Here is a 56,361-nt window from a genome sequence, read left to right on the forward strand (position 1 = left end):
CGCACAGGGTGCGCTCCCACAGACAAGCCAAGCGCCAGGCGCGGCATCAAGTGCGCCATCTGTGACCCACAGCCGATGCGCAGCGAGGCCCCGCTTTAAGTCCTCAGCGATTCGGGCGCGTTGCGCAGCGCATTGAGGTATCCGCTGTGTACCCTCGGAGGTTGTCCCACAACGACGCGCCTCAAGCGTTCGGGCTTATCCCAACACGATGCTGCGGGCGTTATCAGGCCATTCTCTTTGGGTTACTTTCGACGCGAAGCTAGTCCCGAGGGATCTCTTGGGCCAGCAAGAGAAAAGTGACTCGAGCGGCGGCAGCCGATCGAAACGCCCGCCGCGTCCCACAGGGACTAGCTTTGCGTCGTAGGCGGCACGCTGGCGGGATCGCGACAACCGAGCGGCACCGCTACTGGACCCCGGCCTACGCCGGGATCACGAGCAAAGACGGGGAAGATGGGGGCCAACCTCACCCCGGCGGAAACGTCACACTAAACCGCGCCCCATTGAACTCCGGCGACCGATCCACCACCAACTCGCCGCCATAAGCGCGAATAATGTCCTGCACGATCGACAAGCCAATCCCGTGCCCCTGCACGCGCTCATCACCGCGCACGCCACGCTGCAGCACCGCTTCGATCTTGTCGTCATTGATGCCCGGACCATCGTCCTCGACGCTCAACCACAAACCAGGACGCTGGCGACCCGCAACGGGACGCATCTTCACCACCAGCAACACCTGATGGCGCGCCCACTTGAACGCGTTCTCCAACAGATTGCCCATCAGTTCGAGCAGATCGCCCTGCTCGCCGTAGAACGCCGCGTTGTCGTCGATATCGAATTCGCACAACACGTTTTTGGCGGCGTAGACCTTCTCCAGACTCTGCACCAGATCTTCCGCGTGACCGGCAATGGGAATGGCGGTGGTAGCAAAGGTCTGGCGGCCGGAGGTGGCGGCGCGCGCAAGCTGGTAAGCGACCAGCTCATCCATGCGGCGTACTTGCTCGAGCACCGGATCGCGCAAGGCCGATTGGGCGATCGCGCTTTCCAGACTGGAGCGGATCACCGCCAACGGCGTCTTCAGGCTGTGCGCAAGATCAGCCAGCGTGTTGCGCGTACGCACGCGCTGTTCGCGCTCGCTGTCGATGAAGGCATTGATGCGTTCGGTAAGGCCGGTGAGTTCCAGCGGGTATTGATCGCCCAGGTGCTCGCGTTCGCCGCGCTCCACGCGCGACATCTCGTTGGCGACTTTGCGCAACGGCGTGAGGCTCCAGCGCAGCAACAGCATCTGCAGCAGGATCAGCATCACGCCCAGTGACGCCAGCCAGAACACCAGGCTTCGTCGGAACACCGCGTTGCGCCCTTCGAGCTGGTCCTCCGTCTGCGCCACCATGAAAGTGAGGTGCACCGATTTCTTCTCGGCGGTATCGAGCGCCACGCCGTAGATGTAGTAGTAGAGGCGCCCCATGCGCGTATCGACTGGGCCGACGAAGTGCTCTTCGCCGGGCGCGAGGGGATGCAGGAAGCCGAAGTCGCGACCAATGGCCGACGGCGATTCCCACTTGAAACCGTTGTCGCCGATGGCGACCGCGTAAAGGCCCGAGCCCGGTCGCGAGAAACTCGGATCGGGCGGCGTGTCGGGCAGCAGCACCTTGCCGGAGCGACCGACTTCGGTGCCCGCGAGGTAAGCCACGACAAAATTCTGCAGGCGATCCTGCAGCCCCTTCAGCGAACTGTCGGCTGCCGTGCGCGTGAGCGTAAGACCGACCACGCCCAGGAACGCAGCCAGCACAAATCCCGTCGCCAGCGCTGCGCGGCCCGCCAGTGAAAGCGGGCGGCGCGGCGGCGATGGATCATTCGTCTTCGCTTTCGCTGCGAGGGATGGCAAAGCGGTATCCGCGTCCACGTACCGTCTCGATGGGCTTGAGGTTGCCTTCCGGGTCCAGCTTCCTGCGCAGGCGGCCGATGAAGACCTCCAGCACGTTGGAATCGCGATCGAAATCCTGCTGGTAGATGTGCTCGGTGAGGTCGGCCTTGGAGACCAGCTCACCGGCGTGCAGCATCAGGTATTCGAGCACCTTGTATTCATAGCTGGTCAGGTCGACCGGTTTGCCTTCCACCGTCACGGTTTGGGCGGTCGTATCGAGCTTGATCGGGCCGCAGGCCAGGATGGGCTTGGACCAGCCGCTGGCGCGGCGCACCAGCGCGTTGATGCGCGCCAGCAGCTCTTCGACGTGGAACGGCTTGACCAGGTAGTCGTCGGCGCCGTGCTTGAGGCCTTCGACCTTGTCCTGCCAGCCGCCACGGGCGGTGAGGATCAGGATGGGGTAACGCTGGCCGGCTTCACGCAGCGACTTGATCAGGTCCATGCCCGACATCTTGGGCAGGCCCAAGTCGATGATGGCCAGATCGAAGGGCACTTCGCGTCCGAGGTACATGCCCTCTTCACCGTCCTGGGCCGCATCGACGGCAAAACCATCGCGCTTCAGGCGGGCGGCGAGGGTCTCGCGCAGGGGAGCCTCGTCCTCAACCAAAAGAATGCGCATCAGTGTTTCTCCTTGTTGCTTCCACCGTCACTGGACGGGTTCTTGGTCGAATCACTGGAAGCCGGCGCCTTGCTGGCCTCCGTGGTCACGGTCACCACGCGTACGTGCCCGGTGGGCGTCAGCACTTTCACGCGGTGTTCGAAGGAACTGCGGCCCCGCCGCACGGTACTGGCGGACAGTACCTTGCCGCCTGTTTCATGCTGCACCTGGGTCACCGCCTGCTCCAGCGACATGGATGGCTCCGTGGACTGTGCCGCCCAGGCAGCGGTGCCTGTCGACAGTGCCAGCAGCCATGCCAGGGGACGCAGGATTGTTTTCATTTTGTTAAACAAAGCCCGGGTAACGGCAGGGGACGGTATCCATCGGCGTTCAGACTATGGAATCGCGGCTGAATATAGGCCGGACGAACCTGAACGGTCACGCGGCGATGCGCGGTTGTGCGATGGCCTGCTCCATCAGCGACCAATCGGCCCCCGGCAGATGGGCGCCCTCGCTGAGCCGGCGGCGGAAGCCGCGGGCCCCGGGCTCGCCCTGGTACAGACCCAGCAGGTGGCGGCTGATGTGCTTGAGCGCCGTGCCGCGGGCCAGCTCGGCCTCGACGTAGGGCCGCAGGCGCAGCAGCACGTCCTCACGGGTCGGCATCGGCTCGTCGTAGAGCGCGGCCTCGACCTGGGCGAGCAGGTAGGGGTCGTGATAGGCCGCCCGCCCCAGCATCACGCCGTCGACCTGTTGCAGGTGGGCCTGCACCTGCTCGACCGAGGTGATGCCGCCGTTGATCACCACCACGAGGTCGGGAAATTCGCGCTTGAGGCGATACACGCGCTCATAGTCCAGCGGCGGGATCTCGCGGTTTTCCTTGGGGCTCAGGCCCTGCAGCCAGGCCTTGCGCGCATGCACCACCAGCACTTCCACGCCGGCGGCGATCATCGTCTCGGTGAAGTGCTGCAGGTCGGCGTAGTCGTCCTGGTCGTCCACGCCGATGCGGCATTTGACGGTGACCGGGATATCGACCGCATCGCGCATGGCCCTCACGCAATCGCCCACCAGGGCCGGCTCGCGCATCAGGCAGGCGCCGAAGCGGCCGGACTGCACGCGGTCGGACGGGCAACCGACGTTGAGGTTGATCTCGTCATAGCCCGCCTCAGCGCCGTAGCGCGCGGCAATGGCCAGCTCGGCCGGATCACTGCCGCCCAGTTGCAGGGCCACGGGGTGCTCCTGCTGGCTGTGTTCGAGCAGGCGCAGCTGTTTGCCGCGCACCAGGGCGGCGCTGGTCACCATCTCGGTATACAGGCGCGCATGCGGCGACAGCAGCCGGTGGAAATACCGGCAGTGGCGGTCCGTCCAGTCCATCATGGGCGCGACGGTGAGGCGCCAGTCGTCCTTCTGGATCGGCTGCCGCAAGGGAGAAATCGGGGCTGACATGGGGCCTATTGTACTTGCTCGGCCCGGCGGGTCGCGAAGGCCCTGCCCGTGCGGCCCGCTCGATGCGGCAGGTTGACGCAATAAACCGGGTCTCGCGACGCCCGGCAGCCTGAGCTGCCAGGACGCCATGGCATAATGGCGCCTTCGCTGCACCCCCAGGGCAGCACTCGTCAGGCGCAGCGGATTCCGCCTTCCCCACACGAGTCCAGTACCGGCCTGGCCGGTACCCTGCCCGCAGCTTCCCCAAGCTTTTTTTAGGACGGTACCGGCAATGGTGGCATTGGCGACGGAGCACGTGATCGACGTGCACCACTGGAACGACAGTCTCTTCAGCTTCCGCACCACGCGCGATCCGGGCTTCCGTTTCGACAGCGGCCAGTTCGTGATGATCGGCCTGGAAGTGGATGGCCGTCCGCTGATGCGCGCCTATTCGATCGCCAGCGCGAACTACGAGGAACACCTGGAGTTCTTCAGTATCAAGGTGGCCAATGGTCCGCTCACCTCGCGCCTGCAGCACCTCAAGCCGGGCGACCCGCTGATCGTCAGCCGCAAGCCGACCGGCACGCTGGTGCTCAACGACCTCAAGCCGGGCAGGCATCTGTATCTGCTGGGCACGGGCACGGGCCTGGCGCCGTTCATGAGCCTGGTGCGCGATCCGGAAACCTATGATCGCTACGAGAAGATCGTGATCGCGCACGGCGTGCGCAACGTCAACGATCTTGCCTACAAGGACTATCTCGAAACCGAGCTGCCGCAGCACGAATACCTCGGCGAACTGGTGCGCGAGAAATTGATCTACTACCCCACGGTGACGCGCGAAACGTTCCGCAACCAGGGACGCATCACCGACAACATCGTCGATGGGGCGATGAGCTCTGCGATTGGCCTGCCGCCGCTCGATCCGGCGACGGATCGCGTGATGCTGTGCGGTAGTCCCTCGATGCTGGACGACACCTGCGCGTTGCTGGATACGCGGGGTTTTCAGGTGTCGCCGCGTACGCGAGAGCCGGGCGATTATGTGATTGAGCGGGCGTTCGTCGAGAAATAAATCGCGCGGAACACCGCGGATTTTTTTGTGGGAGCGCACCCTGTGCGCGACGGGCGCTGCGTCGAGGTACAACGAAGCGCCGTCGCGCACAGGGTGCGCTCCCACAGTTTTCTTTCTCTCAGCGCTGCGTCTATTCCCAGATCTTGTAGACGCGGCCGGTCAACACGCCTTCCACGCTGCGTCGATACACCTGACCCACGCGTGCGCCGGGCACGGCCTCGAAGCCCGGGAAATACGGCCCATACGCTTCGAGCGCTTCGGTAAGCAAGGTGGCACTCACCGCATTGATGCGCAGACCACGCGGCAATTCCGTTGCAGCCGAACGCACGAAGCCTTCGATCGCCGCATTCACCGTGGTGGCGTTGGTGCCCAGCTTGATCGGCTCTTCGGCGGTGATGCCGCTGGTCAGCGTGAAGGAGCCACCGTCGCGCAGATGCGGGATGCCGGCGATCACCGCATTCACCTGCCCCATCAACTTGTCCTGCAGTCCGGACATGAATTGCGCGGGCGTTGTGTTCACAAGCTCGCCGAAATGCACGCTGCCGGCCGCGGTGACCACGGCATCGAGCTGACCTACCTCCGCGTACATCCGCTCGACGCTCGCCATGTCGGTGAGATCGACGCGTACATCGCCCGAGTGGCGCCCGGCGCGGATGAGTTCGTGGTGGGGCGCCAAGGCCCCTGCCACCGCCTGGCCGACGATGCCGCTGGCACCGACTAGAAGAATTCGCATGGTGAAGCCTCGTGGATGCGCCCCGGCGTGGGTCGCCAAGCCCCCAGTGTCCGCCGAGCCGCGGTCACAATAAACGTGCCATGATGCGACCCATTCCGAACCATGGGTTTTCAATCATGGATACGCTGGCAAGCATGGCGATGTTCGTGCGGGTGGTGGATACCGGCAGTTTCGCGGCAGCCGCGGAGGCCAGCGGGGTGTCGCCGACCATGGCCGGCAAGCACATCCGCGCGATCGAGCAACGGTTGGGCGCGCGCCTGCTCCATCGCACCACGCGCCGGCAACAGCTCACCGAGGTAGGCCGGCTCTATTACGAACGCTGCAAGCTGGTACTGGCCGATGTGGAACTGGCCGAGCGCAGCGCCCACGAATTGCAGGCCACGCCGCGCGGACGGCTCCGCATCACCGCACCGATGAGCTTCGGCAGCCGCAGGCTTACCCCAGCGCTCACCGATTACCTGCAACGCTATCCCGATGTCAGCGTGGAACTGTCGCTGGACAATCGCGTGTTCGACCTGGTCAGCGAAGGCTACGAGCTAGGCATCCGCATTGGCGCAGTCGATGACCCGCAGCTGGTCGCACGCCCCCTGCTGCCGTATCGCATGCTGTTGGCCGCGTCCCCTCAGTACCTCGCCAAGCACGGCAACCCGTCGCGTCCCGAGGAGCTTTCCAAACACACTTGCCTGGGCCTCACCAACTGGCGTCGTCGCGACCAGTGGCGTTTGCTCGGACCTGAGGGTGCGGAGTGCGATGTACCGGTGCAGGGGCGGCTATCGGTCGATCATGGCGATGCCTTGCGTGTCGCCGCCCTGCACGGCGCCGGCATCGTGCTGCAGCCCGAGGTATTGCTGGCGGACGATCTGGCCGAAGGAAGACTGATGGCGGTGCTGCCCGAATGGGCGCCGCCGTCGACGCCGATGCATCTGTTGTACGCGCAGGATCGCCGGCCGACGGCGAAGCTGCGCAGCATGATTGAGTTTTTGCTGGAGCGCTTCGGGGCGGAAGCTTCTGTGTAGGAGCGCACTTGTGCGCGACCGCCCCACGCAACGAAAACCCTGAGGCGCTGCGGTCGCGCACAAGTGCGCTCCTACAAAGGGCGAGGCACCTTCACTGGCGCACGCGGCCCTTACCTTCGTTGTCCCAGTATCCGAACACATGTCGCGCGATCAGTTTGTAGAGGCGCTTGCCAGTGGCACGCCATAGCAGCGCATGCGGAGCAGGTGTTTGCAGGATCAGCAGCTGCCGTGCGGTCAGCGCCTGCGCGCAATACGTACGCTTGTGCTTGAGCAGATGACGCAGGTCTTCGCGCGCCAATGCACGGAACAATGCCCCACGCTTGCCGCGCGTCCAGGCGAGCTGGAAATCCACCAGCGCAGGGCGGCCATCCACGCCCACCAGCCAGTTGGGCTCCTTGGCCGCATCGTTGTGCACGATGCCGCGCCGATGCAGGCGCGCCAGCAGTCGCAGTGCATCGCGGTAATACGCGCGGTCGCAAGGTTGCCCTTGTTGCATCGGTGCGCCGGCGATATAGCTGCGCAGAAGTTCTCGCCCGTTCCAGCCCAGCAGCGCAGGCACCCCCTCCACACCATCGAGCTTGATCAGCGCACGCGCTTCGCGTGCGGCGGCGCGGCGGGCGAAAGCGCGTGCCCACCAGCAGGCCGCGTGGACATCGCGGCGGATCACGCGCACGCCATGCCGCTCGATCATCTCGATGCGACCCAGTTCATCGGACTTGAGCAGCGCGTCGCCTGAGGTATCCACAGATGCTCCCTGCGGTGGCCGTGCACCATTGTCACCCAACGGCGTGATGCCGGCGGCATGGCCATGCCGATATGCTGGGTTCTCGAACATGGAGAACCTCATGCTGGAGATTGCACTCTACGTGCTGGCCGCCCTGCTGATGATCGGCGGCCTCGCCGGCAACATTCTGCCTGCCTTGCCCGGCATCCCGATGATCTTCGGCGGCATCTGGCTGGTGGCCGCGGTGGACCAGTATCGGCACCTGGGAACGTGGTGGCTGGTGGTCATCGGCGTCCTCGGCGCCATCGGCGTGGCGCTGGACTTTGTGGCTGCGTCGCTGGGCGCCAAACGGGTGGGCGCCAGCCCCAGAGCGATCTGGGGAGCCGGCATCGGTACCGTGGTGGGCATGTTCTTCGGCCTCGCCGGGCTCATAGTCGGTCCGTTCCTGGGCGCCCTGCTGGGCGAGCTGAGCTCGGGCACCAGCGTGCTGCGTTCGGCCCATGTGGGCGTGGCCACCTGGCTGGGGCTGCTGTTTGGCACCGTGGTGAAGCTGGTGATTTCCTTTGTGATGATCGGCTTGTTCGCGTTTGCCATGCTGTTTGGCTGAGCCCGGGGCCGGGGCTGGCCATTCGGCTAGCGCGACCTTCGGCACATGGCGCAGCGTACGCGCCGCCCTATAGGCTCGGGGGCACTCCACCTTCAGGGAAGTGCTCATGTCCAAACGTCTCGCCCTGGCACTGGCGGTTTCGCTGGTCGCCGTCGGTTCCGCCCAAGCGGAAACCAAGTCGCCCGCCTGGATCGAACGCAGCAACACCGACGCCAAGGTGCTGCTCGATGTGATGGCGAAGTTCAACCCGGAATTCGCCTCGCAGATCGGCGTGCCCGGCTTCGACGACAAGGTCGTCGACATGAAGCCCGACGTCGACGCCCGTTCGCGTGCCGCCTTCGTCGACGCCAAGGGCAAGCTCGAAAAGATGCTGGCCAGCGAGAAGGACGAGAACGTCCGCCAGGATCTGCAGATCATGATCAAGGCCGTCGATCAGCAGATCGAAGGCATCGATCTCAATCACAAGTACATGCTGCCGTACCAGGACGTGGGCCAGCTGATCTTCCAGGGCGAGTTCGTCTTGCTGAAGGACGACGTGGCCGCCAATCGTCGCCCCGCCGCGCTCAAGCGCCTGGAATGCTACGTGGGCAAGACCGCGGGCTGCACGCCGCTGGTCGAGCTGGCCAAGGCGCAGACCACGGCACGACTGGGCGAGAAGGACCTGATCGGCCCGTACAAGAACGAAGTGGAGCAGAAGCTCAGCAATACGCCGCGCTACACCCAGGGCATCCGCCAGCTGTTCGCCAAGTACAAGCTGGACGACGCGCAGGGCAAGGCCGCGCTCGATGCGCTGGACAGCCAGCTCAAGGACTACGACAGCTGGGTGCGCACCACCATCGTGCCGCGCGAGCGTACTGACTTCCGCCTGCCCGAGCCGCTGTATGCGTACAACCTCAAGCAGGTCGGCATCGACATTCCGCCGGAACAGCTGATCAAGGAAGCGCAGTTCGAATTCACCGAGCTGCGCTCGATGATGCAGATGATGGCGCCGGTGGTGGCGAAGGAAGAAGGCATCCAGGCCACCGACTATCGCGACGTGCTGAAGGCGCTGAAAAAGCAGCAGCTGGGCAAGGATGACGTGGTGCCCTGGTACCACGAGATCATCGGCAAGATCGAAGACACCATCCGCCGCGAGCACATCATCACCTTGCCCCAGCGCAAGATGCAGATGCGCCTGGCGTCGGAAGCGGAAACCGCCGCCGTGCCGGCACCGCACATGGACCCGCCGCCGTTCATCAACAACCACGGCGAACAGGGCACCTTCGTGCTGACCATGGGCAACCCCAGTGGTGGCAAGTCCGATTCGTATGACGACTTCACCTATAAGGCGGCCGCCTGGACGCTGACCGCGCACGAAGGCCGTCCGGGTCACGAGCTGCAGTTCGCGGCGATGGTGGAACGCGGCGTGTCGCTGGCACGCAGCCTGTTCGCCTTCAACAGCGTCAACGTGGAAGGCTGGGCGCTGTATGCCGAGTCGGAAATGCTGCCGTACGAGCCGCCGTCGGGCCAGTTCGTGGCCTTGCAGGCGCGTTTGCAGCGCGCGGCGCGTGCGTATCTCGATCCGATGCTCAACCTCGGCCTGATCACCAAGGAACGTGCGCACGATGTGCTGCGTTACGACGTGGGCCTGTCCGAGGCGATGACGCAGCAGGAACTGGACCGTTACACCTTCAACAGCCCGGGCCAGGCCACTGCGTATTTCTACGGGTACATGCGCCTGCAGCAGACGCGTTTGAACACCGAGCTGGCGCTGGGCAAGGACTTCAACCGCCAGGCCTTCAACGACTTCGTGATCGGCCAGGGCTTGTTGCCGCCCGAGCAGCTCGCCGAAGCGGTGCGCACGCAGTTCATTCCGTCGCAGAAGAAGCAGGCGAAGTAAAAGCCGCTGTTTAGTTCTGACGAGGCCGCGCTTTCGGGCGCGGCCTTTTCTTTTGCGGGGCGGGCGCGTGACTGCTGAGTTCCAGCCACTGCGCAAAGTTCGCCGTGTCGCTGCGCAGTGCTGGCGGTACCAGGATGTAGTCGCGGCTGGGCGGCTCGTCTGCCCTGTGACGGAAGCGAGCCGCACCTTCGTGGGCGAGCAAGCCAGCCTGGTCCGCCTCAGCCAGGCGCAATGCCAGGCCTTGTGACGATAACCACGCGCACGGCCTTTCATCGAACCAGGCCATCAGCCCGCCGAACATCGGCTTGAACCGCAGATCGTGTGGACGTCCCAGGTGCGTGGCGGCGTCTTCCAGTTCCTGGCGCAGAAGCTCGATCGCGGGGTTCACATCGGCGCGTCGGGCAGCACGTAGAGCAGCACGGCAAGATAGTGCAGCACGCTGCCGGCCAATACGAAGAAGTGCCATACCGAGTGGTGATAAGGCAGTTTGCGCCACAGGTAGAACGGCACGCCGAGCGTGTATGCCACGCCACCGGCGAGCAGCAACACCATGCCGCCCGTCTGCAGATGCGCCAGCAACGGCTTGAACGCGATCACGCCCACCCAGCCCATGCCGATGTACATAAGTACCGCCAGCTTGCGGTACTTCTTCAGCAGGCCCAGTTCGAGCGCGCTGCCCATCAGCGCCAGCGTCCACACCGTGGCAAACAGACTCCAGCCCCAGGCGCCCGGCAAGGCGATCAGGGTGAACGGCGTATAGGTGCCGGCAATCAGCAGGAAGATCGCGATGTGGTCGAGCGTACGCAACACGCGCTTGGGCAGCGCGCCGGGAATGGAGTGATACAGCGTCGAGGCCGTGTAGCACAGGATCAGCGTGGTGCCGAACACCGCGCTGGCCACCACGGCCCGGGTGTCGCCGTACAGCGCTGCAAACGTCACCAGCGTCACCAGGCCGGCAATGCTCAGCAGGATGCCGATGCCGTGAATCACACTGCTGGCGAGCTCGTCGCCGAAGGCATAGCGGGGGAGAGCCGTGCCGGAGGTGGCGGACATGGGGATTCCTCAAACGGAACGTACTGGAGCGTACGGCCCCGCCACCTTAGGACGCCCGATCCGATTCAACAAGAGCGGAAGCGGGCATCCGTCAGGCATGCCCGCGACGCAAGACCGCACGACGCCGGCGCGCCGTGCCGTCCGATCACTCGATGATGAAGGCGCCGAAGGCCACGCCCAGGTCCCAGCCCTTGCCGGTGCCGCTGAGCGCGAGCGACACATTGCCCTTGGTCATCACGCGCGCACCGGCCGAGTTGGCTGCACCGGCATGCACGCCGGCATCGGCGTAATGGCCCTTGATCTCGCTGATGCTGCTGACACCCGAGAACTTGCCCACGCCATTGGTGATCTGGCTCTTGCCGAAGGTGAGTCCGCCGCCCTTGACGCGCAGGTGCACCGACAGACTCTGGCCGTTGTTGCAGTGGACAGTACCGCTGCCGGTGGCCGTCTGATAGAACACCGACCAGCCCGCGAGGTTGAAACTCATCTTGCACTCGATATCGCCGGCATGTGCCGGCACTGATGCCGCCCAGCCGGCCACGGCCAGCACGGTGGCAGCCATCCACTTCGACATGCTCATTGCCCTTCTCCCTGGTTGCGCGCTGCCAGTAGGCAGCAAGCGCGCGGTTCTGGCAATCGCCAGCCCGCTGCGGCGTGAACAGGCCATTCACCCAGGATGTACGCCATAGCAAGCCGCAAGGGGAAACAATGCGATAACCGGGCATCCCCTCTCTCTCCCCCGATGCCCGGCCTTACCGCCCCGCCGTCCTGTGCGGGGCTTTTTTTGTCCTGCGATTTCGCGCGCTGCACCGCCACCGATGGCAGGCTCTATGCTGATATCGGATTGGGAATCAGGAGAGCCGCCATGTCTGCGATCGACCTGCTGTTGCATCTGGACCATCTCGACCTGGGCGTTGCCGCTCCGCGTGCCGCCCTGGCCTTGGCGCAACGGCTGGGGGCTAGGCTCGACGCGCTCTACGTGGCCGACCTGCCAGCCACCGCCTTCAGTCTTCCCGAAGCCGTGCCCGTACAACTCGAAGAAACACAGCGCCGCGTCGCCGAAGCACGAACACATGACCACCACTGGCAGCAGGCGTTGGCCGCCCGTGCGCTCAACGGCAGCTGGCGGGTCACCCAGGGCGACACCGTCCAGGCGGTGAGCCAGGCGGCCTCCGGTTACGACATCCTCGTGATGGAGCGCAGCCAGAAGCGCAGCGATGCGCCAGTCGGTTTCGGCTCGGTGTCGCGTTGCGTGTTTGCCAGCGGGCGGCCGGTACTGGTAGTGCCGGATGTCTCGCCCGTGCCCAGCGTCGGCGCCAATGTGCTGGTGGCATGGAACGGCAGCCGCGAATCCGCGCTCGCGCTGGCCGCGGCCGTGCCGTTGCTGCAGAAGGCCGATCTGGTGCGCGTGCTCGACGGCAGCGAAATGAACGCGGACATGTTGCCGGTGCTGCCGCCGCCCGGCCTGGCCGACTGGTTGCAGCGCCACGGCATCAACGCCCGCATCGATACGCTCGATAGCGGCCCCAGTCACGCCGCGGGGCCCGCCGTGTTGGAGGCTGCGCATAGCCAGGGAGCCGACCTGATCGTGATGGGCGCCTGGAGCCGCTCGCGGCTCGCGCAAATGGTGCTCGGCGGCACCACCCGCCACCTGTTCATGCATGGCGACGTGCCGATGCTGGTGGCGCACTGAAAAAAGCCCGAACCGGGCCAGGCAGCTCCCGCCCGCCAGAATAGCCTTCCATACGGCTACTTGCGCAAGTCTTTTTTTCGGGCTTAGGCTGCAAGCGCACCGACACGATCCCTCCGCGTCCCCGCGCGGCGTGCACGGGCCATCCGCCTGCTCCAGCAGGCGTCAAAATTCACATCGATACGTCAGGAGGTCGCCTATGTCGTCCGCAAGCCTGGCTGCACCCCGTCATGCCCATCCCGACCACATCCGCATCGCCGCGATGAGCGTGGCGATCACCCTCAACCTCGCTGCGCTGCTCGCCCTCATGCGTCCGATGGCGCCGCAACTGGCCGAGCAGGTGCAACGCATTGCCGCCACGCCGATCAGCTGGATCACCCCGGCGAAGGAAGTGCCTCCGCCACCACCGATCGATATCAAAAAGCTGGCGCCGCCGAAGACCGTTCCACATCCGCAAGCGCTAACGCATCCCCTTCCGGTGACGCCGCCAGTGGTCAACACCACGGACGATGGCACGGTGCCAGCGCCCGTGACTCCGCCCACCATCGCCCCTCCCGCAGCGGACGTTACCAACACTCCCGTCGAAGCCACCCTCGCCTATCGGGCGACGCCGCTGAAATATCCCGCACAGGCGCTGCATTCGCGCCTGCAAGGGCAAGTGATCCTGAAGGTGTTGGTGGACGAGAACGGTGTTCCGCAGGAGGTCGCTATCGAACAAAGCAGCGGCTACAGCCTGCTCGATCGCAGTGCACGCGAGCAGGTGCTGAAGAGTTGGAAGTTCGAACCGGCGATGGTGAATGGCCGGGCCGTGCGTGCATGGGCACGTGTCCCGGTGACGTTCAATTTGAACGAGCTTTGAGCGGCTTCGTCGCGCTTTAGAACGATCTGAAGCGGAAGGCCCGACCTGCATCCAGTGGCAGGCCGGGCCCTTCCACGGCAAGCGAAGTTCTAGTGGGCGTTGACGGGCGCCGCCGGCGCAGGTCCGCGCGCCAGGCGCACGATGGCCCACACCACGGCCACCAGCAAAATCACCGGCAGGCACAAGGGCAACAGGGCGAGCGCCACGATGGGCGCGGCGATCAACAAGGCAAGGCCGCCGAACACCAGACCGAGCACGGCGCCGACCAGGCTGAACAGCCCGCCGATCAAGGCGAAGGCGAGTTTGAAGACCAGGCCGATCAAGGCGACCCCGAGCCAAACGCCTACTATCAACATCAAGAGCACGCTTATCGCAAACATGATGTGTCTCCTCCCGGCGTCACTGCCGGCGACCGTTGCGCATCGAGCAGTTGTGGCAACCGATGCAAGTTTCAAGGCCTGCTTGGAAAGCATCGTGCGCTTTTGCGGCATGTCGCGCATGTCGCGAAAGTCATGTCCCTCGCCATGCCGATCTCGCCCCGGTGTTACGGGACTTTAACGATACGCATGCTCCACTGCGCGCCGGTTTCCATGAGTGACTGCGCATGGCCAAACACATGCAACACCTCAAGGCGCTGCGTGAAATCGCATTTGACTATGGGGTGGGCGAGCACCCTGACCTTGCCTCGATGGCAAGGGAACTGAGTCGTACGGTTTACCAGAATAAGCAGGCCCTGATCGGCGACCTGGCCGATTTGCGCGAGCGCAACCGCGGCTTTGAACGCTGGCTGGTGGCGCAGCGCAACAAGCCCGATATCAGCGTGCTCGTGATGGCATGGCCCGCCAACTACGCCACCCCGATCCACGATCACGATGGCCTGTGGGGCCTGGAGATGGCCCTGCATGGGGCACTCGAAGTGGAATCCTGGGACCGTGACCAGGACGGGAAGAACCTGCGATTGACCGGCCGCGACTGGCTAGGCCCCGGCGATGTCACCTGGTTCGACGCTGACGACCGCCACGTCCACCGTTGCCGCAACCTCTCCCGGCACGACACTGCCTTGACGCTTCACGTGTACGGTGGCGATCTGGCACAGTACTTTACATACCAACAAGCTGGCGAAGCTGGCCAGTGGACCGCAAGCCAGCAGCGCAGCGCCTTGGCCGGCCGCCTGTATGCTTGAAGCCACACACGTGAAGACGCTTTTTTTGAGGGAGTGGCATGTATCGACGGGTCGCCATCATCGGCGGCGGTGCTGCAGCGGCAGCGCTGCTGAGCGAGCTACTGGAACGCCAGTTGCCGCAGCAGTTGCATCTGGACTGGTATACCGGCGGCGGTAACTCGCCGCGTGGTGTCGCGTATGGCACGCGGTCCGACAAACATTTGTTGAACGTCCGTGCGGCCTCGATGAGCATGTTTGCTGCCCGGCCGCACGGGTTTCTGGAATACGCCCAGCGTGGCGACAGCACCATCGCCGGTACCGATTTCCTGCCGCGACGCCTCTATGGCGATTATCTCGAAGCTCAGGTGGAGCGCGCGCTCGAGCGTGCACGTGCAGCCGGCCACGATGTGCGCGTGCTGCCGTTCGAGGTGGATGCCATCGTGCCGGAGCACGATGGCGTCAATGTGATCCATGGCGAGGACAGCGCACGTGCCGACGCCGCCGTGCTGGCGATCGGTTCGTTGCCGCCGCTGCCGTTGAATGGCGTCAGCGATGCGGCGCTCGAAAGCGGCCAGTACGTGACTGAACCCTGGGGTTTTCTTGCGCAGGCCAAGCCGGACACACGTCCGCGCAAAGTGGTGCTGATCGGACTGGGTCTCACCGCCGTCGACGTGTTGCTGGAGCTTTCGGCGCTGTGGCCGAACGCCAGCTTCGAAGCCATCTCGCGCCACGGCCTGTTGCCGGAGCCACATCTGCAGCACGCCTCCGCGCCAGCTGACGACAGCGGCGAACTGATCGAGGCGATGCGCGACGAACCCTACATCCGTACCTGGATCCGCCTGCTGCGCGAAGCCATGGCGCAAAGCGCCGACTGGCGCACCGTGGTCGACAGCCTGCGCCCGCATACGCCTTCGCTATGGGCGCTGCTGGCGGAAGCGGAACGCTCGCGCTTCCTGCGTCATGCACGCTGGGCCTGGGAACGCGTGCGCCATCGCATGCCGCCGCAGGTCATGGCGGCCATGAAGGCGCTTGAGGATGGCGACCGGCTGCACCGTCGTCGCGGTCGTCTGCAGACGGTCGATGTCGTCGGCGACAAGCTGCATCTGGAAATCCGCCGTCCGCACGGCAAGGGCATGGAAACCATGGATGCCGATCTGGTCATCCAGACGGTGGGCCTCAACACGGATGTGCGGCGCACGCAGCATCCGTTGATCCGCCAGCTGTCGACCAATGGCCATGTCACCGCCGATCCGCTCGGTCTGGGCGTCACGGCAACGACGGAAGGACGCGTGGCGCATGGCAACCAGCCGTGGCCGCACTTCTACGCGATCGGTACCCTGCTGCGCGGCACGCTGTGGGAATCCACGGCCATGCCGGAGATACGCCAGCAGGCGCGCAATCTCGCCGACCGGTTGTTGAAGGGCGGATAAAAAAAGGAGCGCTTGGCGCTCCTTTTTTTTGCGTGCCAGCGATTACCAGCCGCTTAAAACCAGCTTGCCGATCGAGCTCGCGCTTTCCACTTGCTGATGTGCGCGACGCAGATTCTCCGCATTGATCGCACCCAGGTTGTCGCGCAGCGTCGTGCGCAACACACCGGCGTCGACCAGGTCGGCCACTTCGTTGAGCAGACGATGCTGCGCCTGCATGTCCTCGGTGTGGAACAGCGAGCGCGTGTACATGAACTCCCAGTGCAGCGAGATGCTCTTCTGCTTGAGCAGGTTGATCTCCAGCGGCTTGGCCGGATCATCGATCAAGGCCAGCTTGCCCTGTGGTTTGAGCAGTTCCACCAGCTTCGCGAAGTGCTGCTCGGTGTGCGTGAGGCTGAGCACATCGTCCACGCCTTGCGGCGCCACCGCCTTCACCGCGGCGACCAGATCGCCATGATGATCGACCACGTGATGCGCGCCCAAGGCCTTCACCCACGCCTGACTGTCTTCACGCGACGCCGTGGCGATCACGGTGGCATTGGTCAACGTGCGTGCCAACTGGATCGCCATCGAACCCACCCCGCCTGCACCGCCGACGACCAGGATGACGCGAGGACGCGCTGTGGCGCCGCGAGGCAGGTTGAGCCGGTCGAACAGCAATTCCCACGCAGTGATCGTGGTGAGCGGCATCGCCGCGGCCTGCGCGAAATCGAGTGTGCCGGGCTTGCGTCCCACGATGCGCTCATCGACCAGCTGGAATTGCGCGTTGCTGCCGGAACGATCGATCGCACCGGCGTAGTACACCGCATCGCCCGGCTTGAACAGCGTAACGTCGGCGCCCACCGCCACCACGGTGCCGGCGGCATCCCAACCCAGCACTTTGTCTGCACCCTCGGGGTTGGCGCGCTGGCGCACCTTGGTATCCACCGGATTGATCGAGATCGCCTCGACCTGCACCAGCAGATCGCGCCCTTGCGGCGCGGGCTGCGCCAACTCGACGTCGATCAGGCTATGCGGATCCGTGATGGGCAGGATCTGTCGGTACGCGACGGCTTTCATGCAGCTCTCCTTGCGAATCTGAAAAGTCAGGGAATGATTTTGCGCCGACGAAAGTCATCAAACAGTCGCGTGAACATCGCCTTGGTTTCCACATGTTCGTGGAAGCCGTAGCGCCGCGCCTTGGAACCGTCGCCAAACATGTCGTAGTCCCAGGAAAACACGAAGTCGGCAAAACGCCAGGACGATACCTCGGCATAGGCATGCGGCGCGAGGCCGTGGCGTTCGCCCATGGCTTGCCACAGCGGCTCCTTGTCTGCCATCACGCTATCGAGCGATAGCGGCAGTGGTGGCGCGACTTCAAGGCCGAAATAATCGGCGATGAAGGGCCACATCTCGTTCCATCGGAACAGGTCGCCGTTGGTGATGTTGAAAGCCTGATTGGCGCAATGCGGCTCGGTGGCCGCCCACACCGTGGCGCTGGCGAGCAGACCGGCATCGGTCATCTCCAGCAGCCTGTCGTAGGCACCCGGCTTGCCGGGAAAACGCAGCGGCAGGCCGAGCTCCTTGCTCATCGACGCATACACGGCGATGGCGAGCGCGAGATTCATCGGATTGCCTAGCGCAAAACCGCCGACCACCGCAGGGCGGATCGCCGACCAGCTCCACGCCCTGCCCTGTTGTCGCTGTTCGAGCAGGCGTTGCTGATCGTGCATGAATTCCGGCGGCATGAAGGCCGCATCGGTTTCGCGCGCCGGCGTCTTGAACGGACCGAGGTGTCCGCCGTAGACCTTGTAGCCCTGCATCAGGCTGATGTGTTCAAGCTGCGGCGCCACCGCTTCGATCGCGTCCAGCACGTTCACCAGCATCGCCACGTTCGGCGGCACCAGTTCGGCCCAGCTGGGGCGATCCTGATAGGCCGCGTAGAACACGTGCGTCACGTGATCGAGTTTGCGCAGCTTTGCCAGCGTGTCGTCAATATCGAGCAGATCGACGGCGATGTGTTGCACGCGGCCAGCACCTGTCCCACCGCGACGCGACAAGCCGATCACCTGCCAGTCCTCAAGCGTCGACAAGTGATCGATCAGATTGCGACCGATCACGCCCTGGGCACCCACCACGAGTGCGACCTTGGTTTGCTTGCTCATGCCCATCCTTTGCACGCAGAGAGTTCGATCAGGCGCCGACGGCGCAAGCTGCCGCGACTGGGCGGCGACGTCGTTCGAGCGCCGCGCTGACCAAAGTCACCAGCAGACCCAGCAAGGCGACCACGGCGCCGGCCACACTTACCGACGGCAGACCCAGACCCATGCCGATCATCGAACCGCCGATGAAGGCGCCGATCGCATTGCCGAGATTGAACGCAGCAATATTCAGCGTCGAGGCCAGATGCGGACCATCGCTCGCCTGTTGCACCACGCGCATCTGCAGCGGCGGCACGGTGGCAAAGGCAGCGATGCCCCAGACGAACACGGTGACCACGGCAGCGATGGTGTTGTGCATGGTCCAGGCAAACGCCAGCATGATCAGCGACAGCGCGATCAGCACGCCCACCAGCGAGGGCATCAGGCGCCAGTCGGCAAGGCGGCCACCGAGCATGTTGCCGATGGTGGTGCCCACGCCAAACAGGATCAGCACCCAACCCGTGGCGCCCACGCTCACATGCGCCACCTGCTGCAGGATCGGCGCGATATAGGTGAACACGGTGAACACGCCGCCAAAGCCCAGCACCGTCATCAGCAAGGCCAGCAGCACCTGCGGCTGACGCAGCACGCCCAGCTCGCGCTTCATGTTCGGCGACGCCAGATCCGGCAAGGCCGGCACCAGCCGCCACACGGCGATCGCGGCGATCAGGCCCAGGCCGGTCACGGCCATGAAGGTCGAGCGCCAGCCCGCCCACTGGCCGAGAAAGGTACCGAACGGCACGCCCAACACATTGGCCAGGGTCAGCCCGGTAAACATCAGGGCGATGGCGCGGGCAGCCTGGCCGCGCGGCACCACATGCGAAGCCACCACGGCGCCGATGCCAAAGAACGAGCCATGGCAGAACGCCGCCACCACGCGCGCCACCATCAGCACGCCGTAGTTGGGCGCCACCGCGCATAGCGCGTTGCCCAGAATGAACAGGCCGAGCAATAGCAGCAGGGCGTTGCGACGCTCCATGCGGGCCGTGAGCGCCGCCAGCAGGGGCGCGCCGGCCGCGACACCCAGTGCGTAGCCCGACACCAGCAGGCCGGCGGACGGGATGCTCACGTGCAGGTCCGTGGCCACTTCGGGCAACAGGCCCATGATCACGAATTCGGTGGTGCCGATGGCGAACGCGGCGACCGACAAGGCCAGCAGGGCCAACCGGGATGAACCGGCTGCGGCCGCAGCAGCGCTTTCGGAAGAACGTGGGGAGTTCATGGGAGGGGATCCCTGAAGGAAACGGCCGCCACTGTGCGCCTTGTAGATCTTTGCGGGAATTGAGCAAACTAGAGAGGCATCTTTTCCTGAAAGTTAAAGATGGCTCATTCCCAGGCCGTACCAGCCTGCTCGCCAAGGTCTCTGGAACATGGTCGATTTCGAAGATATGCGCCTGTTCGTGCGCGCCGTGACCGAAGGCAGCCTGTCGGCGGCCGGGCGCGAACTGGGTCTGTCGCCCGCTGCCGCCAGCAAGCGGCTGACCCGGCTGGAGACCGCGCTGGGCGTGCGGCTGCTCCAGCGCAGCTCGCGCCGCCTCGTGCTCACCGAGGAAGGCACGCTCTACTTTGAGCGCTGCCAGGCCATCATCGCCGACGTGGACGACGCCAACTCGGCCGTCGGGCTGCGCCAGCTGGAGGTGCGCGGGCAGCTGCACATCTCCGCCTCGGTGGATATGGGGCGCCAGTATGTGGGCCCGATGGCGGCCGGTTTCGCCGAGCAGCACCCGCAGCTGCATCTGCGCATCACCAATTCCGACGCCATGCTCGATCTGTTCGAGTACGGCGTGGACGTCGCCGTGCGGGGCGGCACCATGGTCGACTCGCGCCTGGTGTCGCGCCTGCTCACCAACAACTTCCGCGTGCTGTGCGCTTCGCCGGACTATCTGGAACGGCATGGCTATCCGCACCATGCCGACGAACTGCAGCAGCACCGCTGCCTGATGCTGCACCGTCCGGGCCATGGCGTGCTGCCGTGGATGGTGCAGACGCCGGACGGCTCCCGTCCGTTGCGCGTGGAAGCGGCGATGACCTGCGACAACGGCGACCTCATGCGCAGCCTGGCCATTGCCGGCCACGGCATCGCGTTCAAGTCCGCCTGGGATATCGCCGACGACGTGCGCGCCGGCCGCCTGGTGCCGCTGAAGAACGAGGTGTTCCTGGCCGACGCCCACATCTACGCCATCTATCCCAGCCGTGCCTACCTGCCGGCGCGCATTCGCCTGTTCGTCGATCACCTGCAGCAGGCACTGCAGGCACGCGAACGCGATGTGCTCGATACTGTGCGCGACGCCATGCGTTGATGCGGGGAACCCATGCTCGATAAGGATCGCCTCACTCATCTCGCCGGTGGCGCGGCATGTTGACCACCATCGTCGGCACCCTGTTGCTGGTTCTGCACATCGCCGGCGTGCTCGCCGCCATGCACGCGGTGATCAATACGCGCACGCCGCAAGGCGCGTTTGCGTGGGCGCTGGGCCTGGTCTTGCTGCCCTACGCCACGCTCATTCCGTATCTGTATCTGGGACGCAGCCATTTTCACGGCTACGTGGACCTGCATCGCGCACGACGCGACCAGATGCAGGCACTGGCGGACGCCCAGCTGGCCAATGGCTCCAGCGCGCCGGAGGTCAACGATCGCTATGGCGAGATCGCGCACATGCTCGGCGCGCGCTTCCACGCCGGGCAACGGCTGCGACTGCTGATCAACGGCGACGCCACCTTCGAGGCGATTTTCGCGGCCATCAATGAGGCCAGGCGCTGCGTGCTCGTGCAGTTTTTCATCATCCACGACGACATGCTCGGCAAGCGCATGCAGCAGGCGCTGATCGATCGCGTGCGCGCCGGTGTGGATGTGTGTGTGCTCTACGACGGCATCGGCAGCCACGCGCTGCCGAACGAGTATGTGGAAACGCTGCAGGAGGCGGGCGTGATCATCCATTCATTCGCCACCCAGCGGCGCAGCAACCGCTTCCAGCTCAATTTCCGCAATCATCGCAAGATTGTGGTCGTGGATGGCATGCGCGGTTACGTCGGCGGCCTCAACGTAGGCGACGAATACCTCGGCCTCAGCCCCCCGCTGGCGCCATGGCGCGATACGCACCTGGAAATCGAAGGCCCGGCCGTCGCCGATCTGCAACGCAGCTTCGCCGAAGACTGGCACTGGGTCACCGGTGAGCTGCCGCCGCTGCTCAAACCGCAGCAACAGGTCGGCAACGCGCACACGCTCATCGTGGCCACCGGGCCGGCCGATCGACAGGAGACCTGCTCGCTGTTCTTCGTCTCGCTGATCCACGCCGCGCGTCACCGGCTATGGATCACCACGCCTTATTTCGTGCCCGACCAGGCAGTGATGTCGGCGTTGCGGCTGGCGGTGTTCCGCGGCGTGGACGTGCGCGTGCTTATTCCGTGCCGCCCTGATCACCGCACGGTATTCCTTGCCACCAGCCTGTATGCCCACGATGCGGTGCTCGCCGGCATCCGCGTGTTTCGCTATCAGCCGGGCTTCGTGCACGAGAAAGTGCTGCTGGTGGACGATGACACCGCCTCGGTGGGCAGCATGAATCTGGACAACCGTTCGTTCCGTCTCAACTTCGAGATCGGCGCCCTGAACGTGGATCCCGAATTCGCTGGCGAGGTGGAAGCCATGCTGTGCGATGACTTCGCCCACGCGCACGAGGTCACGGCTGCGGAATATGAAAAGGCGCCGTATCTGCGGCGACTGGCGATGCACGTGGCGCGCTTGTTTGATCCGGTGCTTTAAGCCGTGCCGAGGCCTTGCTGTCGCGATCAGCCAGTCGCCTTGTTGCCATGGAGCAAATAGAGACTGCCGGTAAGCACCGCTCCCGCCAACGACAACATCGCAGCCACCACGAACATCGGACCATAGCGTCCACCCGACGCGATCCACCCGCCCAGCGGACCGGTCACGCCCAGCGCCACATCGATAAACACCGAATACGACGCCAGTGCCGCGCCGCGATTGCTTCCGCTCACGCGCTCCACCGCCACCACCCCGAGCGCGGGGAAGATCAGCGAAAAACCGATGCCGCTCAGCGCGGCTCCCAGCATGGCCATGGCAGGGTGATTGGCCATGGCCAGCACGATCAGGCCCGCGCATTCCACCAGCAACGAAACGAGCGCGGTGCGATAGCCGCCGAAGTGCGCGATGGTCCAGCCAAGCACCAGGCGCACGCCCACGAAACACACGCCGAACACGCTCAAGGTGGGAGCGGCACCGGACCAACCCTCGCGCGCGTAGTACAGCGTGATGAAGGTGGCGATTACCCCGAAGCCCACCGAAGCCAGCGCCAGGCCCATGCCGTAGGGCGCCACGCGGCCGAACACGTGATGCATCGGCAGGCGCTCGCCGGCCTCGACGTGCACGGCGGGGCGACGCCACGCCAGCAACAGGCCCAGCACCATCAACAACACTGCCGCGATGCCGATGCTGGCAAAACCCGCCGCAGCGTTCAGCACCACGCCCAGCGGCGCACCGACCGCCAGCGCGCCATAGGTGGCAATGCCGTTCCAGGAAATGACCTTGGCGGTGTGTTCCGCACCGACCCGCCCGATGCCCCACATGATGCAACCGGTGGCCACGCAACTTTCGCCCATGCCCAGGGCCAGTCGCGCCACCAGCATCACGCCCACTGAGGCGACCGGCCATGCACGCAGCAGGGCCGCGGCGATCATCAGCAGGCCGCTGATCGCGCACGCCACCAGGCCGATCAGCGCGGCACGCTTGGGGCCAGCGGTGTCGGAGGTGCGACCCGCAAAACCACGACTCAACAAGGTGGCCACGTACTGCGTACTGATCACCAGGCCGGCCAGCACGGCGCCAAAGCCAAGCTCGGTGTGCACGAACGGCGGCAGCACCGCCAGCTGCATGCCGATCACCAGATAGGCCAGAAAGGTGAAAAGAACGATCTGGACGATTCGTCGGGTCAACGGCAAGCCGCTGGCGCCCGCTTCAACGTGAGTATTCATGGGTACTGCTTTGGGGGAGGAGACAGCGGCTGCATCGGCGCGAGGGGGAATGCCGATGCAACGCTTTACACGGACGAGCGACGACGTACGAACAACAGCCAGCCGATGAATACACCCACGGCGACACCGACAAATTCGAAGAACACGCGTGCGCCGAGATTGTCCGGGTCGTGCACTTCGGCCAGGCGTATTTTCAGCAGCTGCAGCGACTGCACGCGGCCGTAGTTGAAATAGATCAGGTTCCACATATCGCTGCCACCGGCCAGGATCACGCCGATCACGCTCGCCCAGCCTACCTCGAGCCCGAGACTCCAGCCCTGGGTACGGCCGAACATATGCAGGATCACGTAGGCGAGCAGGCCGATGACCAGGGCAATCCCGCCGGCCTCCAGCGCGCCTACGATTCCGTAGCCCATCCACGACTGGTCAAAAAACATGCCTCTGGTCCCTATCGGTTGCCGTGGGCTCATTATGCCTGCGACGACGTCCCCGCCGGGCCATACCATCGTCTGGGGTGGGGTGATTTTCAGCCTGAACGCTCCATATGGATGACAAATCCCCCGTCGAACGCGTCACACCACGCCCCCCTCCAGCCCACTAGACTTTCCGGCGCAACCTTTTGCGAGACTCGACGCGACCATGAGCCCATCCCTATGAGCCCAGCTATCAGCCGCCGCGCCGCCCTGATCCTGGTCGACGTGCAACCGGACTTCATGCCCGGCGGCGCGCTCGCCTGCCACGAGGGGGACGCCATTGTTCCGGGCATCGACCAGCTGCTGAAGCGGGATTTCTTCGAGCATGTGGTGGCCACCCAGGACTGGCACCCCAAGGGCCACGTCTCGTTCGCCACCTCACACCCCGGACGCGCGCCGTTCGACCGCATTCCGCTGTATGGACATGCGCAGACGCTGTGGCCGCCGCACTGCGTGCAGGAAACGCCGGGCGCGGCGCTGCATCCGTCGATCGACTGGTCCCCGGTGGATACGGTGATCCGCAAGGGTGACGATCCCCGCGTGGATTCGTATAGCGGCTTTCGCGAAAACCACGGGCCGCACGGCAAGCGTCCATCCACTGCGTTGCACAGCTGGCTGCGCGAACAAGGGGTGGATGAGGTCTATGTCTGCGGGCTGGCGCGCGACGTCTGCGTGCTGTGGACCGCGCAAGATGCGGTGGAACTGGGTTATCGCACGCACGTGCTGTGGGATCTCACCCGGCCGGTGTCGCCCGAGACCGATATCCCCACACGCCTGCGCTTCGAGAACCTCGGCGTGGACGTGCTCGACTCGACCGCGCTGGCCTGAGCGCGTCAGCCTTCGTTTTCGGAGGCGACGCTGACCTGCGGATCGCCTTCCTCATCAACGCTTACGCTGATATTGATCGGACGGCAGCAGACCTGGCAGTCCTCGATGTAATGCTGGCTGTCGACGGAGCCATCGACGAGGATCTCGATGGCTTCGCCGCAGTAGGGGCAGTGGATGAAGACTTGATCGAGCATGGCGCCCTCCTCGACTCCCCTGTCCTGACTATCGCTCAGCGCTTGGCCAGCGACAGCGACGAACCCCACTTGTTCACTTCCACCAGCGCGGTTTCGCCGGGGGCCAGGTTGGTGTCGACGTGCGCATTGTCGCCCGCCTTGTGGCACGCGCCGGAGTTGCGCAGCGATACGGTGTGGGCGCCGCTGGGCAGATAGAACGTGGCCTGCTCGCCGGTCTCCAGCTGCGCGGCAAATTTGTCGTCGACCAGCACCTGGCTGGAGCAACCGCCGCCGAAGTAACCGTTGCTGCGCACGATCTGCAGCGTGGCATTGCCGTCGCCCGGCGTCTGGTAGAGGAACTGCCGATTGGACACCACGTCCTTGATGACCTTGTCATGGTCGTTGGTCACGCCGCAGCCGGTCAGGGCCACCAGGCCCAAGGCCACCCACACTGCACTTGCTGCGTTCTGCATGATCTTCATCAGCGGACTCCATCTTGGATAGTTAGCATCGCCAATGGGCGATCAATCGGTTGTGAATCGTACGCTCAGGTCACCGGTGGTTCCCATGCCGAAGGGCACAGAATGAGGAACCAGCCCTCGCGTGCCGTGCGCCGGGCCAGCTGCAGCAACGCTTTGTCCTTGCTCAGCAGGCACTCGGCACCTGATGCCAGCGCCAGCTCGAGGAACTTCTGGTCGTCCGGATCAGCGCAGCGCGGCAGCTTCACCTCGGGGCGTGGCGTCATGGCTGCCGCCGGCAGCAGCGACACCGCAAGGTCGAACGCCGCCATGGCCTGCCGGCGGGCCTCCTCGCCGAGGCCAAACTGCGGATAACCCAGCACTGCCTGCCATTCCTCGCGGCAAGGCTCATCCACCACCACGACCACGAGACCCTGTGCCAGCGCGGCGCTGAGGCGCTCGCAGGCAGGATCGCGGAACACGAAAAGATCGAGCGCGACATTGGTGTCGAGGACGAGACGGGGCACGGATTTGGACATGGCGCGCATGGTGGCACAGCCACCCGGTTAAAATGAGCGTCCTACCTGGTGGAATACCGACATGTCCGAACGCCTCTTCGACCACTACGCGGTCCACACCACGGCGATTGCCGAGGGCTCGCGCTACACCGCCTGCATCGTTGTCACGCCGCGCGAACGCAGCGGTTTTCCGGTGTATTTCGCCATCTGCGAGAACCGCAGCTTCCGCGAACAGGCGCTGGCGGAAGCCGCCGCCGACAAGGCACTCGCCGCCATCGAGTCGCTGGAAGAGGACGGCACGCCGGTGTTCCCGGAAGGCTATACCGGCTTTGACGACGAACCGCCCGCGGCATGACGGCGCTGAAGTACCTCGGCGGCTATCCGCCGGCGCTGCTGGACAAGGTGCGCCAGCTGATCGACCGCGATGAGCTCGGCACGTATCTGCAACAGCGCCACCCGGGCCGCCACGAGGTGCAGAGCGACAAGGCGCTGTATGCCTATACCAATGCCCTGCGCCAGGAGCACCTGCGCAATGCGCCCGGCATCGACCGCGTGTGGTACGACAGCAAGCTCGATGTCATCAGCAAGGCGCTGGGCATGCACACGGCGATATCGCACGTGCACGGCGGCCGCATGAAGGCGCGCAAGGAAATCCGCATCGCCTCGCTGTTCCGCGATACGCCGCCGGAGTTCCTCAAAATGATCGTGGTGCACGAACTGGCGCACCTGAAGGAAACCGAGCACAACAAGGCGTTCTACCAGCTGTGCGAATACATGCAGCCGGACTATCACCAGCAGGAACTGGACCTGCGCCTGTTCCTGACCTGGCGCGATGCGCTTGAAGCGCGCACGCCGCGATAGAATCGCCACGCCCCTCACCGCCAGGTATGGCTCCATGTTCGTTTGGTTTCGCCAATGGCTCAATCGTCCACGCACGATCCAGATCGGCGGACGGCCGTTCGTCAGCGAAGGTCTGACCCAGCGCATCTGGGACGATATCTACCATTTCGCCCTCAATATCCGCTGGCCCACGTTTTTCGCGCTGGCAGCGGCGGGATTCCTGGCCCTCAACACCGTGTTCGCCGCGCTCTACCAGCTGGGCGACCACGCCATCGCCAACCAGTTTCCGCGCAATTTCGCCGGTGCGTTCTTTTTCAGCGTGGAAACGCTGGCGACGGTGGGCTACGGCGACATGCATCCGCAAACGATGTACGCGCACATCGTGGCGACGGTGGAGATCTTCGCCGGCATGTTGAGCATCGCCTTGGTCACCGGCATCGTGTTTTCGCGCTTCTCGCGACCGCGCGCCAAGATGCTGTTTGCCAATCACCCGGTGATCCGCCAGGTGCATGGGCAGAGCACGCTGATGATACGCGCGGCAAACGCGCGCCAGAACGTGATCGCCGAAGCCTCCGCCAAACTGCATTTGCTGCTGCGCGAAACCTCACCCGAGGGCTTTCGCCTGCGCCGGATTCATGACCTCAAGCTCCTGCGCGACCGGCACCCGGTGTTCACGCTGAGCTGGAGCCTGATGCATGTGATCGACGAAGACAGCCCCTTGTACGGCATGAGCCAGGAGGAACTGGCGACGACCGAAGCCACCCTGATGCTGTGCATCGAGGGCATCGACGAAACCACCGCGCAATCGATGCTTGCCCGGCACCAGTGGAGCCATCGCGAGTGGCGCTGGAATCATCGCTATATCGACCTGGTGCACGACGACGATCAAGGCGTCAGCCATATCGACTACGGGGTGTTCCACCAGGTGCTGCCGGTGGAAGACAACGAGAACACCGATCGTTTTTGAGTGGCGCTCAAAGCGTCAGCAGCACCTTGCCGATGGCGGCGCGGCTTTCCAGAAATTCATGTGCGCGGGCACCATCGCGTAGCGGGATGCGCGCCGCAATCTGCGGTTTCACGCTGCCCTGCCTGATCTGCTGGAACAGCGCCGCAGCACGCCGGCGTCGCTCGGCCGGGCCGGTCAACACGTTCCACAGGTCGCCGCCCGTCAGGGTGAGCGAGCGGTCCATCAACAGCCGCGGATCGACCGGGTCGGGATCGCCCGCCGCCATGCCGTAGAACACCACGGTGCCGCCGATGCGGGCGACGGCCATGCTGTCGGCAAGGGTGCGACCCACCGAATCGTAGACCACGTTGGCGCCATGCCCGCCGGTGAGCGAACGGGTGGCATCCACCCAATCGTCGTAGCCCACGGCCACATCGGCGCCTGCGCCTATCACCGCATCGCGCTTGGCCTCGCTGGAGGCGATGCCCAGCACCACCGCGCCGAGCGCCTTGAGCATCTGCACCAGCAGCAGCCCGACGCCGCCGGCGGCGGCATGCACCACGGCGACGTCGCCCGGCCGCACCACAAAGCTGTCGGTAACCAGGTATTGGGCGGTCAACCCCTGCAGCAGTACGGCAGCCGCCGTATCGGCGTCGATATCCGCCGGCAGGGGGATCAGGCGATCACGGTCCACCGCCACCAGCTCGGCGTTGGCGTGGGGCATATCGGCAAAGCCTACCCGCGTGCCTGCCGGGAACTGGGTATCGCCCGGCATGGGGGTTTCGACCACGCCCGCACCCTCGTATCCCAGCACCCATGGCGCTGAGCCGCTGAGGTGGTAATTGCCGTTGCGGCGGTAAACGTCGGCGAAATTGAGGCCAACGCTATGCATGCGGACCAGCACCTGATCTGGTCCCGGGGTGGGGTCCGGGCGCTCGGTCCAGCGCAGTACCTCGGCGGGGCCGAAGCGGTCGAAGGTCAGTGCGTACATGGGCGTGGTCCTGATGCGTAGGGGGCCGAGGATGGCAAGTTTGCCCGCTGGCCTGCCTTCCCAACAGACAAGAGTGAAAAAACAGTCGCTTTTTCCTTACGGGAAGCTGTATTTTTAGTCAACGCAACGAGAAATCACGCGTTATTCACCGTCATTGGCCGGCAGGTCACGGCCATTGTTCAGGGAGACAGCGCCATGCGGCGAACCTTTGTCGTGGGTTGCCCACGTTCCGGGACCACCATTGTCCAGGCTTTGCTGGCGCGCCACCCTGCGATCTATACGCTGCCGGAAACGGCGTTCTTCGAACAACTGCACGGCGATCTGGCCTGGCGCTGGGGCGATGCCCGCGTGCAGCCGCGCCGCCGCCGCTGGCGCCAGTCGCTGGGCCTGACCCGCCGGCACATCCGCGAGACCTTTGTCGCCTTGCACGTGCAGCTGGCGGGCGCTCGCCCAGCCATGCCCTCCGCCTACCACTGGCGCACGCTTTCCGGGCAGTTTCTAGCACTCCTGGACCGCTCGGCGGTGATGGCCGGGCGATCGATGTGGCTGGAGAAGACACCCAATCACCTGCTCTACATCCCCGAGATCGAAACCCTGGCGCCGGACGCGCGCTTTGTCCACGTGGTACGCCGCGGCATGGACGTACTGGCCTCGCTGGCCGACGTCTATCTGCGCTTCGAGAACGACGACGCCTTCGGCGGCGGCACCGTGCACTGGGCGCGCCGCTGGAACCGGGCCATGGACATCCACAGCCAGCACATCGGCCGGGCCAACCACCACTTCGTCTTCCTCGAGGATCTGGTGCGCCAGCCCGATATCGAATGGGCGCGCCTGTGCGCCTTCCTCGACCTGGCGCCGGACGCTCCACTGGACAACGCCTGCCAGCAGTCCATCGCCAACCTCACTGACGAACCGTGGAAGATCTCGGCCATCGAAGGCCAGCTGCGCGAGGCCGATCCCAAGGTGGACGGCCTGTTTGGCCCCCGGATGCAGCGCTGGCTACAAGGCCGCCTGGCCTCCTACGAGGACCTGCGCGCGCAGTGCCAGGCGGTACGCGCCCGCCCCGCCGCCCGCGTGCGCCTGGCGTACGACACACAGGCAGCCGGCGTCGGCTGAGTCTAGCCCTTCCGCTGCCGTCATTCCCCCGGTACGGCGACTTCGCTGGCGCGGTTGAAATCCCCGATGGTCTCGACCAGGTCGGTGACGGCCATGCGTTCGACCTCGGTGAGGTCGGGATTCCAGCTGTCGAGGATCACCACCACGCGCGTGCTGTCGCTGCGATTCCACGCCTCGTGCTCAAAAGTGTCGTCAAAGGTGACGCAGCGGCCTTCCTTCCACGCATGCAGCTCGCCGCCCACGTTGATCGCGCAATCGCGCGGCACGATCAGGGGCAGGTGCGTGACCAGTCGCGTATTGGTGACGCCACGGTGCGGCAGGATGTGCGTGCCCGGCCGCAGCACGGAGAACAGCGTTTCCGGCGCGTGGTCGCGGATGCGCACCAGCGGCGCGCGCTCCAGCACTGCCGAGGTGCGCGGGCAGCGCAGGTGATGCTCGTCGAAGCGGTCGCCGTGGCGATAGAAGAAGAAGGCATCCCACGCGGCCGGCTGTTCGCCCGAGGAGCGCAGATGTCCCTTGAGCCCTTCTTCCGTCTGTTCGCCGAGAAAGGGTTCGAATGGACGATTTTCCGCGAGCACAGACTGCAGTTCTTCGCGGATCACCTCGGTGGCATCCTGCAGGTCGGCCTGCCACGGGAAGCGTTCGGCACCGTAGTAGGCCTGGCTCGGCACGCCGGGGAAATACAGGAATTTCGGCTTTTGCCGGGGATCGGGAAGCTCCGCCCGACGCTCGCCCAGATAGATGGCCAGGCAGTCTTCCACACGGGACAGGGCGTCGCGGCCATAGCGCGCGCGCATCGGTTCCAGCACCGCATCAAAGGTACGGCGACGGCCGGCGTCGATGAAACGCATGGCGTGCTGCACGGCCTGGCGCAGCCCTGGCGCCGTGGTGGCGTCGCTCATCCAGCGCCCCTGTGCCTGGGCCGCATTGACCGCGCCGAAATAGGCGAGCAGCGCACGCTGCATCTCGCCCAACTGTTCCAGGGCGATGCCCAGGCGCAGGCGCGCCACGAACATGTTGGGCGCGATGTCCACGCAGCGGCGCAGGCTTGCCGCGGCGCCGCTCAGGTCGCCGGCGACGGTCTGTGCCACGCCAAGTTGGTGCAGCAGATCCGGATGTTCCGGATGCGCCTTCGCCGCGGCCGCCAGCATGGCCAGCGCGCGGCTGGTGTCTCCCCGCGCCAGATGGCGGCTGGCAACGAACTGCAGCGCTTCGGCGTCGTCGGGCGCCTGCTCCAGCAGGCGCCCGAAATACTGCTCGGCCAATGCCGGATCACCCTGCCGCAATCCGTTGAGCGCCATCTCACGCAGCGCCGGCACTGCCACTCCCACTCCGCTATTCATCGTTGCTCCCACCGCCTGCGAACTCACTATGCCATTGCGCACCGCGGTCCCCACCCCGGTGCATATGGGCATAATAGACGCGTTTCGACGGGCCGCACGCGCTTTTTTCGTGAGCAGGAAACTGTGTCGCGGTAGTCCTTCCCTTCGATCGGGCCACTGATGAATTCGCGACTGCAAGGGCTGGGACCATCAGCCACCCAACAAGTGATGATCGCCGCCCAGGCGCTGGACGCCGGGCGCGCCGACGAGGCCGACCGCCAGCTCGAACGCGTGCTCACCGCCTACCCCGATCATCCGGAAGTGCTGCGCATGAAGGCGGGCATCCTGAGCTTGCGCGGCCATCACAACGACGCCGTGCGCCTGATGCAGCGCGCGCTGGTGCATCGTCCACAGGATGCGCTCTACCACAACACGCTGGGCTCCCTGCTCGGCACGGCGGGCGACTATGAAGGCGCCATCCGCGCCCTGCGGCGCACCTGCGAGCTGGAGCCGAAACTGGCGATGGCCTGGTACAACCTCGGCGTGATGCTGACCAAGTCGGTACGCAACGAAGAGGCCGCTGAAGCGCTGCAGCGGGCCGTGACCCTGGCACCCGATCACGTGGCCGCCCGCGCGCTGCTGGCGGACCTGCTGCGCACGCGCGGCGACGTCGAGGCGGCGGCAACGGAATATCGCCGCCTGCTCTCGGTACGACCCACCTTCGGACTGGCCTGGTGGGGCCTGGCCGACCTGCGCACGCAGCGTTTCGATGCAAGCGATATCGCGCAGATGCAGGCTGCGCTGCAGCGTGCCGACGCGACCGAAAACGACCGCATCGCCATCGGTTTCGCCCTGGCCAAGGCCTTCGATGACGAGGGGCAATATGCCCAGTCGCTGGAGGCGCTGGCGCGCGCCAATGCCACCGCGCGCCGCTACCAGGCCTGGAATGCACCGCATTTTTCCAAGGCCATCGGCACGATTTCGGACGCCTTCGAGCCTGCGCCCATCGGCAGCAACGAGCCGTTGGGAAGCAACGTGATCTTCATCGTCAGTCTTCCCCGTTCCGGTTCCACCCTGGTCGAGCAGATCCTCGCTTCGCACTCCCTGGTCGAAGGCGCGGGCGAATTGCCGGATCTCCCGCAGGTGCTGGCCGAGGAAACCCAGCGGCTGGGCGGCAAGCCCATTCCGCAATGGGCGCGCGAAGCGACACCAGAGGACTGGCGACGCCTGGGGCAACGCTATCTTGACCGCACCGCGCGCTGGCGCAGCGAACGCCCCGTCTTCACCGACAAGCTGCCCAACAACTGGATCTATATCGGCGCCATTCGCGCCATGCTGCCGGGCGCGCACATCGTGGTGGTGCGTCGTGATCCGCTGGAGACCTGCTTCTCGTGCTATCGCCAGCCGCTGGATGGCAGCAATGGCTACAGCCGCAGCTTCGATGATCTGGCCGCCTTCTGGCACGACTTCGATCGCAGCGTATCGCGTAGCGCCGCCCTCCATTGCGGCCACGTTCGCCAGCACAGCTACGAGGCGATGGTCGCCGACCCCGAAACGCAGATCCGCCAACTGCTCGCGTTCTGTGGGCTGCCCTTCGAAGAAGCCTGCGTGAACTTCCACCAGAACCAGCGCGTGGTCCGTTCGCCCAGCGCAACCCAGGTACGCCAGCCGATGCGCACGGACACCGCGCGTTCGCAACGCTATGGCGCGCTGCTCAACCCGTTGCGGGCGGCGCTTGGATTGCCGGCCCACGACGTATGACCATCGCCAACACGCCCCTGGGGAGCGTGAGGGCCCTGCTCGACACGCTCGCGTCGCAGCCGCAGGATGATTGGCTGGCGCAGGGGCGCGCACTTGCGTTGCGCTCGGACACAGCCGCCGCGCTTGCGGTTTTCGATGCCGCCGCCGCGCGTTTTCCCGAGTCGGCCGATATCCTCCTCGGGCTGGCCGGGCTGCTGTGGCAGAACGGTCACAGCGAACGGGCGGAACAGTTGCTGTACGAGTGGCTGCGATCCCATCCCGGCGATACCGGCGCCGCCTTCCTGCTGGCTTCGCTGCTGCGCGAACAGGGCCGGCTGCTTGCGCTTGGCGAAGTGCTGCGTTCGGCATTCGCGCAGGGCGGTCACGAAGTGGACACGGTCATCCGTGCGGTCGAAATGCTCGACGACTATGGACGGCCAGACGAAGCGTTCACCATCTGCGAGAACGCCATTCGTGCGGGTGCCGATGATCCACGCCTGCACGCCTACGCCGGCATGCTCGGCATTCAGCTGGGGCAGTTTGAACGCACCCGTGCGCACTACGTCCGCGCGCTGGAACAAACGCCCGACGCCATCGACTGGAACATCCCGCTTGGCCTGGCCGGGCTGCAGCGCTACAGCGATCGTGGTCATCACGATTTCGACTTTTTCCACAGCGTGCTGCAGCGACCCGGCCTGAGCGAGCCTACGCGCCGCGCCGTACTGTTTGCGCTGGGCAAGGCGCACGACGACCTGGGTGATTTCGCCTCGGCCGCCACCTATTTTCGGCAGGCCAACGCCCTCGCCCACGCGAGCAGCCAATGGTCGCGCAAACTCTGGAAGCGCAGCATCGAAGCGCGCCTGGCGGCACCGGCCAACCGCTTGACACTGCAGCCGGCAGACGACTGGACACCGGTGTTCATCGTGGGCGTGCCGCGCTCGGGAACGACCTTGCTGGCGCAGCGCCTGGCCCGCTATCCGTCGGTGAAGGTTCGCGGCGAACTCGGTTGGCTGTCCTTCTGGGAACAGCGACTCGCTGCCGTCTCGCCCTCGCGCCAGCAACTGGAGGAGGCCGCCGCGCAATACGCACGCCAGCTCCGCCAGGACGATGAGCCCGCGCATTGGTATATCGACAAGCAGCCGCTCAACCTGCTGCGCGTGGATCTGGCCATGGCGTTATGGCCGAATGCGCGGATCATCCATTGCGAACGCGATCCGCGCGACACCGCCCTGTCATTGTGGTCGCAGTCGTTCCATGACCCGGCCCATGATTACGCCTACGACATGAGCGACATCGCCACCGTGATCCGCGACTGTCGACGCCTGGCAGCGCATTGGCGCGAACGCTATCCCGCCGCCTTCCTCAGCGTGTCCTACGAGCAAGTCGTCGAGGCGCCGGAGAACACGCTGGCCGCCATTGCGCAGTGGCTGGGCATTCCCCAGTCCGCTGCGCCCCAAGACATGCCGACCGAACAGACCAAGGCCATTGCGACGGCGAGCGCCTGGCAAGCCCGCCAGGCGGTGTATACGCATTCGGTCGGGCGCTGGCAGCACTACCTGCCCTTGATGCCCGAGCTGGCGGCAATCAACACGCGCTGATTGCCGCCCCGCTGCGCGACTGCTTCACACCGGTGCGGTGTCGTAGCCCCAGTGGCGAAGCATGGGCTCGAGTATCGGCAAGAGCGGTTCGAACTGTTCGCGATACTTGTGCCAGCGACCCACACCCTTGCGGTTGATCGGCTCGATCACCTGCGAATAGCTCGGGGTCGCGATGTATTCCTTGCTGCGCGCATGGCGGTCGAAACCGAGCATGGGCGAGGCATCATCCAGTTCCAGGAACTGGGCGATCTGCGAAACCTGCCCCGGGAAATCAGCGACCAGATCTTCGTAGCGCGACAACATCACCGACGGCTGCAGGATGCTCACCTCTTCCAGCCAGCGCTGCATGGTTTCCACGTAGGCATGGGCAAGCCGCTCAAGGTTGCTGCAGGCGGCCGCCAATGCACTCGAACGGAAGCTGTGCATGTAGCAGCTCAGGATGACATCGCACGGATGGCGCACGGCGAGTACGAACTTCGCTTCCGGAAACAGCCGATACATGATCGGCAGCCAATGCATGTTCAGCGGATTCTTGTCGACCAGGCGGGCATCGCCATCGCGCTGGATGCGTTCGCCCACCATCACGTGGTAACGCTTGCGCAATTCGTCGACGTCGTACTGGCGCAGCACGCTCAGGTCATCGAGGATGCGTCGGTCGTGATTGCCCAGTACGCCGGCAAGCCGGTTGAAGAACGGGTTCTCGTCCATCGACTGCAAGCCCGGATGCGCGTCCAGCACCTGCTCGAGCAAGGTCGTGCCCGAACGCGGAAAACCCACGACGAATATGGGCGAATCACCCATCGCAGGGGCCGTCAGCGTGGGCCAGCGCGCAAATTGCTCGGCGGTGACACGGGGCGCGTCGACCGGCATGGCGGGCGAGCCGGCCACGAAGAACTCCGGTGAATCGAAGCGCCGCTCATTCGCTTCTATGCGGTGAGCGACGTGCAGCGCTTCCATCGCGGACGACGTTTCACCCAGCTTGTCGTACACCGATGCCAGCTGGAAGTAGTGGCTGTAACTGTTTTCCGCCTCCGGACCCGCCCGCTCGAGCAGATCCTTGGCCGCGGCAGCGTCGCCCTTGCGCAATGCCAGCGTAGCGAGCAAGTGACTGGCTTCTTTGGACTGCACTTCGGAGGCGTTCGATCCGGCGCGCAGCAGCGGCGCGAGTACGGCTTCGGAATCGGCCAGGCGGTTCAACCGCTCATAGTGATTGGCCAGCAGCAGGCGCACGTCGAACTGGGCAGGCCAACGCGCCAGCAGATCCTCCAGCAGGTCGACCGCGTCGGGGATGTCGTTGTTCAAGGTCAACACTTGCGCCAACGACAACTGCAGGTCGTCGTCGTTGAACGGCAGCCATTGTCGCCAACGACGCAGCAGTTCAGAGGCACCTTCGGTGTCCTGGCAGTGGCAGCAGGCGCGCGCCGCATCGATGCGGGCAGCCAGCGAGTCGGGATCCGCGGCGACGACATCGAGCAGAAGGCTGCGCGCGGTCAGGTAGTCGCGCAGGTCAATCAACAGCAGACCGAGCTGGCCCTTGGCCGTGAGGTTGCCTGGATCCAGCTCGACCGCACGCGCAAAGGCCTTGGCAGCCTCAGGCACGTTGCCGGAGTCCTTCAGGGCGGTCGCGTAGTTGTTCCAGCTGCTGGTGCTGTCCAGCTCTTGTGCGAGCTCGGCGTAGAAGGGCAAGGCCTCGTCCACCCGCTTTTGCATGTGCAGGCTGAGAGCGAGCATCAAGGTCAGGTCTGTTTGCCGCGGGAAGCGTGTCAGCGCCTCGCGGCTCAGTTGTTCGGCACGCTGGAGTTGGCCATTCTGGATGGCTGCGGTGATCTGTGTGAGTTCGTTCGGAGCCATGGCTTCACGCAAATAAAGAAGGGCCGCGTGATGACTCACGCGGCCCTCAAGGTTAACGCTTATATCTACGACTTAGAACTTGACCGTGACGCGAGCCCAGTAGTAGCGGCCCATCAGGTCGAAGTCGCTCGGGTCGGTGTTGGCGTTCAACGTGTTGTTCGCGTACAGCATGGGCGGCTGCTTGTCGAACAGGTTGTTGATGCCGAAGTCCAGACGGGTGTTGATCATGGCCAGGTTGTAGCCGACCGACACGTCGTTGTACGTCGTCGCACCGTACTTCAGGATCGTGCCCGACTCACCGTTCGGGAAGCTATCCTGCGGCGAACCCGTCGCTGCACCGTTCTGGAAGCGACCGATGTAGCGCATGCGCCACTGGGCACTCCAGCCACCGGCCTGCCAATCCACGAAGGCCTGACCGCGCCAACGGGGGAACAAGCAGACGCCAGCGTTATCCGGGCAGGCAGCCGAGGCAGCCGAACCGTACGGGAGCAGGTGACCGGCGTTCTTGTAGGTGACCGAACCTTCCACGCCCGGTGCGGTGACCTGGTCGTAGTACTTCAGGTAGGTCGCGTTCAGGCCGACGTTGAACTGGCCGAAGGAGAACTGCGGCAGCTTGTAGTTGGCCGAGAAGTCGATACCGGAGGTATTCAACGAACCCAGGTTACCGGTCGGCTCAACCGTCGACTGCAGCAGCTGGCCAGCATTCGGGCCGCCGACCTGACGCTGGATGTACTGGCAGTACTGGGTCGAACCATTGGCGCAGAGGTTCAGCAGGCTCTGCAGACCCACCGTGGTGATGGTGTCGTTGAGGTTGACGCGCCACAAGTCGACCGTGGTCGACAGACCCGGCACGTAGGACGGGCTGTACACGAAGCCGAAGTCATACGACTTGCCGTGCTCCGGCTTGACCGGGAAGCCCGCGACGCGCGAACCCTGCACCACAGCGCCAGCCTGCGTCTGCGAGACGACGTACTGGTTCTGGAAGGTGCCGTTGGCCGGCACGTTCGCGCAGGCGATAGCCAGCGGGGAACCTGCCGGAGCGCCAGCGTAATTGGTACACGGATCGGTGTGGATCAGCGGAGCATCCGAACCCGAGAAGTACAGCTCGGTCAGGTTGGGAGCGCGGAACACGTCTTCCATGGTGCCGCGGAGCAGCAGGTCGTCGAACGGCTTCCACTCGACCGCGAACTTGAAGTTGTTCGTGCTGCCGAAGGAACCGATCTTCGAGTAGCGGTCACCGATGGTCAGGTTCAGCGACTGGATGCCCGGGAGACCGGCCAGGATCGGGATGAACGTTTCGGCGTACAGATCCTTGGTGGTGTAACCACCCTGCACGGCGCTCAAGCACTGGCTGCCCAGGATACAGCTACCCGTGGTCGGGTCGATTTCCAGCTGCGGAGCCGGCACGGTGTGCTGGTAGTCCTTGCGCCACTCGAAACCACCGGCCAGCTGCACGGCACCGGCCGGCAGGCTGAACAGCTCACCGCTCAGACCAGCGTGGTAGGTCTTCTCGATGAGGTAGGTGTTCGACGGGGCCGTCACGCTGGCCGCACGCACGGCAGCAATGCTGGCTGCCGACGAATTGGGCTCGAACGGATTGAACTGGCAAGCCACCGGATCGGTACCGGCCGGGCAGGTCGCCACGCCATTGGCGACGGTGGAATCACCAGTGTAGAGCTTGGTCTGATCGACCAGGCCAGCCGTCGTCGTGACGACGCTCTGGTGGCCGTAGTTGAAGCCGACGTCCCAGTTCCAGTTCTTGTCGAATACGGTGAAGTCGCCCTTCAAGCCCGTATTGATCTGAGCGTCGGTACGGCCGGTGAAGGCCTCACGCAGACCAGCCGAGGTCAGACGCTGGGTGAAAGCGTTGCCGGCAGCGGTGCCGAAGCCGCCGCCCGTCGGGACGCCGTTGACCAGAACGGGCGAGTTGAACACGTTGAAACCGTTGCCCGGATTAACCGTCGCGGCGGTCGAGGTCGAGCCGTACACGGCCGGAGCCAGCTGGAAGTTGGCCGAGGTCTTGTTGTAGACCGCGTCAACATAGGCCGTCACGTGATCGGCCAGGTGGTACTCCGCATTGATGAAGCCGCCAGTGCGCTCCTGCGGGGTCATGATCAGGTTGACGGCCGCGTAGTTGTACTTGTCGGCGTTGCCGTAGCAGTGATAGTTGGCCGAGCTGAGGACGGTCGGGTTGCCACCGGCGTTCAACGACACGCGGTTGCAGCCCAGGCCCAGTGCTGCGGCCTGCGAATCGCCAAGCTGGATGCGGCCGACCGGGGTCGAGGACGAACCACCGACGGCGACCTGGGTGCCGGACAGGCTGAGCGCGTTCTTCGAGAAGTCGCGGTTGGCCGACAGGACGCCGTCCTGCTTGTTGTAGCTGATGCCGGCCATGATGCTGCCCTTATCGGACGTCTGGCCGAACGTGAAGGTGTAGCCGCTCTGGTCACCGTCGGTACGATCGGACTGGCCGACGTTCGCGGTGAAGGTGGCACCCTGGTAGTTCTTGCGCGTGATGAAGTTCACCACGCCGCCGATCGCATCCGAACCGTAGGTGGCCGACGCACCGGTCGGCAGCACTTCGATGCGCTCGATGGCATCGGCCGGGATGGCGTTCGGATCCTTGCTCAGCAGGCGCTGACCGTCGATCAGGATCAACGTACGGCGCGAACCCAGACCGCGAAGGTTGATGGACGAACCGCCGGTACCGCCACCGTTGTTGGTCTGCGGGTTGACGTTGCCGCCGGTCATGGCCGGCAGCTGCTGAACCAGGTCGCCAAGCGTCTGCTTGCCGGTGGCCTGGATCTGAGCGCGATCGATGGTTACGACGGGACTGGCCGTCTCGACGTCTACGCGGCGAATCAGCGAACCGGTCACGGTGACCGTTTCGAGAGTCTTGCTCTTGGCCTGGTCAGCGGCCGGTGCCGGCGTAGTGGACTGCGCGTCCTGCGCGAAAGCGGTAGTGCCGTAGGCGCTTGCTGCGAGCATGCCCAGCGACAGAGCCAGACGCACCGACGTGCACAGTTTATTTTCCCCGAACTTCATGAGAACACCCTCCCGTTATTTATATTGACTGGGTTTGACAGACTTTCCCCGCCTCAAACCCGCGCCCGATTCACCCAAACAATTCAGGCGTAGACCTACAAAGTTTGGTCTACAGCGCTCGGCATTTATCACGCTTTACTTACAGATAGTCAATAAAATCTATACGGCAAGAAAACAAAGTGCCGTGACAACTATCGCAATTTTCTACGATTTCGACATCAAATCCGCGCCGCTAAACGCCCCGCAAATGCTTGCTGCGCTGCGAGGAACATCGTTGCAATGGGGTGAAGCCAGGGTGAAAAAAGGCTGGCAAGCCGCCATGGGCCTCGCCAGACCTCTGATTTGGCAGGGGTTCACTCCGTGCCGGTATCGGCTTCGAAGCGCAGGTGTTTGACGCTGCGTCCCTTGCGACGCACCAGTTTCAAGGCTTCTATACCGATGCGTATGTGGCGTTCAACAAATTGCGTGGTCACGCTGCGGTCGCTTAATTCCGTCTTAACGCCCTCGGGGATCATGGGCTGGTCGGAGACCAGGAGGAGTGCTCCGCAGGGGATCTTGTTGGCGAAGCCTGCCGCGAAGATGGTGGCGGTCTCCATGTCGATGGCCATGCAGCGGGTGCGACGCAGGTAATCCTTGAACGCGTCGTCGTGCTCCCAGACGCGGCGGTTGGTGGTGTACACCGTGCCGGTCCAGTAGTCGTAGCCAAGGTCGCGGATCATGGTGGAGACACCGCGCTGCAACTGGAACGCCGGCAAGGCCGGCACCTCCGGCAACAGATAGTCGTTGGACGTGCCTTCGCCGCGGATCGCCGCGATCGGCAGGACCAGGTCGCCAATGGCGTTCTTCTTCTTGAGGCCACCGCACTTGCCCAGAAACAGCGCAGCCTTGGGATGGACGGCGCTGAGCAGATCCATCACGGTGGCTGCGTTGGGGCTGCCCATGCCGAAGTTGATCAGGGTGATGCCGTCGGCGGTGGCATTGGGCATGGGCCGGTCGCGCCCGCGTACTTCTACGCCATGCCACTCGGCGAAGAGGTCAACGTAGTGGCCAAAATTGGTCAGCAGTATGTGCTGGCCAAACTCCTCCAGAGGCGTGCCGGTATAGCGCGGCAGCCAGTTGGAGACGATCTCCTGCTTGTCTTTCATTGAGACCCCTTGAGGTCGGCGCAACGTGGGTTCCGTTGCGCGTTACCGGCGACGCCACGCCGGCAAGATGCCAGATCAGTGCGTGCATCTTAGCGGGTGACGGCCCATCCCTGGGCGGTTTGTTGTCATTTCCTTGAACTGGCCCCGCCCACGATGGGCGGCATGCCAAGGAGAACACCATGCTGCTGATTGGTTGGATCGTCGCCCTCGCCGTCTTCCTCGGCTTTGCCTTCGTCGGGCGTGGATGGCTGGCCTGGGTGCTGGCGCTGGCCGTGTTGTTCCTCACCGGGATCGTACGCGGCGTGCAATCGCCACTCCTTTTATATGGACTGCTATTTGCAGCGGCCTTGGTTGCATTGGTAACTGGTTTCGCGCCGCTGCGCCGCGCCTTGTTTGCACGCCGCCTGCTGCCGATGCTCGGCAAGGTGATGCCGCGCCTGGGCGAGACCGAACGCATCGCGCTGGAAGCAGGCACGGTGTGGTGGGATGCGCAGATCTTCTCCGGCATGCCCGATTGGGACTCTCTGCTGCGTTTTGAATGCAAGCCGCTGAGCGAACGCGAACAGGCCTTCATGGACGGGCCGGTTACCCAGCTGTGCGCCATGCTCGATGACTGGCAGATCGAGCAGCAACGCGACCTGCCGCCCGAGGTGTGGGACTTCATCAAGCGCGAGCGCTTCTTCGGCATGGTGCTGCCGGAGACCTACGGCGGCCTGGGCATGTCCGAAATCGGCCATTCGCGCGTGGTCACGCGTATTGCCACGCGCTCGGTCGCGGCGGCCGTGACGGTGATGGTGCCCAACTCGCTGGGCCCGGGCGAACTGCTGCTGCACTACGGCACCGAAGACCAGAAGCGCCACTACCTGCCCCGCCTCGCCGACGGCCGCGAGGTACCCTGCTTTGCGCTCACCGGACCGGAGGCCGGTTCCGATGCCGCGGCCACGCAGTCCGAAGGCGTGGTCGAGCGGGGACAGTGGAACGGCGAGGAGGTCATCGGGCTGCGACTGAACTGGAACAAGCGATACATCACGCTGGCGCCCGTCGCCACGCTGATCGGCCTGGCGTTCCGCCTGAAGGATCCCGACGGCCTGCTGGGCGGCGCGGTGGATCGCGGCATCACCTGTGCATTGATCTCCCGCGACTTGCCGGGCGTGGTGATCGGGCAGCATCACGATCCCATGGGCGTGCCGTTCGCGAATGGTCCGATCGTCGGCCATGACGTGTTCGTTCCGCTCGACGCCATCATCGGCGGGGTCGAGCAGGCCGGCCATGGCTGGCGCATGTTGATGGAGAGCCTGGCGGCGGGCCGTTCCATTTCGCTGCCTGCGCTTGCCGTAGGTGCGGCACAAATGGCGACGCGCATCTGCGGCGCCTATGCCACCGTACGCGAGCAGTTCGACACGCCGATCGGTCGCTTCGAAGGCATCGAAGAACCGTTGGCGCGCATCGCCGGCCTCACCTATCTGATGACGGCCACACGCACGCTCACCTGCGGCGCGCTCGATGCCGGCGAGAAACCGGCGGTGCTTGGTTCCATCGCCAAGGCCTATCTCACCGACGCCATGCGCGTGGTGGTGAGCGACGCGATGGACATCCGTGCGGGCGCTGCGATCCAGCGCGGTCCGCGCAATGCGCTCTCGCACATGTGGATGTCCGTGCCGATCGGCATCACCGTGGAAGGCGCCAACATCCTCACCCGCTCGATGATCATCTATGGCCAGGGCGCGATTCGTTGCCATCCGTGGGTGCAGAAGCTGATCGATGCGATTGCCGCCAAGGACCTCAAGGCAGTCGACCACAGCGCCTTCGGCTACATCAACTTTGTGTTTACCCGCGGCGTGCGGGCCCTGTTGCTGGGCTTGAGTGGATCTCGCCTGGCCAGCGCGCCGGACAGCGAACTCGCTCGCCAGTACCAGCACCTCACGCGTTTCGCCTCGGCCTTTGCGTTGGTCTCTGATACCTGCATGGCCACATTGGGTGGCACGCTCAAGCGTCGCGAGAAGATTTCCGGACGCCTCGCCGATGCGCTGGCCTGGCAATACCTCGCCGCCGCCACGCTCAAGCGCTACCACGACGGACCCAAGCTCGCCTCTCACTACGACCTGGCGCGATGGGGCGTGGCCCTGGCGCTCTATCGCACGCAGGAGGCGCTGCGCGGCGTGCTGGACAACCTGCCCTCGGAGCTCGCAGCCAGCGTCGCCCGACTGCTGGTGTTCCCACTGGGCGCGCGCTTCCAGCCGCCCTCAGATCGCCTGGGCCAGCGCGCGGCGCGGGCCATCCTGGAAGACCGCGAAGCGCGCATCCACCTCACCGGCGACATTCATGTGCCGGGCCCTGATGAACCTGGACTGGGCCAGCTGGAGGCGGCGCTGGACAAGGCCGTGCGGGCCCTGCCGGTGGAGACCAAACTGCGCGATGCGATCCGCGCCGGCACGCTGGACCGCGCCGCCGGCGACGAGCTCGGCCAACACGCGCTGGCCGCCGGCATCATCACGCAGGCAGAGTTCGACGCGCTCAGCGAGGCCGACGAGGCCCGTGACGCGGTGGTGCAGGTCGATGCCTTCGACCCCGCAACCTACCGCCAGCTGCGTTGACCTTGCGCGTCGCAGTCGATCAGGCATACCGCAATGCCCGGCCCTGTCCCAACGGTCAGGGTCGGCACGTGCACAGGTGCGTGCTATGTTGGCCGCGCTTGTCATAGGGGAGTCACATCATGCGGATGGGTATAGCGATCGATGCCGCCTGCGATCTGCCGCAGGCATTTCTGCAGAAGCACAACATCGCGGTGATGCCCATCACCATCCGCATCGACGATGAAATCTTCATGGACAACCGCAACCAGGTGGAGCTGCATCGCTTCCTGGATCGCAAGCTGGGCAGTCGCAGCCACTCGGCGGAGACCATTCCCTGCTCCGTCGAAGATGTGCAAAAGCTCTTCCTCGACAAGCTGGTGCTGGAGCGGGACTGCGTGTTCTGCCTCACCATCACGGCCACGCGCAGCGCCATCAATGATCACGTGATCAAGGCCAGCTTTGCGGTACTGAAGCATTACCGCGAGGTGCGCGAGAAAAACGGCCTCACCGGCCCGTTCCTGATGCGCGTGATCGATACCCGCACATTGTTCGCCGGATCGGGCCCGGCCATCGTCGAAGCCACGCGGTTGATCGATGCCGGCGAAGTACCTGCGGCGATCCGCGAACGCCTCACCTACATCGCCAATAATTCGTACGGCTACATGCTGCCGCGCGACCTGTACTACCTGCGCGCGCGCGCCAAGAAGAAAGGCGACCGCAGCGTGGGCCTGGTCAGCGCCATGCTCGGTTCGGCGCTGGACATCAAGCCGTTGCTGCGTGGCTACCGCGGCGAGACCAGCCCGGTCGGCAAGGTACGCGGGTTCGAGCATGGCGCGGAAACCTTGTTCAACTACACCGCCAAGCGCATCCATGCCGGCCTGTTGGTACCCGCGGTGTGCGTGAGCTACGGCGGCGATCTGTCGGAACTGGGCAAGCTGCCTGGCTACGCGGCGCTGCGCACCGCCTGCGAGGAATGCGGCGTGGAACTGATGGAAGCGCCGATGAGCATCACCGGCATGGTCAACGTCGGCGAAGGCGCCGTGACGCTCGGCTTTGCCGCCGAGGAACACGTCGCCGAATTCTGAGCGACCACGCCTCAGGAGTTTTGCATGATCCGCCTGTGCATCCTCGCTTCACTCCTGCTGCTTGGCCTGCCGGCCATGGCGGGCACGGCGTATCAATGCACGGATGCGAGCGGCAAGCTCACCTTCCAGGACAAACCCTGCAGCGCCAACCAGCGCCAGCAGGTACTGCAGCTGGACGATTCCCAGCCCATCTCGCCACCGCCGCCCGCAACGCCGGACACACCAACCTTCGAGCCCGTGCCGCCGCCCGCGCCACCGCAGCCCATGGCCGCGCTGCCCCTCATGTACGGCTGCGTGCGCGCCACCGATGGCAAGCCCTACCTCAGCGATAACGGCGATCCGCAGCCCTATCAGGTGCCCTACGGCATCCTCGGCGCGGGGTCGCTGCCGCTATCGCAGGTCTACGGCGGACCCAACGCCGCCGGCGCCTCCGCCCCCGAACTCAATCGCGGACGCGTCACCCCCGGCCTGATCGCCAATCACTACGTATGGGTGCAGGACCAATGCCGCGAACTCACGCGCGCAGAGACTTGCCACGCCCTGCGCGATGCCTTCGACGAGAACGCCACCAAACTCCGCCGCGCGTTCAAGAGCGACCAGCCACCGCTTGAACAACGCGAACAGGAACTGCACGCGCAACTGCAGAACTGCTGAGCAAAGTTTGCGCAATGTCATGCAAGTGCGCGCCACGCAACGCGCGTGGCGAGTTGTCCACAGGGTTGCTACCAGGCTTTCCCCAACGGCTGTGGAAAACACTGCGTGTGGTTGGTGAATGTTTGCGCAGGTTGCTGAAACTTGCGTGGTGGCGAGAGGTTGGGTGTTCTATCCACAGGGTTGTGGGGTGGTGATCCACATGGGGTGTGGACAGAGGGGGTGTGGTTCGCGGTGCGATGTTCGCGCGAGTGGGCGGCGTGCTTATTTGCTCGTCGTTCCTCTGGAGGCCGCCCCTTTGCTCGTCATTCCGGTGCAGGCCGGAAGCAGTAGCGGCATGGCTCAGTTGTCGCGTTACCGCCAGGGTGCCGCCTGCGCGGCGGGCGTTTCGAACGGCTGCCGCCGCTCGAGTCACTTTTCTCTTGCTGGCCCAAGAGAAAAGTAACCCAAAGAGAATGGCCTGATAACGCCCGCAGCATTGTGTTGGGATAAGCCCGAACGCTTGAGGTGCGTCGTTGTGGGACAACCTCCGAGGCTACACAGCGGGTACTGCATTGCGCTGCGCAACGCGCCCGAATCGCTGAGGACTTAACGCGGGGCCTCGCTGCGCATCGGCTTTGGGTCACAGATGGCGCACTGGATGCGCGCCTGGCGCTTGGCTTGTCTGTGGGAGCGCACCCTGTGCGCGACAGCCACGCCGGGGTGTACCGCTTCGTAGGTTTGTCGCGCACAGGGTGCGCTCCCACAAAGAGCCGGCCGGCAAGATTGATCCGCCATCCCCATACCTGCGTCACCCTTGTAGGAGCGCACTTGTGCGCGACCGCAGCGTCGAGGTGCATCGCTCCGGTTGGTCGCGCACAAGTGCGCTCCTACAAAAGACCGRCCGGCCCCGCAACGCCGAGCGTTGGGCTCTTGATCAGGCTCTTGATCAGGCTCTTGATCAGGCTCTCGCCCTTCGGGGTCCCCGTATGACGCGGCGGGCGGGTGGAGGAAAGCCCGAAGGGTGGCCGCAGGGATGCGGCCAGTTTTTCGACAGGACASGGATGTCCTGTCGAAAAACCCCGYAACCCGCCCGCGCACCTGGAGGGCCATAGGCCCGGAAGGCGCGTCATCCGGGGGGCCCTTTCTTTTGGTTACTTTTCTTTGGGCAAGCAAAGAAAAGTAACTCGGGCCGCGGCAGCGGCACGAAAGCCCGCGGCAGGCGAGCCAGATCGCGATGACGCGACGACCGGGCGCAAAGTCACTGGATTCCTGCTTTCGCAGCAATGAAGAGAAAGAAACCGCCCGGCGAGTGACGACGGGCTGAGAGCATCAAAGCGTCAAAGCGTCAAAGCGTCAAAGCGTCAAAGCGTCAAAGCGTCAAAGCGTCAAAGCGTCAAAGCGTCAAAGCGTCAAAGCGTCAAAGCGTCAAAGCGTCAAAGCGTCAAACGCTAGCGCCTCATCCTCAACACACCACCCCCTAAAACCCATAATTCAAAAACCCCCCATCCACCGCCAACACCTGCCCCGTGACATAACTGGCAGCCGGAAGGCAAAGGAACGCGATCGCCGCCGCCACCTCCTCCGGCTCCCCGATCCGCCGCAACGGCGTGCGATCGAGCACCTCATCCAGGTACTCGTCATTCGCCAGCGCGGGTTCGGAACGCTGCGTCCGGATATACCAGGGCGCCACCGCGTTGACGCGAATGCCATCAGCTGCCCATTCCGCCGCCAGATTGCGCGTCAGCTGGTGCAGCGCCGCCTTCGACATGCCGTAGGCCGAGCCGGTGCGCACATGAGTGATGCCGGAAACAGAGCCCACGTTCACGATCGCCGCGTTCGCGTGCTGCACCAGTTGCGGGTGGGCGAGACGGCACATCTCGAAGGCGGAGAACAGGTTCTGTTCGAAGATCGCGCGGTAGTCGTCCTCGCGATAGGCCAAGGTCGGCGCGGGCTGGTTGCCGCCGGCGTTGTTGACCAGCAGGGACAGTGGTGCGCCAAGATCGGCGATCCAGTCGAACACCGCCAGGCGCTCTTCCTGTTCGCCAAGATCGGCGCCAAAGGCCAGCACGTCGATGCCGGGGAAATCGTCCACCAGCTCCACGCGCACCTGCTCCAGGTAGTCGGCGTCGCGCGCCACCAGCAGCAGATTGGCGCCCAGCGCGGCCAATTCGCGGGCGGTGGCGTAGCCGATGCCCTTGCTGGCACCGGTGATCAAGGCGGTGTGTCCCTGCAGCTGCCAGGCGTCGATGCGTGCGTTCATGGGCCGAGCTTAGAACGCGACCACGTTTCCCGCCAAGCACTGCCCGCTACCATGGGCGCGACACCGACTCCAACCCGACTCAAGGCTCCTGCATGAAACGACTCGCTGCCCTGCTGTGCCTGCTCTCCCTGGTCGCCTGCTCCGGCAAGCCGCCGGCACCGGTATCGGCGCCAGCCGCTGCCAGCACCGCGCGCGTTGCCACGCCCTGGGACGACATGGAGAAGGCCAAGCAGCGCGCCGCCGACGTGCAGAAAACGGTGGACGAGCAGGCGAAGAAACAACAGCAACAACTGGACGCCGCCCAGCAGTAAGCCACCCATCCCGGACTCGATACTTGGCAGTGGACGTCTGGACGTGCATGGTGTCGGCATGAACGCCCATCACGACGAGTTTGCCTCCGCTCCACTGCTTGATATCGACGATGCCAGCGTCATGCGCGGCGAGCGGCTGATCCTCGACCGTTTCAGCCTGCGCATTGGTGCGGGCGAACACACCGCCATCCTCGGTGCGAACGGCGCAGGCAAGTCCACCTTGGTGCGCCTGATCACACGCGAGCTCTATCCGCTCGCACGCGGCGACGGCCAGGCTGCCATGCACGTGTTTGGACGTGAGCGCTGGCATGTTTCCGATCTGCGCGGACTGCTTGGCATCGTTTCCCCGTCCTTGCAGCACGACTGCACCAGCGATGCCACGCTGGAGGTTTCCGAAGCGGTGCTGTCGAGCTTCTTCGCGGCGCAGCGGCTGGGCCTGGACCACCGCGTCACGCCGCCCATGCGCGAGCGCGCCGCAGAAGCGCTGGAACAAGCGGGCGCCACTCATCTGCTCGGCCGCTCGATGGCCAGCCTTTCGACCGGCGAAGCGAGGCGCGTGCTGATCGCGCGCGCCCTGGTGCACCGGCCCAAGGCGCTGCTGCTCGACGAACCCTGCGCGGGCCTGGACATGGCAAGCCGCCGGCGCTTCCTGGAAAACCTGCGCGGCCTCGCACGCCAGGGCACCACGCTGTTGCTGGTGACGCATCACGTGGAGGAAATCCTGCCCGAGATCCAGCACGTGGTGCTGCTGCGCGATGGACAGCTGCTCAAGCAAGGCGCCAAGGCCGAGGTGCTCACCAACGCGCTGCTCTCGGATACGTTCGGCATGCCCGTGTGCGTCGAACGCCACGGCGATTATTTCAGCGCCGCCATCGAGTAGGCGTTTAGCCGTCCATCTGCGAGGCGGGCATCGTCAAGTCGCACTGCACGCCCATCGCAAAAAAAGCCGCCGCCGGAATCCGGCGACGGCTCCACTAGCGGATCGTTCGACTCAGCGCGGCGTGCAGAAGCAATAGGCGTACACGTTCGGCCGACCGGACTGCGCCGTGCGCAGCAGCTTGAGCTCCGGTGCGAACGCGTCGACATGCGCGACCCACGACGGCAGCTGCACGCCGTAGGACTGCACCATCTGCACCATCGCGTTCTCATTGAGGCTGATCACGAACTGCTCGAAGCCGCCCAGCGGCTCCTCGACATAACGCACCGGCGCGCTCTTGCCGAGCTTGGCGCGCTGCTGCGCGTCGGCAACGGCATCGCCGAGACCACCGAGCTGATCGATCAGCCCGCGATCCAGCGCCTGCTGGCCCGTCCACACGCGGCCCTGCGCAATCGTGTCGATGGCGTCGTACGGCTTGCCGCGTGCCTTGGCCACCTGGCCGACGAAATCGCGGTAACCCTTTTCGATGGTGGCCTGGATCACCGTACCCACCTTCGGATCCAGCGGACGGGTGATGTCGAATGCGCCGGCCAGCGGGCTGGTACCCACGCCATCGCTCTTCACGCCCAGCTTGTCCAGGGTACCGGGCACGGTGAGCACCATGCCGAAGATGCCGATGGAACCGGTGATGGTATTGGGCTCGGCGTAGATGCGATCGGCATTCATCGAGATCCAGTAGCCACCGCTGGCGGCCACGTTGCCCATCGATACCACCACCGGAATGCCGGCCTCGCGCGTCAACGCCACTTCGCGGCGAATCTGCTCGGCCGCATAGACTTCGCCACCCGGCGAGTTCACGCGCAAGACCAGCGCCTTGGTGCGCTTGTCTTCGCGTGCAGCGCGGATCAAGGCCGCGGTGGAATCGCCACCCACGGTGCCCTGCGGCTGCTTGCCGCCGGAAATCTCGCCTTCGGCCACCACCACCGACACGCCCGGCGTCGTCGAGCTGTCTTCGGAAATGGTATCGGCATAACGCTGCAGCGAGACCTGACGGAAACCCTCGCCCTTCTTGCCGGCGGGTACGCCTTCCTTGCGCATCATCGCAATGACTTCGGCCGGCGTGGCCACGCCGTCGACCAGATGCTGGTCGAGCGAGAGCTGGCCCAGGTCACCCTTGGCGCTGGCGATCTTCTCGGGCAGCGAGTCGATGTCCAGACGCAGCGTGGCCGGATCGAGCTTGCGCAGCTTGGCCACTTCGTTGATGTAGGTATCCCACAGGCCGCCCATCCAGAAGCTGTCCGCTTCCTTCGATTCGGGCGAGGCATGGTCGAGGATGTAAGGCTCTGCCGCGCTCTTGAACTGGCCGACGCGGAACAGGTGCACGTCTACGCCCAGCTTGTCGAGCAGGTCCTTGTAGAACAGCCGGTAGTTGGCTAGGCCGGTGATCATCACGCCGCCTTGCGGATCGACCAGCACGCGGTCGGCATGGGCGGCGAGGTAGTACTGGCCCTGGTCCAGGCTGGGCGACCACACGATCACGGGCTTGCCCGCGGCACGGAAGCGATCGAGCGCGGCGCCTACCTCGCGCAGCGCGGCAAAGCCGCCGCCCTGCAGCTCGCTGGGCTCGAGCAGGATGCGGGTGATGCGCGAGTCCTTGGCGGCCGCGTCGATCGAGCCGATCAGGTCGCGCAGCTGGATCTGCTTGGGCGGATTGCCCGACAGGCTGGCCAGCGCACGCTGCATCGGCTCGATGCTGTACTGCTCGACCAGTTCGCCCTTGGGCTGGATGACCAGCACGCTGTCGCTCTGGATGAAGTGCTCGGTGCGTGCGCCGGCAAAGCCGACCAGGATGATCAGCAGCACGATCAGCAGCAGCGCAAAGAACACCAGGTTGAGTATGGTCAGCCTGACGATGTTGATGCCGCGCCCGAGGACGCAGAGAAAGGCCCAAAAACCGTTGGGGCGGCGCTCCGTCATTGCTTGGTTCCTCAGGATGACCATCACAGCGTAGCTGTTCGCGGGGCGCAGGTCATGTGGGGCAAACGGCACATGGCGGTTGCCGCCATTGGCGGTCGCCGGCTGCGCCGAAAGCCTCAGTCCTGGGTCAGGTGGGGAGCGGCCACTGGTGGTGAAACGCGCGGCGACAGAAGCGCGTGAGCAGCAGCACGGCGGCCACGGTGAGACCGGCGATCAGGCCGATCCACATGCCACGGGCGCCCATGCCATGGTGGAACGCAAGCCACCACCCGATCGGCATCCCCACGCCCCAGTAGGCGAACAGGGTGATCACCATGGGCACGCGGGTGTCTTTCAATCCGCGCAGCGCGCCGTTGGAGGTCACCTGGATGCCGTCCGGGAACTGGAACAGCCCCGCGAGCACCATCAGCTGCACCGCCAGCGTGATCACTGCCGCGTCATGCGTGTACAGGCGCGCCAGCAAGTGAGGGACGGTCAGCATCACGGTCGAGGAGACGATCTGCACGCAGACCGCCAATCCGACGCCACAAAGGCCGGCGTAACGCACGCCCTGCGCATCACCGCGGCCGACGGCATTGCCTACCCGCACAGTGATCGCCATCGAAAGGCCAAGCGGCACCATGAAAGCCACCGTCGCCACATTCAGCGCCACCTGATGGCTGGCCTCCACCGTCTCGCCCAGCGTCGCAAGGACCAGCGCCACTGCCACGAACAGGCCGCCCTCGGCGAGCAGGGTGATCGACATCGGGCCGCCGATCTTCAACAGCTCGAGGATCATTTTTGGCTTGGGCCAAGCCAGCCCGCCACGCAGATTGACGTCGTTGTAGGCCGGATGTTTGAGCACGAACCACAGGAATGCCAGCATTTCCAGCCAGAGCACCGTGGCGGTGGCGATGCCGCTGCCCAGCGAACCCAACGCTGGCAGGCCCAGCTTGCCGTACATCAGCACGTAGCCCAGCGGTGCCAGCACCGCCAGGCCGCCAAAGCTGAAATACATCGAGGGACGCGTCATCGACAGGCCTTCGGACAGGCCGCGTATCGCGAAATAACTCGTCAACGCGGGCGCAGCCCAGCTGATGGCGTGCAGGAAACGGGTCACGTCCGCGCGCAGCGAAGGGACCACGCCGATCCAGTCGATCAATGGCGTCGCATGACGCACCAGAAACCACAGCACGATGCCCATGCCCAAGGCCAGCCACATCGCCTGCACGAACACTGCCCCCGCCTCATGGCGACGACCGGCGCCGTCCAGCTGCGCCACCGATGGCGGTACCGCCATCATCATGCCCAGGCCACTGACCAGGGCCAGCGCCCAGATGCTCATCGAGGTGGTAACGGCGGCCTGCACGTGCGCGCTCAGATGCCCCGCGAGCATGGCGTCGACGACGTTGGGACCCACCGCTCCGAGCTGCGCGGCGATCAGGGGAAGGGCAAGACGCACCGTGGCGCCGACCTCGCGCGCCACCCTGGCGCGATCGGGGCGGAAAGACAGCATAAAGAGACTCCTTGGCCGCACATTCTAGCGCAGGCCCGCTGCGTGCCTTCCGACAACGGCTGGGGAAACGAGCCCACGGCAGCTGTCTGCGCTGGCTGCTTGTGCCAAGATCGCCCGCTGATTCTGCCGGGGGAGGCGCATGAAGAAGGAAATCGTGTCGTTCGAAGGCGTGCATTGCGCCAATTGCAGCGCGCCGATGCAGGGGGAGTTCTGCCACGAATGCGGGCAGTCCATCCACACCGTGCTGCGCCCCATGCATCACATGGTGGAAGACACGCTGGACCTGGTCCTTCATGTGGACGGTCGCGTGATCCACACCCTGCCCCCGTTGTTCCTGCGTCCGGGGTTCCTCACGCTGGAGTATTTCTCAGGCCGCCGGCAGCGCTATGTGGCGCCGTTCCGCTTGATGTTCGTGCTGTCGCTGCTGGCGTTCTTCATGTGCCATCTGGTGGTGGGCAATCTGGACATCCTGAAAGTCCACAGCGAGGCAAGCGAAGGTACCGGGCAATTTGCGCACGACCTCACGCCCAGCGCGGTTCGCACGCACTACGCGCAAGTGCGCAAGGACCTCGAGGCGGCCGCCGGCCAGTCCGACGAGAAAGGCAGCAAGAACTTCAATCGCCCGCTCAGCATCGAGCGCGACCACGCCAACCATCGCCTGACCCAGCTGGGTGCATCGCCGTTGACCGACACGGGCGTCGCCGAAACCAAATTCGAATCGATTCCGCTGCAGTCGACGCCCATCCATATCTCCTGGCTGCCCGAAGCGCTCAACCACAGTCTCAACCGTTCGGTGGCGCGGGCCGGGGCCAATGTCACCGACATCCAGGCCGGCGGCGAGCGCGCGGCGGAGGCGCAGGAGCGCATCACCGCCGCGGTGTTCCACGTCCTGCCACAGACCATGTTCGTGCTGATGCCGCTGTTCGCCCTGTTGTTGAAGTTCACCTATATCTTCAAGCGACGGCTCTACATGGAACACCTGATCGTGGCCCTGCACAGCCACGCCTTTCTATTCCTGACCCTGATGCTGGGCATGGGCGTGTATCTGCTCTACGGCTGGCTGGTGCCCCACGCCCACTGGCTGGGCACGCCCCTTGTCCTGGCCGCCTGGGGGCTCGGAGCGTGGGCGCTGGCCTATCTGCTGCTCATGCAAAAGCGGGTTTACCGGCAGGGCTGGTTCGTGACCATCCTGAAATACCTGTTCGTCGGATGGTGCTACACCTTCATGGCCACTTTTGCGCTCACCTTTGCCGCGGTTCTGGGCATCGCCAACTAGTCCGCGGCCGCGCGAACTTTTGTGACACAAATCACACACAAATCGCGCAGCGGCGCGGTTTCGCGGCACCTCAAAAGCGCTTTCAAGCGGGGTTTTGCACAGCGTCACACGGCTGTCAAGGCAAGTCCCATGCCTGTGGCAGTTAGATGAACCCCGCCATAGCGAAAATTTTAAGTTGCTGTTTTTACTTGGCTTTAGTTGCTGGCTAAAACTTGAACAGCGCGTACGGAAGGGCGTTTTCATGCGCCCTAGAGGCCTCCCTCAACGCACCATCCACAGAGTTATCCACAGACCTTGTGGATAAGCTCAAAAGACCCCTGCCAATAGTCACTTAGCTCTCTTTCCTAGATGACGAGGCAGCAAGACCCTGCAAGCCGCGGCCAAGCCCTCAAACAGATTTTGAGAGGGTTTCATCCGGCTGATATCTGACGGGGTGGAACGGCCCGGTTACACTGTTGTGCCGAGAGGTATTCATGCCCGCCGTCCTTCGCGTCGCCCTGCCGGTACCCCTGCCCACCTTGTTTGACTATCTGCCGCCGGCCAGCGGTGAGGCGGTAGCGGGCAGCCGTGTGCTGGTGCCGTTCGGCAAGGGCAAGTCGGTGGGCGTGGTGGTTGAAGCCAACGTGGAGTCGGCCGTGAGTCATGGCCGGCTCAAGCGCGTGCTGCGGGTGCTCGACGATGCCCCCTTGCTCGACGCCGAATTGATGGCCACCCTCGCCCGTGCCGCCGATTACTGGCTGGGCGCCCCCGGCGAGGCTTATGCCAATGCCCTGCCCCTGGCCTTGCGCGAGGATCGCCCGCTCCCGGACCTGCATGACGAAGCCTGGGCGCTCACCGAGAGCGGACGCAGCGCGCTGGATGCCGGCAGCCGACGCGGTGGCAGTCGCGCCCTGCTCGATGCTCTTTCCCGCGGACCGCAAACCGCCGAGCTGCTGCACGAGATGCTGCCCGGCTGGCGCGATGCGGCGCGACGCCTTGAGCAGGCCGGCCTGATCGAACGCACCCAGTCCAATGCCGCCGAACCACCCCGCCTCACCGAAGCACCCTCGCTGAGCGACGAGCAGCAGCAGGCCGTGCAGACGATCGGCGAATCGCTCGGCCGCTTTCAGCCGTTTCTGCTCGACGGGGTCACCGGCAGCGGCAAGACCGAGGTCTATCTCGCCCTGATCGAAAACGTGATCGCGCAAGGCAAGCAGGCACTGCTGCTGGTGCCGGAAATCGGCCTCGCGCCGCAAACCGTGCGCCGGCTGCGCGATCGCCTGGGCGTCGCCGTGCAGGTGCTGCATTCCAACCTGGCCGAAGGCGATCGCGCACGCGCCTGGTTGCGCGCGCGGACGGGCGAGGCCAAGGTGATTCTTGGCACACGCTCGGCCATCTTCACGCCGCTGCCGCATGCCGGCCTGATCGTGGTGGATGAAGAACACGACAGCGCCTATAAGCAGCAGGAAGGCTTTCGCTATCACGCACGCGACCTGGCCATACTGCGTGGCCGTGCGCTGAATATCCCGGTGGTGCTCGGCTCCGCGACGCCCTCGCTCGAATCGCTGGCCAACGTGCAGGCGAGCCGCTATCGCGCGCTGCATCTGCGTGCGCGACCGGGCGCCGTGCGCGCACCGCAGGTGCAGATCGTGGACATGCGTGCGCAACGCCTCGACCACGGTCTCTCGCCTGCCCTGCTCGCCGCGGTGGGCGACACCGTGGCGCGCGGCGAACAGGTGCTGGTGTTCCGCAATCGTCGCGGCTATGCGCCGGTGCTGCTGTGCTACAGCTGCGGCTGGCACGCGGAGTGTCCGCGTTGCGAGCACCCGATGACCTTCCATGCCGGGCGTCGCGCGCTGATTTGCCATCACTGCGATTACACCGCGCGCCCGCCGGCGCAATGCCCTTCATGCACGGCGCCGGATCTCAAGCCGCAGGGCCAGGGCACCGAACGATTGGAAGAAGCATTGACGGCGCAGTTCCCCGACGTGCCGGTGTTGCGCATCGATCGCGAGACCACGCGTCGCCGCGATTCGTTCGAACAACTGCTGGAAGGCTTGCACGACGACAAGCCCGCCATCCTGGTCGGCACGCAAATGCTGGCCAAGGGCCACGACCTGCCCAACCTCACCCTGGTCGCCATCGTCGGCGTGGATGAGGGCTTGCTCAGCGTGGACTTCCGCGCCAGCGAGCGACTCGCGCAACTTGTTGTACAGGTGGCTGGTCGCGCGGGCCGCGCCAAGAAACCGGGCCGCGTGCTGCTGCAGACCCATCATCCGGATCACCCGCTGCTGCGCCAGCTGCTCTCGCAAGGCTATGCCGCGTCGGCGCAGAGCCTGCTCGAGGAACGGCGCACCGTGCAGCTGCCGCCGTACGGACATCAGGTGCTGCTGCGTGCCGATGCGCACCAGCGCGAGCACGTCGATGCCTTCCTCGCCGAGGCGGCGCAGGCGCTGGCTGGCCTGCCGCTGCAGCTCGCCGGGCCGATGCCTGCACCCATGCCGCTGCGCGCCGGTCGCCATCGCGGGCAGTTGCTGATTGAAGCGGAGACGCGCGGCGCGCTGCATGGCGCTCTGCGTCCCTGGTATCCCGCATTGTCGACGCTGCCTTCGGCGCGTCGCGTGCGCTGGTCGCTCGACGTGGACCCGATCGATCTCTATTGACCGGGCGACGACGGCGCGACCTCCACGATACTCACCTCAGGTAGGAGCATCCGATGGAAGGCAACGCATCGTCCGACCCACGTCCCCATGTCGTCATCCTCGGCGGCGGTTTCGGCGGCCTGGCCGCTGCGCGTGAACTCGCCGACGCCAATGTCCGCGTTACGCTGATCGACCGTCGCAACCATCATCTGTTCCAGCCGCTGCTTTACCAAGTCGCCACGGCGGGCCTTTCCGCGCCGTCGATCGCGGCGCCCTTGCGGCAGATCCTGCAGAAGGACAAACACGTCACAGTGCTGATGGACGAAGCGCTCGACGTCGACCTCGATCGTCGCATCGTGCATCTCGCGCAAGGCGAACTGCCCTATGACGCCCTGATCGTCGCCACCGGCGCCACGCATGCCTACTTCGGACATGACGAGTGGGAACGCTATGCGCCGGGGCTGAAGACGCTGGAAGACGCCTTCACCATCCGCCGTCGCGTGCTGATCGCGTTCGAACGCGCCGAGCGTGAAGAGGATCCGGCGAAGCGGCAGGCCTGGCTCAATTTCGTGGTGGTCGGCGGCGGCGCCACTGGTGTAGAACTTGCCGGCACGCTCGCCGAGATCGCACGCCACACCTTGCCACGCGAATTTCGTCGCGCCGATCCGCGCATGGCAAACGTGCTGCTGGTCGAGGCCGGCCCGAAACTGCTGCCGGCGTTCGCCCCCGACCTCACCGAAAAGGCTAGGCGCCAGCTGGAAAAGCTGGGTGTAGAAGTGCGTTTGAACACCTCCGTCACCGCCATCGACGAGCACGGCGTGATGCTGGGCGAAACGCCGTATCCGGCACGCACCGTGCTGTGGGCGGCCGGCGTCGCGGCCTC

The 56,361-nt window shown here is 64.9% G+C and carries 51 protein-coding genes (1 of these 51 only partly in view); 25 read left to right on the plus strand and 26 right to left on the minus strand.

The features are described 5' to 3' along the window. Positions 1–463: 463 nt before the first annotated feature. From AB4Y82_RS19165 to dusA, 4 genes are all read right to left on the minus strand, one after another. Positions 464–1,882, minus strand: coding sequence for an ATP-binding protein (locus AB4Y82_RS19165; RefSeq protein ID WP_441604714.1), 1,419 nt, complete (start codon positions 1,880–1,882; stop codon positions 464–466). Continuing rightward, on the minus strand, positions 1,848–2,540 hold the full coding sequence (locus AB4Y82_RS19170; RefSeq protein ID WP_046971280.1) for a response regulator transcription factor: 693 nt from the start codon (positions 2,538–2,540) through the stop codon (positions 1,848–1,850). The genes AB4Y82_RS19165 and AB4Y82_RS19170 overlap by 35 nt, the downstream gene beginning before the upstream one ends. After that, positions 2,540–2,773, minus strand: coding sequence for a PepSY domain-containing protein (locus tag AB4Y82_RS19175; protein ID WP_441604715.1), 234 nt, complete (start codon positions 2,771–2,773; stop codon positions 2,540–2,542). The genes AB4Y82_RS19170 and AB4Y82_RS19175 overlap by 1 nt, the downstream gene beginning before the upstream one ends. A gap of 184 nt (positions 2,774–2,957) precedes the next feature. Next, entirely contained in the window at positions 2,958–3,962 is a 1,005-nt protein-coding gene (gene dusA / locus AB4Y82_RS19180; RefSeq protein ID WP_441604716.1) for a tRNA dihydrouridine(20/20a) synthase DusA, read from the minus strand. Between the two features lie 271 nt (positions 3,963–4,233). Here dusA and AB4Y82_RS19185 point away from each other — a divergent pair, with 271 nt between their 5' ends. Then, the gene (locus AB4Y82_RS19185) at positions 4,234–5,010 is read left to right on the plus strand and encodes a ferredoxin--NADP reductase (protein WP_441604717.1); all 777 of its coding nucleotides are present in this window, start codon (positions 4,234–4,236) and stop codon (positions 5,008–5,010) included. Positions 5,011–5,140: 130 nt separating this feature from the next. Here the strand turns inward: AB4Y82_RS19185 and AB4Y82_RS19190 are convergent, their stop codons facing one another. Next, on the minus strand, positions 5,141–5,743 hold the full coding sequence (locus AB4Y82_RS19190; RefSeq protein WP_441604718.1) for a short chain dehydrogenase: 603 nt from the start codon (positions 5,741–5,743) through the stop codon (positions 5,141–5,143). Between the two features lie 116 nt (positions 5,744–5,859). Here AB4Y82_RS19190 and AB4Y82_RS19195 point away from each other — a divergent pair, with 116 nt between their 5' ends. Beyond that, positions 5,860–6,759, plus strand: coding sequence for a LysR family transcriptional regulator (locus tag AB4Y82_RS19195; RefSeq protein ID WP_441604719.1), 900 nt, complete (start codon positions 5,860–5,862; stop codon positions 6,757–6,759). Between the two features lie 91 nt (positions 6,760–6,850). Here AB4Y82_RS19195 and AB4Y82_RS19200 read toward each other — a convergent pair whose 3' ends face one another. After that, positions 6,851–7,594 carry a serine/threonine protein kinase gene (locus tag AB4Y82_RS19200; protein ID WP_441604720.1) on the minus strand — a complete coding sequence of 248 codons (744 nt, stop codon included), beginning with the start codon at positions 7,592–7,594 and terminating at the stop codon, positions 6,851–6,853. 13 nt (positions 7,595–7,607) lie between these two features. On the opposite strand from AB4Y82_RS19200, the gene AB4Y82_RS19205 reads away from it, so the two are divergent. Together AB4Y82_RS19205 and AB4Y82_RS19210 are read left to right on the plus strand one after the other, a co-directional pair. Continuing rightward, the gene (locus tag AB4Y82_RS19205; RefSeq protein ID WP_441604764.1) at positions 7,608–8,090 is read left to right on the plus strand and encodes a DUF456 domain-containing protein; all 483 of its coding nucleotides are present in this window, start codon (positions 7,608–7,610) and stop codon (positions 8,088–8,090) included. Between the two features lie 106 nt (positions 8,091–8,196). Next, the gene (locus AB4Y82_RS19210; protein ID WP_441604721.1) at positions 8,197–9,969 is read left to right on the plus strand and encodes a DUF885 domain-containing protein; all 1,773 of its coding nucleotides are present in this window, start codon (positions 8,197–8,199) and stop codon (positions 9,967–9,969) included. 10 nt (positions 9,970–9,979) lie between these two features. Here AB4Y82_RS19210 and AB4Y82_RS19215 read toward each other — a convergent pair whose 3' ends face one another. The 3 genes from AB4Y82_RS19215 to AB4Y82_RS19225 form a co-directional block, all read right to left on the minus strand. Next, positions 9,980–10,357 (minus strand): TfoX/Sxy family protein, encoded by a 378-nt coding sequence (locus AB4Y82_RS19215; RefSeq protein WP_441604722.1) that lies wholly within the window; start codon positions 10,355–10,357, stop codon positions 9,980–9,982. Beyond that, on the minus strand, positions 10,354–11,022 hold the full coding sequence (gene trhA, locus AB4Y82_RS19220; protein ID WP_441604723.1) for a PAQR family membrane homeostasis protein TrhA: 669 nt from the start codon (positions 11,020–11,022) through the stop codon (positions 10,354–10,356). Before trhA ends, AB4Y82_RS19215 begins: the two co-directional genes overlap by 4 nt. Positions 11,023–11,167: 145 nt before the next feature. Continuing rightward, positions 11,168–11,596, minus strand: coding sequence for a hypothetical protein (locus AB4Y82_RS19225; RefSeq protein ID WP_441604765.1), 429 nt, complete (start codon positions 11,594–11,596; stop codon positions 11,168–11,170). Positions 11,597–11,887: 291 nt separating this feature from the next. Between AB4Y82_RS19225 and AB4Y82_RS19230 the strand changes: the two genes are divergently transcribed. Beyond that, complete coding sequence (locus tag AB4Y82_RS19230) at positions 11,888–12,715, plus strand: universal stress protein (RefSeq protein ID WP_441604724.1); 828 nt, start codon at positions 11,888–11,890, stop codon at positions 12,713–12,715. 196 nt (positions 12,716–12,911) lie between these two features. Continuing rightward, positions 12,912–13,571 (plus strand): energy transducer TonB, encoded by a 660-nt coding sequence (locus AB4Y82_RS19235; RefSeq protein WP_441604725.1) that lies wholly within the window; start codon positions 12,912–12,914, stop codon positions 13,569–13,571. A gap of 89 nt (positions 13,572–13,660) precedes the next feature. On the opposite strand, the gene AB4Y82_RS19240 is transcribed toward AB4Y82_RS19235, so the two are convergent. Beyond that, positions 13,661–13,951, minus strand: a complete 291-nt coding sequence (locus tag AB4Y82_RS19240; protein ID WP_441604726.1) for a hypothetical protein — start codon at positions 13,949–13,951, stop codon at positions 13,661–13,663. Positions 13,952–14,175: 224 nt separating this feature from the next. Here AB4Y82_RS19240 and AB4Y82_RS19245 point away from each other — a divergent pair, with 224 nt between their 5' ends. Continuing rightward, complete coding sequence (locus AB4Y82_RS19245) at positions 14,176–14,754, plus strand: cysteine dioxygenase (RefSeq protein WP_441604727.1); 579 nt, start codon at positions 14,176–14,178, stop codon at positions 14,752–14,754. 38 nt (positions 14,755–14,792) lie between these two features. Beyond that, a complete protein-coding gene (locus tag AB4Y82_RS19250; RefSeq protein ID WP_441604728.1) occupies positions 14,793–16,163 on the plus strand; it encodes an FAD/NAD(P)-binding protein in 1,371 nt (456 codons plus the stop codon). Between the two features lie 42 nt (positions 16,164–16,205). On the opposite strand, the gene AB4Y82_RS19255 is transcribed toward AB4Y82_RS19250, so the two are convergent. The 3 genes from AB4Y82_RS19255 to AB4Y82_RS19265 are packed head-to-tail and all read right to left on the minus strand — an operon-like array spanning position 16,206 to position 19,562. Beyond that, the gene (locus tag AB4Y82_RS19255) at positions 16,206–17,219 is read right to left on the minus strand and encodes a zinc-binding alcohol dehydrogenase family protein (protein ID WP_441604729.1); all 1,014 of its coding nucleotides are present in this window, start codon (positions 17,217–17,219) and stop codon (positions 16,206–16,208) included. 26 nt (positions 17,220–17,245) lie between these two features. Continuing rightward, on the minus strand, positions 17,246–18,304 hold the full coding sequence (locus AB4Y82_RS19260; protein ID WP_441604730.1) for an SDR family oxidoreductase: 1,059 nt from the start codon (positions 18,302–18,304) through the stop codon (positions 17,246–17,248). Between the two features lie 28 nt (positions 18,305–18,332). After that, positions 18,333–19,562 (minus strand): MFS transporter, encoded by a 1,230-nt coding sequence (locus AB4Y82_RS19265; RefSeq protein WP_441604731.1) that lies wholly within the window; start codon positions 19,560–19,562, stop codon positions 18,333–18,335. A gap of 148 nt (positions 19,563–19,710) precedes the next feature. On the opposite strand from AB4Y82_RS19265, the gene AB4Y82_RS19270 reads away from it, so the two are divergent. Beyond that, positions 19,711–20,640 carry a LysR family transcriptional regulator gene (locus tag AB4Y82_RS19270; protein ID WP_441604732.1) on the plus strand — a complete coding sequence of 310 codons (930 nt, stop codon included), beginning with the start codon at positions 19,711–19,713 and terminating at the stop codon, positions 20,638–20,640. Positions 20,641–20,696: 56 nt separating this feature from the next. Then, entirely contained in the window at positions 20,697–22,100 is a 1,404-nt protein-coding gene (gene cls, locus AB4Y82_RS19275) for a cardiolipin synthase (RefSeq protein WP_441604733.1), read from the plus strand. A 26-nt stretch (positions 22,101–22,126) separates the two neighbouring features. On the opposite strand, the gene AB4Y82_RS19280 is transcribed toward cls, so the two are convergent. After that, positions 22,127–23,326, minus strand: a complete 1,200-nt coding sequence (locus AB4Y82_RS19280; protein WP_441604734.1) for an MFS transporter — start codon at positions 23,324–23,326, stop codon at positions 22,127–22,129. A gap of 65 nt (positions 23,327–23,391) precedes the next feature. Beyond that, positions 23,392–23,763 (minus strand): hypothetical protein, encoded by a 372-nt coding sequence (locus AB4Y82_RS19285; protein WP_441604735.1) that lies wholly within the window; start codon positions 23,761–23,763, stop codon positions 23,392–23,394. Between the two features lie 216 nt (positions 23,764–23,979). Here AB4Y82_RS19285 and pncA point away from each other — a divergent pair, with 216 nt between their 5' ends. Further along, complete coding sequence (pncA, locus tag AB4Y82_RS19290; protein WP_441611575.1) at positions 23,980–24,627, plus strand: bifunctional nicotinamidase/pyrazinamidase; 648 nt, start codon at positions 23,980–23,982, stop codon at positions 24,625–24,627. Positions 24,628–24,632: 5 nt separating this feature from the next. Here the strand turns inward: pncA and AB4Y82_RS19295 are convergent, their stop codons facing one another. From AB4Y82_RS19295 to AB4Y82_RS19305, 3 genes are all read right to left on the minus strand, one after another. Beyond that, on the minus strand, positions 24,633–24,821 hold the full coding sequence (locus AB4Y82_RS19295) for a CPXCG motif-containing cysteine-rich protein (protein ID WP_441604737.1): 189 nt from the start codon (positions 24,819–24,821) through the stop codon (positions 24,633–24,635). A gap of 35 nt (positions 24,822–24,856) precedes the next feature. Next, on the minus strand, positions 24,857–25,282 hold the full coding sequence (locus AB4Y82_RS19300; protein ID WP_441604738.1) for a hypothetical protein: 426 nt from the start codon (positions 25,280–25,282) through the stop codon (positions 24,857–24,859). 65 nt (positions 25,283–25,347) lie between these two features. Continuing rightward, positions 25,348–25,785 carry a putative toxin-antitoxin system toxin component, PIN family gene (locus tag AB4Y82_RS19305; protein ID WP_441604739.1) on the minus strand — a complete coding sequence of 146 codons (438 nt, stop codon included), beginning with the start codon at positions 25,783–25,785 and terminating at the stop codon, positions 25,348–25,350. Between the two features lie 73 nt (positions 25,786–25,858). On the opposite strand from AB4Y82_RS19305, the gene AB4Y82_RS19310 reads away from it, so the two are divergent. From AB4Y82_RS19310 to AB4Y82_RS19320, 3 genes are read left to right on the plus strand one after another with little or no spacing between them, the layout of a single operon-like run. After that, complete coding sequence (locus tag AB4Y82_RS19310; RefSeq protein ID WP_441611577.1) at positions 25,859–26,131, plus strand: hypothetical protein; 273 nt, start codon at positions 25,859–25,861, stop codon at positions 26,129–26,131. Further along, a complete protein-coding gene (locus tag AB4Y82_RS19315; protein WP_441604741.1) occupies positions 26,128–26,637 on the plus strand; it encodes a M48 metallopeptidase family protein in 510 nt (169 codons plus the stop codon). The genes AB4Y82_RS19310 and AB4Y82_RS19315 overlap by 4 nt, the downstream gene beginning before the upstream one ends. A 34-nt stretch (positions 26,638–26,671) precedes the next feature. Then, the gene (locus AB4Y82_RS19320) at positions 26,672–27,583 is read left to right on the plus strand and encodes an ion channel (protein WP_441604742.1); all 912 of its coding nucleotides are present in this window, start codon (positions 26,672–26,674) and stop codon (positions 27,581–27,583) included. 7 nt (positions 27,584–27,590) lie between these two features. Here the strand turns inward: AB4Y82_RS19320 and AB4Y82_RS19325 are convergent, their stop codons facing one another. Next, positions 27,591–28,553, minus strand: a complete 963-nt coding sequence (locus AB4Y82_RS19325) for a quinone oxidoreductase family protein (protein ID WP_441604743.1) — start codon at positions 28,551–28,553, stop codon at positions 27,591–27,593. A 195-nt stretch (positions 28,554–28,748) separates the two neighbouring features. Here AB4Y82_RS19325 and AB4Y82_RS19330 point away from each other — a divergent pair, with 195 nt between their 5' ends. Continuing rightward, complete coding sequence (locus AB4Y82_RS19330) at positions 28,749–29,669, plus strand: sulfotransferase family protein (RefSeq protein ID WP_441604744.1); 921 nt, start codon at positions 28,749–28,751, stop codon at positions 29,667–29,669. A 20-nt stretch (positions 29,670–29,689) separates the two neighbouring features. On the opposite strand, the gene AB4Y82_RS19335 is transcribed toward AB4Y82_RS19330, so the two are convergent. After that, positions 29,690–31,012 (minus strand): aspartyl/asparaginyl beta-hydroxylase domain-containing protein, encoded by a 1,323-nt coding sequence (locus AB4Y82_RS19335; RefSeq protein WP_441604745.1) that lies wholly within the window; start codon positions 31,010–31,012, stop codon positions 29,690–29,692. Positions 31,013–31,171: 159 nt separating this feature from the next. Here AB4Y82_RS19335 and AB4Y82_RS19340 point away from each other — a divergent pair, with 159 nt between their 5' ends. Both AB4Y82_RS19340 and AB4Y82_RS19345 read left to right on the plus strand, forming a co-directional pair. Then, positions 31,172–32,752: a tetratricopeptide repeat-containing sulfotransferase family protein gene (locus AB4Y82_RS19340; protein WP_441604746.1), complete on the plus strand. Its 1,581-nt coding sequence runs from the start codon at positions 31,172–31,174 to the stop codon at positions 32,750–32,752. Beyond that, entirely contained in the window at positions 32,749–34,329 is a 1,581-nt protein-coding gene (locus AB4Y82_RS19345; protein WP_441604747.1) for a tetratricopeptide repeat-containing sulfotransferase family protein, read from the plus strand. Before AB4Y82_RS19340 ends, AB4Y82_RS19345 begins: the two co-directional genes overlap by 4 nt. Before the next feature lie 24 nt (positions 34,330–34,353). Here the strand turns inward: AB4Y82_RS19345 and AB4Y82_RS19350 are convergent, their stop codons facing one another. From AB4Y82_RS19350 to AB4Y82_RS19360, 3 genes are all read right to left on the minus strand, one after another. Next, positions 34,354–36,180: a tetratricopeptide repeat-containing sulfotransferase family protein gene (locus AB4Y82_RS19350; protein ID WP_441604748.1), complete on the minus strand. Its 1,827-nt coding sequence runs from the start codon at positions 36,178–36,180 to the stop codon at positions 34,354–34,356. A 72-nt stretch (positions 36,181–36,252) separates the two neighbouring features. Then, on the minus strand, positions 36,253–39,225 hold the full coding sequence (locus tag AB4Y82_RS19355) for a TonB-dependent receptor domain-containing protein (protein ID WP_441611579.1): 2,973 nt from the start codon (positions 39,223–39,225) through the stop codon (positions 36,253–36,255). Between the two features lie 353 nt (positions 39,226–39,578). After that, a complete protein-coding gene (locus tag AB4Y82_RS19360) occupies positions 39,579–40,370 on the minus strand; it encodes an AMP nucleosidase (RefSeq protein ID WP_441604750.1) in 792 nt (263 codons plus the stop codon). A 179-nt stretch (positions 40,371–40,549) separates the two neighbouring features. Here AB4Y82_RS19360 and AB4Y82_RS19365 point away from each other — a divergent pair, with 179 nt between their 5' ends. The 3 genes from AB4Y82_RS19365 (at position 40,550) to AB4Y82_RS19375 (ending at position 44,682) form a co-directional block, all read left to right on the plus strand. Continuing rightward, a complete protein-coding gene (locus tag AB4Y82_RS19365; protein ID WP_441604751.1) occupies positions 40,550–42,964 on the plus strand; it encodes an acyl-CoA dehydrogenase in 2,415 nt (804 codons plus the stop codon). A 119-nt stretch (positions 42,965–43,083) separates the two neighbouring features. Then, entirely contained in the window at positions 43,084–44,028 is a 945-nt protein-coding gene (locus AB4Y82_RS19370) for a DegV family protein (RefSeq protein ID WP_441604752.1), read from the plus strand. Between the two features lie 24 nt (positions 44,029–44,052). Further along, entirely contained in the window at positions 44,053–44,682 is a 630-nt protein-coding gene (locus AB4Y82_RS19375; protein WP_441604753.1) for a DUF4124 domain-containing protein, read from the plus strand. A gap of 1,456 nt (positions 44,683–46,138) precedes the next feature. On the opposite strand, the gene AB4Y82_RS19380 is transcribed toward AB4Y82_RS19375, so the two are convergent. Then, the gene (locus tag AB4Y82_RS19380) at positions 46,139–46,921 is read right to left on the minus strand and encodes an SDR family oxidoreductase (RefSeq protein WP_441604754.1); all 783 of its coding nucleotides are present in this window, start codon (positions 46,919–46,921) and stop codon (positions 46,139–46,141) included. A gap of 92 nt (positions 46,922–47,013) precedes the next feature. On the opposite strand from AB4Y82_RS19380, the gene AB4Y82_RS19385 reads away from it, so the two are divergent. Further along, positions 47,014–47,232: a hypothetical protein gene (locus AB4Y82_RS19385; protein ID WP_441604755.1), complete on the plus strand. Its 219-nt coding sequence runs from the start codon at positions 47,014–47,016 to the stop codon at positions 47,230–47,232. A 58-nt stretch (positions 47,233–47,290) separates the two neighbouring features. Then, positions 47,291–48,112, plus strand: a complete 822-nt coding sequence (locus AB4Y82_RS19390) for an ABC transporter ATP-binding protein (RefSeq protein ID WP_441604756.1) — start codon at positions 47,291–47,293, stop codon at positions 48,110–48,112. Positions 48,113–48,223: 111 nt separating this feature from the next. Here AB4Y82_RS19390 and sppA read toward each other — a convergent pair whose 3' ends face one another. Beyond that, a complete protein-coding gene (gene sppA / locus AB4Y82_RS19395; protein ID WP_441604757.1) occupies positions 48,224–50,086 on the minus strand; it encodes a signal peptide peptidase SppA in 1,863 nt (620 codons plus the stop codon). Between the two features lie 127 nt (positions 50,087–50,213). Continuing rightward, positions 50,214–51,581: an MATE family efflux transporter gene (locus tag AB4Y82_RS19400; protein WP_441604758.1), complete on the minus strand. Its 1,368-nt coding sequence runs from the start codon at positions 51,579–51,581 to the stop codon at positions 50,214–50,216. Between the two features lie 139 nt (positions 51,582–51,720). On the opposite strand from AB4Y82_RS19400, the gene AB4Y82_RS19405 reads away from it, so the two are divergent. The 3 genes from AB4Y82_RS19405 to AB4Y82_RS19415 form a co-directional block, all read left to right on the plus strand. Then, positions 51,721–52,857 (plus strand): DUF3667 domain-containing protein, encoded by a 1,137-nt coding sequence (locus AB4Y82_RS19405; protein WP_441604759.1) that lies wholly within the window; start codon positions 51,721–51,723, stop codon positions 52,855–52,857. Positions 52,858–53,330: 473 nt separating this feature from the next. Continuing rightward, complete coding sequence (locus AB4Y82_RS19410; protein ID WP_441604760.1) at positions 53,331–55,499, plus strand: primosomal protein N'; 2,169 nt, start codon at positions 53,331–53,333, stop codon at positions 55,497–55,499. Between the two features lie 53 nt (positions 55,500–55,552). Continuing rightward, positions 55,553–56,361, plus strand: the 5' portion of a protein-coding gene (locus tag AB4Y82_RS19415; RefSeq protein ID WP_441604761.1) for an NAD(P)/FAD-dependent oxidoreductase. The gene runs 496 nt beyond the window's last position; the window shows 809 of its 1,305 coding nt (coding positions 1–809); the start codon lies at positions 55,553–55,555; its stop codon lies beyond the right edge, outside the window.

This window comes from Dyella sp. 2YAF14, from assembly GCF_052114725.1.
Taxonomy (GTDB): Bacteria; Pseudomonadota; Gammaproteobacteria; order Xanthomonadales; family Rhodanobacteraceae; genus Dyella.

Excerpts from the sequence above, each read along its gene's own strand:
- AB4Y82_RS19170 (WP_046971280.1), bottom strand. The coding sequence starts at position 2,540 with ATGCGCATTCTTTTGGTTGAGGACGAGGCTCCCCTGCGCGAGACCCTC.
- AB4Y82_RS19175 (WP_441604715.1), bottom strand. The coding sequence starts at position 2,773 with ATGTCGCTGGAGCAGGCGGTGACCCAGGTGCAGCATGAAACAGGCGGC.
- dusA (WP_441604716.1), bottom strand. The coding sequence starts at position 3,962 with ATGTCAGCCCCGATTTCTCCCTTGCGGCAGCCGATCCAGAAGGACGAC.
- AB4Y82_RS19185 (WP_441604717.1), top strand. The coding sequence starts at position 4,234 with ATGGTGGCATTGGCGACGGAGCACGTGATCGACGTGCACCACTGGAAC.
- AB4Y82_RS19190 (WP_441604718.1), bottom strand. The coding sequence starts at position 5,743 with ATGCGAATTCTTCTAGTCGGTGCCAGCGGCATCGTCGGCCAGGCGGTG.
- AB4Y82_RS19195 (WP_441604719.1), top strand. The coding sequence starts at position 5,860 with ATGGATACGCTGGCAAGCATGGCGATGTTCGTGCGGGTGGTGGATACC.
- AB4Y82_RS19200 (WP_441604720.1), bottom strand. The coding sequence starts at position 7,594 with ATGTTCGAGAACCCAGCATATCGGCATGGCCATGCCGCCGGCATCACG.
- AB4Y82_RS19210 (WP_441604721.1), top strand. The coding sequence starts at position 8,197 with ATGTCCAAACGTCTCGCCCTGGCACTGGCGGTTTCGCTGGTCGCCGTC.
- trhA (WP_441604723.1), bottom strand. The coding sequence starts at position 11,022 with ATGTCCGCCACCTCCGGCACGGCTCTCCCCCGCTATGCCTTCGGCGAC.
- AB4Y82_RS19225 (WP_441604765.1), bottom strand. The coding sequence starts at position 11,596 with ATGTCGAAGTGGATGGCTGCCACCGTGCTGGCCGTGGCCGGCTGGGCG.
- AB4Y82_RS19230 (WP_441604724.1), top strand. The coding sequence starts at position 11,888 with ATGTCTGCGATCGACCTGCTGTTGCATCTGGACCATCTCGACCTGGGC.
- AB4Y82_RS19235 (WP_441604725.1), top strand. The coding sequence starts at position 12,912 with ATGTCGTCCGCAAGCCTGGCTGCACCCCGTCATGCCCATCCCGACCAC.
- AB4Y82_RS19240 (WP_441604726.1), bottom strand. The coding sequence starts at position 13,951 with ATGTTTGCGATAAGCGTGCTCTTGATGTTGATAGTAGGCGTTTGGCTC.
- AB4Y82_RS19245 (WP_441604727.1), top strand. The coding sequence starts at position 14,176 with ATGGCCAAACACATGCAACACCTCAAGGCGCTGCGTGAAATCGCATTT.
- AB4Y82_RS19250 (WP_441604728.1), top strand. The coding sequence starts at position 14,793 with ATGTATCGACGGGTCGCCATCATCGGCGGCGGTGCTGCAGCGGCAGCG.
- AB4Y82_RS19255 (WP_441604729.1), bottom strand. The coding sequence starts at position 17,219 with ATGAAAGCCGTCGCGTACCGACAGATCCTGCCCATCACGGATCCGCAT.
- AB4Y82_RS19260 (WP_441604730.1), bottom strand. The coding sequence starts at position 18,304 with ATGAGCAAGCAAACCAAGGTCGCACTCGTGGTGGGTGCCCAGGGCGTG.
- AB4Y82_RS19265 (WP_441604731.1), bottom strand. The coding sequence starts at position 19,562 with ATGAACTCCCCACGTTCTTCCGAAAGCGCTGCTGCGGCCGCAGCCGGT.
- AB4Y82_RS19270 (WP_441604732.1), top strand. The coding sequence starts at position 19,711 with ATGGTCGATTTCGAAGATATGCGCCTGTTCGTGCGCGCCGTGACCGAA.
- cls (WP_441604733.1), top strand. The coding sequence starts at position 20,697 with ATGTTGACCACCATCGTCGGCACCCTGTTGCTGGTTCTGCACATCGCC.
- AB4Y82_RS19280 (WP_441604734.1), bottom strand. The coding sequence starts at position 23,326 with ATGAATACTCACGTTGAAGCGGGCGCCAGCGGCTTGCCGTTGACCCGA.
- AB4Y82_RS19285 (WP_441604735.1), bottom strand. The coding sequence starts at position 23,763 with ATGTTTTTTGACCAGTCGTGGATGGGCTACGGAATCGTAGGCGCGCTG.
- pncA (WP_441611575.1), top strand. The coding sequence starts at position 23,980 with ATGAGCCCAGCTATCAGCCGCCGCGCCGCCCTGATCCTGGTCGACGTG.
- AB4Y82_RS19295 (WP_441604737.1), bottom strand. The coding sequence starts at position 24,821 with ATGCTCGATCAAGTCTTCATCCACTGCCCCTACTGCGGCGAAGCCATC.
- AB4Y82_RS19300 (WP_441604738.1), bottom strand. The coding sequence starts at position 25,282 with ATGAAGATCATGCAGAACGCAGCAAGTGCAGTGTGGGTGGCCTTGGGC.
- AB4Y82_RS19310 (WP_441611577.1), top strand. The coding sequence starts at position 25,859 with ATGTCCGAACGCCTCTTCGACCACTACGCGGTCCACACCACGGCGATT.
- AB4Y82_RS19315 (WP_441604741.1), top strand. The coding sequence starts at position 26,128 with ATGACGGCGCTGAAGTACCTCGGCGGCTATCCGCCGGCGCTGCTGGAC.
- AB4Y82_RS19320 (WP_441604742.1), top strand. The coding sequence starts at position 26,672 with ATGTTCGTTTGGTTTCGCCAATGGCTCAATCGTCCACGCACGATCCAG.
- AB4Y82_RS19325 (WP_441604743.1), bottom strand. The coding sequence starts at position 28,553 with ATGTACGCACTGACCTTCGACCGCTTCGGCCCCGCCGAGGTACTGCGC.
- AB4Y82_RS19330 (WP_441604744.1), top strand. The coding sequence starts at position 28,749 with ATGCGGCGAACCTTTGTCGTGGGTTGCCCACGTTCCGGGACCACCATT.
- AB4Y82_RS19335 (WP_441604745.1), bottom strand. The coding sequence starts at position 31,012 with ATGAATAGCGGAGTGGGAGTGGCAGTGCCGGCGCTGCGTGAGATGGCG.
- AB4Y82_RS19340 (WP_441604746.1), top strand. The coding sequence starts at position 31,172 with ATGAATTCGCGACTGCAAGGGCTGGGACCATCAGCCACCCAACAAGTG.
- AB4Y82_RS19345 (WP_441604747.1), top strand. The coding sequence starts at position 32,749 with ATGACCATCGCCAACACGCCCCTGGGGAGCGTGAGGGCCCTGCTCGAC.
- AB4Y82_RS19350 (WP_441604748.1), bottom strand. The coding sequence starts at position 36,180 with ATGGCTCCGAACGAACTCACACAGATCACCGCAGCCATCCAGAATGGC.
- AB4Y82_RS19355 (WP_441611579.1), bottom strand. The coding sequence starts at position 39,225 with ATGAAGTTCGGGGAAAATAAACTGTGCACGTCGGTGCGTCTGGCTCTG.
- AB4Y82_RS19360 (WP_441604750.1), bottom strand. The coding sequence starts at position 40,370 with ATGAAAGACAAGCAGGAGATCGTCTCCAACTGGCTGCCGCGCTATACC.
- AB4Y82_RS19365 (WP_441604751.1), top strand. The coding sequence starts at position 40,550 with ATGCTGCTGATTGGTTGGATCGTCGCCCTCGCCGTCTTCCTCGGCTTT.
- AB4Y82_RS19370 (WP_441604752.1), top strand. The coding sequence starts at position 43,084 with ATGCGGATGGGTATAGCGATCGATGCCGCCTGCGATCTGCCGCAGGCA.
- AB4Y82_RS19375 (WP_441604753.1), top strand. The coding sequence starts at position 44,053 with ATGATCCGCCTGTGCATCCTCGCTTCACTCCTGCTGCTTGGCCTGCCG.
- AB4Y82_RS19380 (WP_441604754.1), bottom strand. The coding sequence starts at position 46,921 with ATGAACGCACGCATCGACGCCTGGCAGCTGCAGGGACACACCGCCTTG.
- AB4Y82_RS19385 (WP_441604755.1), top strand. The coding sequence starts at position 47,014 with ATGAAACGACTCGCTGCCCTGCTGTGCCTGCTCTCCCTGGTCGCCTGC.
- AB4Y82_RS19390 (WP_441604756.1), top strand. The coding sequence starts at position 47,291 with ATGAACGCCCATCACGACGAGTTTGCCTCCGCTCCACTGCTTGATATC.
- sppA (WP_441604757.1), bottom strand. The coding sequence starts at position 50,086 with ATGACGGAGCGCCGCCCCAACGGTTTTTGGGCCTTTCTCTGCGTCCTC.
- AB4Y82_RS19400 (WP_441604758.1), bottom strand. The coding sequence starts at position 51,581 with ATGCTGTCTTTCCGCCCCGATCGCGCCAGGGTGGCGCGCGAGGTCGGC.
- AB4Y82_RS19405 (WP_441604759.1), top strand. The coding sequence starts at position 51,721 with ATGAAGAAGGAAATCGTGTCGTTCGAAGGCGTGCATTGCGCCAATTGC.
- AB4Y82_RS19410 (WP_441604760.1), top strand. The coding sequence starts at position 53,331 with ATGCCCGCCGTCCTTCGCGTCGCCCTGCCGGTACCCCTGCCCACCTTG.